Source organism: Mycobacterium sp. NGS27 (assembly GCF_059813005.1).
The window spans coordinates 517,320-574,126 of sequence record NZ_JCALDT010000001.1; the positions used below are offsets into that span (position 1 = coordinate 517,320).

Below are 56,807 nucleotides of genomic sequence, written 5' to 3' on the forward strand. Positions count from 1 at the left end.
GCAACGCCGTATCAGGCCGGCGTGAACCTGGCCCACCAGCTCGGCGGGCCGCTGATCACCTATGACGGCACGCAGCACACCGCGGTTTTCAACGGCCACCAATGCGTGGACGACGCCGTCGTCCGGTATTTGGTCGCCGGAACGCCGCCGCCGGCCTCCTACCGCTGCCAGCCCTGACGACCGCCGGACCGCGCGATCGGCGTCGAATCGTTTGCTGATTATCCGGGGTGAGGGCTGGGTATTCCCCTGACCATGCGTTTCATCTATCTCGCTGTCACGGCCGGGCTAGCCGTCGCCGTCCTGTTGATCGCCCCGGCTGTGCTGATGGGCGCGTCTGCTCACGCTGATTTCAGCGGTTACCGCCGCTGCGTGGGCAAGATTACGGAACCGATCGGGGAAGCCGACCCGCAGAACTTGCAGCTCATCGGCGAAATCAAGCAGGATCTCAATTCCGGTGTCACACCGGCTGCTGAAGCCCAAAAGGTTTCCCACAAGGGATTCAACCCTCAGCTCGCCAACGGGATCGTTCAGTGCGTCATCGAGGAGCGCCCGTAGACGGGCGGTCGGTCCGCAAGAGCGGCTCGAGTCCGACCTCGAGGCCAGGTCACAGCACATCCGTACTGATCCGGTAACACAGAATTAACAGCAGTTGCATACTGTTCGGGATATGGATCGACAGAAGGAATTCGTCCTCCGCACCCTCGAGGAACGGGACATCCGTTTCGTTCGCCTGTGGTTCACCGATGTGCTCGGTTTCCTCAAGTCGGTCGCCATCGCCCCAGCCGAGCTCGAAGGCGCCTTCGAAGAGGGCATCGGCTTCGACGGATCCTCGATCGAGGGCTTCTCGCGGGTCTCGGAATCCGACACCGTGGCCAACCCCGACCCATCCACCTTCCAGGTGCTGCCGTGGGCCTCGCCCAGCGGCCACCACCACTCGGCGCGGATGTTCTGCGACATCACCATGCCGGACGGATCGCCGTCGTGGGCCGATCCGCGGCACGTGCTGCGCCGGCAGCTGCAGAAGGCCAACGACCTGGGCTTCTCCTGCTACGTCCACCCGGAGATCGAATTCTTCCTGCTCAAGCCGGGCCCCGACGACGGGACGCCCCCGGATCCCGTCGACAACGCCGGCTACTTCGATCAGGCCGTTCACGACTCCGCGTCGAACTTCCGCCGCCACGCGATCGAAGCCTTGGAATTCATGGGCATCTCGGTGGAATTCAGCCACCACGAGGGCGCGCCCGGCCAGCAGGAGATCGACCTGCGGTTCGCCGACGCGCTGTCGATGGCCGACAACGTGATGACGTTCCGCTACGTCATCAAGGAGGTCGCGATCGAGAACGGCGCCCGCGCGACCTTTATGCCCAAGCCGTTCGGGCAGCATCCCGGCTCGGCGATGCACACCCACATGAGCCTGTTCGAGGGTGACGTCAACGCGTTCCACAGCCCCGACGACCCGCTGCAACTCTCGGATGTCGGTAAGTCCTTCATCGCCGGGATCCTCGAGCACGCCTCGGAGATCAGCGCGGTCACCAACCAATGGGTCAACTCCTACAAGCGATTGGTGGGCGGCGGCGAGGCGCCCACCGCGGCATCGTGGGGTGCGGCCAACCGGTCCGCGCTGGTGCGGGTGCCCATGTACACGCCGCACAAGACGTCGTCGCGGCGCGTCGAGGTCCGCAGCCCCGACTCCGCGTGCAATCCGTACCTGGCCTTCGCCGTGCTGCTGGCCGCCGGACTGCGCGGGGTGGAGAAGGGCTACGTGCTTGGCCCGCAGGCCGAGGACAACGTGTGGGACTTGACCGCCGAGGAACGCATCGCGATGGGCTATCGCGAGCTGCCGACCAGCCTGGACAGCGCGCTTCGCGCCATGGAGTCCTCCGAGCTGGTCGCGGAAACCTTGGGGGAGCACGTATTTGACTTCTTCCTGCGCAATAAGCGCACGGAGTGGGCCAACTATCGCAGCCACGTCACCCCGTACGAACTGAGGACGTACCTCTCGCTGTAGCCCGTACCGGGCGCCGATCAGGCTGAAGATCGGCTGGTTGCGCTACGGTCGTGGTCGTGACCAAACCCGCGACGCAGCGCCCCAGGCTGCCCAGCGTCGGCCGGCTCGGGTTGGTCGATCCGCAAGCGGCCGAACGCATGGCGCAGCTGGGTTGGTACGAGCACGACGACCAGGCCCACGTCGACCTGCTCTGGTCGCTGTCGCGGGCGGCGGATCCCGACGCCGCGCTGCTCGCCCTGGTCCGGTTGTCGGAGAACCCCGATGCCGGATGGGATCAGCTCAATGCCGCGTTGCTCGCCGAGCGCCCGCTGCGCGGCCGGCTGTTCGGCGTGCTCGGCTCGTCGCTGGCCCTCGGTGATCACCTGATCGCCCAGGCTGGCTCCTGGAAACTCTTGCGCGGCAACGTCAAACTCCCCACCCACGACCAGCTGTGCGCCATATTCACCGAGTGCGTCGACGAATCGCTGGCGGCGCCGGGCTCGGCGATGGTGCGCCTGCGCACGCTGTACCGCGACCAACTGCTGATACTGGCGGCGCTGGATTTGGCCGCGACGGTCGAGGACGAACCGGTGGTCCCGTTCACCGTGGTGGCGGCCCACCTGTCGGACCTGGCCGATGCGGCGCTGGCCGCCGCGCTGCGGGTGGCCGAGAACAGCGTGTGCGGCGACCGGACGCCGCCACGGCTGGCGGTCATCGCGATGGGCAAATGCGGTGCCCGAGAACTGAATTACGTCAGCGACGTCGACGTCATCTTCGTCGGCGAGCAGGCCGACGCGGTCACCACCCGGGTGGCCAGCGAGATGATGCGGCTGGCCTCCGAGGCGTTCTTCCAAGTCGACGCCGGGCTGCGGCCGGAGGGGCGCAGCGGTGAACTGGTTCGCACCGTCGAGTCGCACATCGCCTACTACCAGCGGTGGGCGAAGACCTGGGAGTTCCAGGCGCTGCTGAAAGCCCGTGCGGCGGTGGGCGACGCGGACCTCGGGCGGCGCTATTTGGACGCGCTGATGCCGATGGTCTGGGTCGCCTGCGAGCGTGAGGACTTCGTGGTCGAGGTGCAGGCCATGCGCCGCCGGGTCGAACAACTGGTGCCCGCCGAGGTCCGCGGCCGCGAGATCAAGCTCGGCAGCGGCGGATTGCGCGACGTGGAATTCGCCGTGCAGCTCCTGCAGCTGGTGCACGGCCGCGGCGACGACTCGCTGCACGTGGCGTCGACGGTGGACGCGCTGGCCGCGCTGGGCCAGGGCGGCTACATCGGACGCGAGGACGCGGCCAACCTCACCGCCTCCTACGAGTTCCTTCGGCTCCTCGAGCACCGGTTGCAGCTGCAGCGGCTCAAGCGCACCCACTTGCTGCCCGAGGCCGACGACGAGGAGGCGGTGCGCTGGCTGGCGCGGGCCGCCCACATCCGGCCGGACGGGCGCCACGACGCGGCCGGGGTGCTGCGCGAGGAATTGCGGCACCAGAACCTGCGGGTGTCCCAGCTGCACGCCAAGCTCTTCTATCAGCCGCTGCTGGAATCGATCGGCCCGGCCGGGCTGGACATCGCCCGCGGCATGACCTCCGAAGCCGCCGAGCGCCAACTGGCGGCGCTGGGTTACGAGGGCCCGCAGACCGCGCTGAAGCACATGTCGGCCCTGGTCAACCACAGCGGGCGGCGCGGCCGCGTGCAGTCGGTACTGCTGCCCCGGTTGCTGAACTGGATGTCGTACTCGCCCGATCCCGATGGCGGGCTGCTGGCGTACCGGCGGCTGTCCGAGGCGCTGTCCGGCGAAAGCTGGTATCTGGCCACGCTGCGCGACAAGCCCGCGGTGGCGCGCCGGCTCATGCACGTGCTGGGGACCTCGGCGTACGTGCCGGACCTGCTGATGCGAGCGCCGCGGGTCATTCAGGATTACAGCGACGGGCCGTCCGGCCCGAGGCTGCTCGAGACCGAGCCCGCCGCGGTGGCCCGCGCGCTGGTCGCATCGGCCGGCCGTTACTCCGACCCGGTGCGGGCGATCGCCGGGGCGCGCACGCTGCGGCGCCGCGAGTTGGCCCGCATCGCATCCGCCGACCTGCTCGGCATGCTCGAGGTCACCGACGTGTGCGCGGCGCTGACCTCGGTCTGGGTGGCGGTCCTGCAGGCGGCGCTGGAGGCGATGATCCGGGCCAATTTGCCCGTGAACGGGAACGCGCCGGCCGCGATCGCGGTCATCGGCATGGGCCGGCTGGGCGGCGCCGAGTTGGGTTACGGATCCGACGCCGACGTCATGTTCGTGTGCGAACCCGCCTCCGGTGTCGAGGATTCGGTGGCGGTGCGCTGGGCGACGGGTGTCGCCGAGCAGGTGCGGGCGCTGCTGGGGACGCCCAGCGTCGACCCGCCGCTGGAGGTCGACGCCAACCTGCGGCCCGAGGGCCGCCAGGGTCCGCTGGTGCGCACCCTGGCCTCCTACGCCGCGTACTACGAGCAGTGGGCGCAGCCGTGGGAGATTCAGGCGCTGTTGCGGGCGCACTCGGTTGCCGGCGACGCAGAGCTGGGGCAGCGTTTCCTGCTGATCGCCGACAAGACGCGGTATCCGTCGGACGGGGTGTCCAGCGAAGCGATGCAGGAGATCCGGCGGATCAAGGCCCGTGTGGATTCCGAGCGGTTGCCGCGCGGCGCGGACCCCAACACCCACACCAAGCTGGGGCGTGGGGGACTGGCCGACGTCGAGTGGACCGTGCAGCTGCTGCAATTGCGGCACGCTCACGAGATCCCGGCGCTGCACAACACGTCGACCTTGCAGTGCCTCGACGCGATCGCTGCGGCCGACCTGGTGCCCGCCGACGAGGTGGAGCTGTTGAGGCAGGCCTGGCTGACGGCGACCCGGGCGCGCAACGCGCTGGTGCTGGTCCGCGGTAAGCCCACCGACCAGCTGCCCGGCCCCGGCCGCCAGCTCAACGCGGTCGCCGTGGCCGCGGGCTGGCCGACGGATGAGGGCGGCGAATTCCTGGATAACTATCTACGGGTGACACGACGAGCAAAAGCGGTGGTGCGCAAGGTGTTTGGAAGTTGAGTCAGGAGGCCGGCGCGTTGGACGCCATATTCGAGGTGCTCAGCGCGGCGGAGGCCGAGCGGGTGACCGCGCTGTATGCTCCGCTGGCCGGTGCGGTCCGCGAGCTCGTCGACGCCACCATCCGGACCGAGGCGGACGACGAGGTTGTCGCCGAGGCCAGGAAAGCGATCGAGGCCGTCACCGCATCGTTGCGGCAGCGCACCCGCCCGCTCGGGGTGAGCTATCGCGTCAACGGACGCCCGCTGCCGTTGGGCAACGCAGCTATCGGCGTCTGCAACCCCGTCGCCCCGCCGATCGTCGTGCAGCACGAGGGCGAGGGCCGCTGCTGGAGCGAATTCACCCTCGGTTCGGCCTACGAAGGGCCGCCCAAATTGGTGCACGGCGGCGTCAGCGCCCTGGTGCTCGACCACATGCTCGGCGAGGCGGCCAGCGAGGGGCTGTCGAAGGCGCGTTTCACCGGAACCATCACGGTGAAGTATCTGCGCGGCACCCCGCTGGGCCCGCTTCGCTGCGAGGCGTGGGTCGACGGCAAGGAGGGGCGCAAAGTCTTTGCGCGCGGCACCATTTCGGATGCCACGGGCGTCACGGTCGAGGCCGAGGGCGTCTTCATCGAGCCTGCCTGGGCGCAGGAGACGCAGTGAAGTTCTACATCAGCAGCGCCTTCCTGAACACCCGCGAGATCATCGAGCTCGCCAAGGCCGCCGACGAGCTGGGCTATGACGGGATCGGTATCCCCGACCACGTCGTCAATCTGGAGACCCTGGACACGCCGTACCCGTACACCAAAGACGGCCAGCGGCGCTGGCAGCCCTTCACCGACTGGCCCGATCCCTGGGTCCTCGTCGGTGCGCTGGCGCAGGTCACCACGAGGTTGCGGTTCGTCAACACCGTCTATATCCCCGCGATGCGCAACCCGTACTCGGCGGCGAAAGCCATTGGCACCGCGGCGGTTTTGGCGTCCGGCCGGGTGGAGCTGGGTATCGGCGTGGGGTGGTGCCGTGAGGAATTCGCCTTGATGGGCGAGCAATTCGAGGCTCGCGGCAAGCGCACCGACGAGATCATCGAGCTGATGCGGGCGCTGTGGGCGCCGGGCTGGACGGAGTTCGAGGGCCAGTTTTATCGGGCGCCGCGGCTCGAAATGCAGCCGACGCCGCCACCAATTCCGGTCTATGTCGGCGGCCTGTCCGACATCGCGCTGCGCCGTGCGGCCCGCAACGACGGCTGGATCGGCGATCTGATCAAGTCCGAGCAGGCCATCGACGCGGTCGGGAGGCTGCGGGAGATGCGCGCCGAAAACGGTTTGGCCATGGACGATTTCACCATCCTGACGCCGCTGACCGACGCGTTCACCACCGCCGACTATCAGCGGGTCGAGGATGCGGGCATCACCGGCATCATCACGATGCCGTGGATGTTCTACGCCGGGCCGCACGCCAGCCTGGACGACAAGATCGATGGCATGCAACGCTTCCGCAAGGATCTGGCACTCGACGGCTAGCGGCGCGACATGAAAAGTGGCGCAGGGGCCTAGCTATTGTCGCGGGGACCCCGAGTCGGCCCGCTCACGGCACGAAAAATCGGAGCATAATTGGGCCATAGGCCGAAGCCGGCTTTGCTCATGACCGGGCGGCTTCGGCCAGATTGGAAAAGCATGATGACCGACCATTCCAATGCGAGTCAGCTCTCGCCCGCTGAGCTCATCGAGCAAGCCCTCGACGTCATCATGAACCGGTTCGATCTCGACGCCGAACAAGCGATGAAAGTGCTTCGCAGCATCTCACGCGAAACGTGCACGCAGATGTGCGTGGTCGCCGAGCAACTAGTCAAGGACAACGGCACTGTGGACCCGGTGCACCCTGAAAAAGATGCGCTGCTGCGGCTGGTTCGTCGCGACGAAACAATAGCTTGACGGCCATTGCCGTTGCGGACTCAACAAATGCGATTAACAACGCGGCCGGCGGGTAAACACACGCAATGGCGCGTGATATCAGGATTATCGACGCCGAACTGCGATCCGTGGCGGCACTGCGCCGTGCGGCTCGAGAACACGGCGGTCCGTTGCCGTCGATAGACGCGGCGGATGCGCTGCTCGACGAACGCTACGAGCTGACGCGCTTCACCCCTGTCCGAGAAGTCGCGAAGGCGTAGGGGTTCTCCGACCCGCCCGTCAGGTGGGCCGGTGGTGGGTACCGGGGCACTCTCCGGTAGCCCAAATGTCGTACTCGAACGCCGGCGGCATAGGCGCGTACTTCGAGCTGTCAACAAACGGCCTTTCCAGCGTTTTGCCCAATATTGCACACACGCCCAATGGCAGCGTTAGCATCCAATGGTCGCGGTACTCAGGTGCCCGGACGATGTGGCTGGAAGAAAGGTGTGATCGATGAGGACGAAGAGCACCAAGAAGATGCTGAAAGTTGTCGCATTGGCCGCAATGCTGACCGGTGTGATGTTGGGGTCTACGGGCTGCATAACGATCGACCTCGCCCCCGCTCCCGTCTACGTCGCGCCAGCCGGCTGATTGACGGCTGAATGACGATTTTCGCCGGTTCGTCGTCGACCTGACGACCGACGTCGAGAGTTGCTGCCGGCAGGGCGCGGGCAGTCTCACCAAATCGCCCGGGCCCTTGACTCCGGCGAGCGTCCCTGCCGGCTGAGATTCGGATATCGCCTCCCCGGTCGTCGGGTTGCGTTAAAGTCTGCGCGGTCAGGGAAGGAGTTCACACATGACCAAACTGTCGTTGACCAGACTCGGTATTGCGGTTGGTGGTTTGACGCTGGCGTTCACCGCTGGGGCCGGGGTCGCGTCTGCAGACCCCGACTTGAGTCCCGCCGTCAACACCACCTGCACGTATGACCAGCTCGTCGCTGCCTTGAACGCGCAAGACCCAACGCTCGCCGCGATTTTCAACAATTCGCCAGATGCGCAGGCGGGTTTGCGTCAATTCATCGCTGGGTCGCCCAGCCAACGGAGGCAATTGGCCCAGCAGATAGTGAGCGATCCGGATAGCCAGCCATACATCGGAGTTCTGCAGCGAAGCTTCGATACCTGCAATAACTTCTAAACGGCTCGGGGGGCTGCCGATGCGCCCGCGCAACGGCTTCGGGAACAGTCACGGCTTCGCACCCGACTTGCCGCTGGCCCCGAAATCTATTGGTGCGCAGCGGAACTGGCCCGGCAGTACAGAACGTCGTCAACGCTTCTCTGACATACACCACAGCGGCGCCGGATTGCACCGACAGACCACCGGCCGCACTCGCAGCATGCCGATGAGTCCACCCGCTCGGCGATCGGTGCGGTGATCGCGAAGCGGATGGACCCATTCGGAACTACTGCGGCGCTACGACTCAGAGCGTTCCGGCTCGTAGCCGTCAGCCGGCTTACACGTCGTAGTACAGCGCGAATTCGTAAGGGTGCGGCCGGATCTGGACCGGCAGGATTTCGTTCTCGCGCTTGAAGTTGATCCACGTCTCGATGAGGTCGGGCGTGAACACGCCGCCCTCGGTGAGGTATTCGTGGTCTTCTTCCAGCCGGTCGATTACCGCGGACAGCTGCGTGGGCGCCTGCGGAATGTTGGCAGCCTCCTCGGGTGGCAGCTCGTAGAGGTCCTTGTCGACTGGGGCCTGCGGCTCGATCTTGTTCTTGATGCCGTCCAGGCCGGCCATCAGCATGGCCGAGAACGCCAGGTACGGGTTGCCCGACGAGTCGGGGCAACGGAACTCGAGCCGCTTGGCCTTCGGGTTGGTGCCGGTGATCGGGATGCGGACACACGCCGACCGGTTGCGCTGGCTGTAGACCAGGTTGATCGGCGCCTCGTAGCCCGGCACCAGACGCTTGTAAGAGTTCACGGTGGGGTTGGTGAACGCCAGCAGCGACGGCGCGTGGTGCAGCAGGCCGCCGATGTAGTGGCGGGCGGTGTCCGACAGGCCGGCATACCCGGTCTCGTCGTACATCAGCGGGCTGCCGTCCTTCCACAGCGACTGGTGGGTGTGCATGCCGGAGCCGTTGTCGCCGAACAGCGGCTTGGGCATGAACGTGACGGTCTTGCCGTTCTGCCAGGCCGTGTTCTTGACGATATACTTGTAGAGCATCATGTCGTCGGCCGCGTGCAGCAGCGTGTTGAACTTGTAGTTGATCTCGGCCTGGCCGCCGGTGCCTACCTCGTGGTGGCCCTTCTCCAGGCTGAAGCCGGCCGTGATCAGGTTGGACAGCATCTTGTCGCGGAGGTCGACGTAGTGGTCGACCGGGGCGACGGGGAAGTAGCCACCCTTCGGGCGCACCTTGTAGCCCCGGTTCGGGCTGCCGTCCAGCTCATTCGGCGAGCCGGTGTTCCACCAGCCCGCGATCGCGTCGATCTCGTAGAACGAGCCGTTGGTGCGCGAGTCGAAGCTCACCGAGTCGAAGATGTAGAACTCCGCCTCGGCGCCGAAGTAGGCGGTGTCGGCCACTCCGGTGCTGATCAGGTAGTTCTCGGCCTTGCGGGCGATGTTGCGCGGGTCGCGCGAGTACGGCTCGAGCGTGAACGGGTCGTGCACGAAGAAGTTGAGGTTCAGCGTCTTGGCTTCGCGGAACAAGTCGATCTGCGCCGTCGCGGGATCGGGGAGGAGCAGCATGTCGGATTCGTGAATGGACTGGAATCCGCGAATCGACGAGCCATCGAAGGCCAGGCCGTCCTCAAAAACGCTCTCGTCGAAGAACGAAATCGGGATTGTGAAATGCTGCATGATGCCGGGCAGGTCACAGAACCGGACGTCGACAAATTCGACGTTTTCGTCCTTGGCGAGCTTGAAGACGTCGTCGGGCGTCGTTTCCGTCACAGAGTGCTCCTTTACTTGGTGAGATCCGCGGCCTGACGCTATGGAGCAGATGTTGCCCGTCAGTCAACCCGATGTTGCGCGCACGTTACGTGACCATGCCACACGCTAGAAGTGGCCACTTCGGCGCGGGTTCTATTGTGGGGCCATGGATCGCAAGATCGTATCTTTTCCGGTGTCCTGGCGCACCGCCAGCCCTGCTTACCATGCCGTTTCGGCCAGTCATTCGGACTCCGGTCCGCGCCGATGATGGCGGAATCGCGATCCGCATACCCCGGGGAAAAGCTCGGATTTCCGCAGAGCGGACCGGGCTCCCTGGCGCCGATGGGGCGGCGGTTGGGCGCGTTGATGATCGACTGGCTGATTTCCTACGGTTTGGCCGCGCTGGCCATGCGGCTCGGCTGGTTCTCCCAACCGGCGCTGGCCACCGCCGTCCTGGTGATCTGGTTCGTGCTGGGCGTGGTCTTTCTGCGACTGTTCGGGTTCACCCCTGGGCAGCTGGCGCTACGGCTGCAGGTCGTGACGGTCGACGGGCGCGGGTCGGTTGGCCTGGGCCGGGCCGTGGTGCGCGGCGTGCTGGTCGGGACCGTGGTGCCTGCGTTGTTCACCGACTTCGACGGCCGCGGAATGCAGGACCGGCTGACCGCGACGGCCGTGGTGCGGCGCTGACCTGATGGCGCCGACCCGTTGCGCCCGGCTTCGCCGCGCTTACGATCGGCGCTGACCTGATGGCGCCGAACTACTTGCGGCGGACCGTGCGCTGTACGCCGCGCATCTTGCCCGAGTTGGGCAGCGGCCCCTTGGGCAGGACGGCGGCGCCGGCCCGCGACCCGAGCGCGGTCAACCGCGACTCAAGCGTGTCCATCTGCTTGACGGTGATGTTGGCCGGCAGCCGGGTGAGGTGGCGCTCCAGCTTGGCCAGCGGCACCTCGTCCTGCCCGTTGCCGACGATGATGTCGTAGATCGGCACGTCCCCGATCAGCCGGGCGGTGCGCTTCTTCTCCTGCGCCAGCAGCGGTCGAACCCGCGTGGCGGCTCCCTCGCCGACCAGGATGACGCCGGGCCGGCCGATCACCCGGTGAACGGCGTCTAAGTGGCCGGTCGCGGCCACCCCCGGGGTCACCCGCCACTTGCCCCGCAAGTTATCCAAAGCCCATGCGGCAGCCCCGGTTTGGCCTTCGGCTTTGCGGTAGACCGATTTCTGGGCGCGGCGGCCGAACACGATGAAGGCGACCAGGCCGCCCAGCACCACGCCGAGCGGGATCAGGGTGATCATCGTCAGCCCGCCGGCCCAGATACCGACCCCGACCGAGATACCGACGATCAGCAGGAAGGCGCCGATCATGTAGGGCAGGAGGCGCTTGTCCTCTTGGCGCTGAATCTTGAACGCCTGCCACAGCTGGGTGCGGCGCTCCCGCGCGGCGGCCTTGCGGGCAGCCTGCGCCTCCGCCCGGGCGGCCTTGTTCTCAGCGGCATTGCGGGGTTTAGCCATAGTCAAAGAATACGTAGGGCCGAGACCGGCCGACGCCGCTACCGTGCCGCGGCGTCGTCGGCGCGGCTGCGGGCGGCTTGCTCGTAGAGCCGTCCCGCGCGGTAGGACGAGCGGACCAGCGGCCCGGCCAGCACCCCGGCGAAGCCCAACTCCTCGGCGTAGTGCGCGAACTCGACGAATTCCTCCGGCTTCACCCAGCGCTCCACGGGGTGGTGACGGGCCGACGGGCGCAGGTACTGGGTGATGGTGATGATGTCGCAGCCGGCGTCGTGCAGGTCGGCAAGCGCGGTGTGCACCTCTTGTGGGGTCTCGCCCATACCGAGGATGAGGTTGCTCTTGGTGACCAGGCCGAAGCCGCGCGCCGCGGTCAGCACGTCGAGGCTGCGCCGGTAGGTGAAAGCCGGCCGGATCCGTTTGAAGATGCGTGGCACCGTTTCGACGTTGTGCGCCAACACTTCCGGGCGCGACTCGAACACCTCGGCGAGCCGGGTGGGCTCGCCGTTGAAGTCGGGGATCAACAGCTCGACGCCGGTCGACGGGTTGAGTTCCTTGATGGCGCGCACGGTCTCGGCGTACAACCAGGCCCCGCCGTCGGGCAGGTCGTCGCGGGCCACCCCGGTGACGGTGGCGTAGCGCAGGCCCATCGTGCGCACGCTGTCGGCGACCCGCCGGGGCTCGTCGCGATCCAGCTGCGCGGGCTTTCCGGTGTCGATCTGGCAGAAGTCGCAGCGGCGGGTGCACTGATCACCGCCGATCAGGAAGGTGGCCTCCCGGTCCTCCCAGCATTCGAAGATGTTGGGGCAGCCGGCCTCCTCGCACACCGTGTGCAGCCCTTCGTGCCGGACCAGGCTCTTGAGCTGGGTGTACTCCGGCCCCATCCGGGCCCGCACCCTGATCCACGGCGGTTTGCGCTCGATGGGGGTCTCGGCGTTGCGCACCTCCAGGCGCAAAAGCTTGCGTCCCTCCGGTGCGACAGTCACATCGCTGATGCTACGCGCGCGGCGAGGTGGTCACGGACCGGCAGCACCCCGTCCAGGGCGTCACAGACGGCGTCGCCGACCGCCGTCTGGACATCGTCGACCGACACCGGGCGGCGCAGCTCGGCCGACAGTGACGTCACCCCGGCGTCGCTGATGCCGCACGGCACGATGGCGCGGAACGCCTTCAGATCGCAGTCGCAGTTGAGCGCGAACCCGTGCAGGGTCGTCGCGCGCGACACCCGGACGCCGATGGCGGCCACTTTGCGGTCGGGCCGGCCCTCGTCGCCCGGCACCCACACCCCGGACCGCCCGGGAACCCGGCCAGCGTCCAGGCCGAGGTCGGCGCAGACCTTGATCAGCGCCTCTTCCAGGCGCCGCACGTAGTCGACCACGTCGAGCGGTTCGGCCAGCCCGATGATCGGATACCCGACCAACTGGCCGGGACCGTGCCAGGTGATCTTGCCGCCACGGTCGGTGTCGACGACGGGCGTGCCGTCGACCGGCCTCTCGTGCGGCTCGGTGCGCCGCCCCGCGGTGTAGACCGCGGGATGCTCCAGCAGCAGCAGTGTGTCGCTGCCGCCGGCCACCCGGGCCTCGGCCAGATCGCGCTGCTGCTGCCAGGCCACGCGGTAGTCGACCGTGCCCAAGTGGCGGACATCGATCAAGGCCTGGCTGGACCGGATGGAATCGATCACGTTCGCGACGCTACCCCTGCGGCGGCTGCGATGCGCGTCACGCTGGTGCCACGCTGGTCCCGCGGCGTCACGCTGGCGTGTCCCCAGCTCGGCGCGCGGAATGCACGCAAGCGCGGAGCTAGTCGTGGTCGCGCCGGGCGGTCGCGTAGGCGAGCGCCTCGCCAATGGTGTTGTGGTGGAAGGCGAAACCGGCACGCTCCAGCGCGGACGGGATGGCGCGCTGCCCCATCAGCAGGCCCTCGTCGGCGAACTCGCCCAGCGCGGCCCGGATCGCAAAACCGGGCACCATCAACGGGGTTGGGCGGTTGACCGCCCGCCCGAACGCGGTGGTGAACTCGGCGTTGGTGACCGGAGCGGGCCCGGTCATGTTCACCGGGCCGGTCAGCTCGGGCTCGAAAATGGCGAACAACAGCGCACGCACTTCGTCTTCGAGCGTGATCCACGACATGTACTGCCGCCCGCTGCCCAGCCGGGCGCCCAGCCCGGCGCGAAACAACGGCCGCAACCGGCCCAACGCGCCACCGGCGGAGGAGAACACCAGCCCGGTGCGGGCCAGCACCACCCGGGCGCCGCCGTACTGGGCGGGCAGCGTGGCGGCTTCCCAGTCCTCGCACAGCCTGGCCAGGAAACCCGTTCCCGCACGGTCATTTTCATCGACAACGCGGTCCTTGGTGTTGCCGTAGAAGCCCACCGCGCTGGCGTTGACCATCGCCGCGACACCAGCGTCGGCGACCGCACGCGCCAATACTTCGGTGGGAGTGATGCGGCTGTCGCGCAGACTCTGCTTGAACGCGCCCGACCAGCGCCGCCTGCTGATGTTGACACCGCACAGGTTGACGACGGCGTCGACGTCGCCGAGCGTATCGGGATCGAGGTCACCGGTCTCGGGATCCCAGTGCAGCTCGTCGGCGTTCGCCGGGGCCCGGCGCACGATGCGCAACACCCGGTGATCGGCGGCGCGCAGGGCGGCGGTGAGGGCGGAGCCGATCAGGCCGGACGAACCCGCAATCGCGATGACGGCGTTCTGACCAGCGCGAGCCACGTTTCGCTTGTCCTTCTTATAGGCCGAGGTCGGCCTCGAAGGCTCCCTCTTCGAGCCGGTGCTTGATGGTGGTCAGGAACCGGCCGGCGTCTGCGCCGTCGATGAGTCGGTGGTCATAGGTCAGGGGGAGGTAGCAGATCGAGCGGACGCCGATCGATTCGTTGCCGAACTCGTCGACGATCACCCGCGGGCGCTTGACGATCGCGCCGGTGCCCAGCATGGCGGCCTGCGGCGGAACCAGGATCGGGGTGTCGAACAGCGCGCCCTGGCTACCGATGTTGGTGATGGTGAAGGTGCCGCCGGACAGCTCGTCGGGCTTCAGGTCGCCCGACCGGGCACGCGCGGCGATGTCGGCGATCGCCCTGGCCAGCCCGGCCAGGGACAGGTCGCCCGCGTTGTGCACGACGGGGGAGAGCAGGCCCTGTTCGGTGTCGACCGCGAAGCCGAGGTGCTCGGCGTCGTAGTAGGTGATCTCCTTGGTGGCCTCGTTGTAGCTCGCGTTGACGTTGGGGTGGACCTTCAGCGCGTCGATCACGGCTCGGGCGATGAACGGCAGGAAGGTCAGATTCACCCCCTCGCGCTCGGCGAAAGCCGCCTTGGCCCTGGCCCGCAACCCGACCAGCCTGGTCATGTCGACCTCGTGGGTCTGGGTGAGTTGGGCTGTCGCCTGCAGGGATTCCCGCGTTTTGTTCGCGGTGATCTGCCGGATCCGGCTGGCCTTCTGGGTGGTGCCGCGCAGGTGCGCCAGCGCCGGAGCCGGCGCGGGCGCCGCGGCGGCCTTGGGGGCGGCGGCCGCAGGGGCCGGCGCGGCCGCGGGCGCCTGGGTGGCCTGTTGCTTCTGTTGGGCGGCGGCCAGCACGTCTTGCTTGCGGATGCGGCCGCCCACCCCGGTGCCCGTGACCGAGTTGAGGTCGATGTTGTTTTCGGCGGCCAGTTTTCGCACCAGCGGCGTCACATACGGAGTGCCGTCGGTCCCGGAGCTCGCCGGCTGGGCCGCCGGTTGGGGCTGCGCCGGTTGGGCTTTCGGCTCCGGCGCGGGCTTGGGCTGCGGCGCAGGGGCAGGCGTGGGTTCGGGCTTGGGCTGCGCCTGGGGCTGGGGCGCCGGTTGCGGCTTGGGTTCGGGAGCCGGCGCGGGCGGGGGCGCAGGAGCGGCAGGTGCCGCGGGCGCGGCGGCGTCGGAACGGGCGCCGACGCGCGCCAGCTCGCCACCGACCGGCACGGTGGCGTCTTCCTCGGCGGTGATGCTGATCAGGACACCCGCCACCGGTGACGGGATCTCGGTGTCGACCTTGTCGGTGGACACTTCCACCAGGGCGTCGTCGACCTGGACCGAATCACCGACCTTCTTGAGCCAGCGGGTCACGGTGCCCTCGGTCACCGACTCGCCGAGTTCGGGCATCAACACCGGAGTCGCGTCGCCGCCACCGGAGCTTGGCTGGGTGGGCGGGGACGCCGGCTGGGCCTGGGGCTGCGGCTCCGGCTGGGGCTCGGGCTCGGGCTGCGCCTGCGGCTCCGGATCGCTGGGCGCCGGCGCGGCCGGCTGCGAGTCGCCACCCGCCGCGCCACCCTCGGAGGCGTCGCCGATGACGGCGAGCTCGCCGCCCACCTCGACCGTGTCGTCCTCCTGAGCGACGATCTTGGTCAGCACACCCGCGGCAGGCGAGGGGATTTCGGTGTCGACCTTGTCGGTGGACACCTCGACGAGCGGCTCGTCGAGCTCGACCGTGTCGCCTTCCTGCTTGAGCCAGCGGGTGACCGTCCCCTCGGTGACGCTCTCACCGAGTGCCGGCATCTGGACGGAGAAGGCCATCGTTGTTGACTCCTCGATCGCTCGTGGGTCGGGCGGGTCGATCAGCTCGCTTGCGGAAGGCGCAGTCGCAATCCAAACTATCCTGTCACTGCGCCCTCGTCGGCACACATCCAGGGCAGATACCCCGCGTCGGGCGGGTGACACCGATCACGCTTGCTACGGTGTGGCGACTGCAGCCAGAGCGGGGAGGTCGGAGATGCCGCCAACACAACAACTACCGCAGCGTTTCGTCGACAGCGCCGACGGCGCCCGCATCGCGGTGTACGAAGAGGGCAACCCCGAGGGCCCGACCGTCGTGCTGGTGCACGGCTTCCCCGATTCGCATGTGCTGTGGGACGGGGTCGTGCCGCTGCTCGCCGACCGATTCCGGATCATCCGCTACGACAACCGCGGTGTCGGCATGTCGTCGGTGCCCAAGCCGGTGTCGGCCTACAGCATGGACCGCTTCGCCGACGACTTCGCGGCGGTGACCGGCGAACTGAGCCCGGGCCGGCCCGTGCACGTGCTGGCCCACGACTGGGGCTCGGTGGGGGTATGGCACTACCTGAAGCGCCCGGGCGCCAGTGACCGGGTCGCCACGTTCACGTCGGTGTCCGGCCCCGCTCAGGACCAGCTGGTCGATTACATCTTCAGCGGCCTGCGCGCACCCTGGAAGCCGCGTACCTTCATCCGGGCGATCAGCCAGGCGCTGCGGCTGACCTACATGATCTTCTTCTCGATCCCGGTGCTCGCGCCGCTGTTGCTGCGGCTGACTCTGTCGGTGCCGGCGCTGCGGCGCAACGCCGTCGACAACATCCCCGTCGAGCAGATCCACCACTCCGAGAAGCTCGCCAGGGATGCCGCGCAATCGGTGAAGACCTACCCCGCCAACTACTTTCGGTCGTTCTCCGGTCGCAAGCAGGGCGTCGCGGTCATCGACGTGCCCGTGCAACTCATCGTCAACACCAAGGACAAGTACGTGCGGCCCTACGGCTACGACCACACGCCGCGCTTCGTGCCGCGGCTGTGGCGCCGCGACATCCAGGCCGGTCACTTCTCGCCGATGTCGCATCCTCAGGTGATGGCGGCCGCGGTGCGCGAGTTCGCCGACCAGGCCGAGGGCGGGCAGCCCAGCCGCGCGCTGCTGCGCGCGCAGGTGGGGCGTCCCCGCGGCTCGTTCGGGGACACCCTGGTGTCGGTCACCGGAGCCGGCAGCGGAATCGGCCGCGAGACCGCGTTGGCCTTCGCCCGCGAAGGCGCCGAGCTGGTGATCAGCGACATCGACGAAGCCGCCGTCAAGGCCACCGCAGCCGAGATCGCCACCCGCGGTGGCGTCGCGCACGCGTATGTGCTCGACGTGTCCGACGCGCAGGCGGTGGAGTCGTTCGCCGAGCGGGTCAGCGCCGAACACGGCGTGCCCGACATCGTCGTCAACAACGCCGGCATCGGGCACGCGGGTGGATTCCTGGACACCCCCGCCGAACAGTTCGACCGGGTGCTCGACGTCAACCTGGGCGGTGTGGTCAACGGATGCCGGTCGTTCGCGCGGCGGATGGTCGAGCGCGGCACCGGCGGCTACATCGTCAACGTGTCGTCGATGGCGGCCTACGCGCCGCTGCAGTCGCTGAGCGCGTACTGCACGTCGAAGGCGGCGACCTACATGTTCTCGGACTGCCTGCGCGCCGAACTCGACGCCGCCGGGGTGGGCCTGACCACGATCTGCCCCGGGGTCATCGACACCAACATCATCAACACCACGAGATTCGACGCGCCCGCGGGCAAGCAGGCCGACGCCGTCGACGGCCGGCGCGGCCAGCTGGGCAAGATGTTCGCGCTGCGGCGCTACGGCCCCGACAAGGTCGCCAACGCGATCCTGTCGTCGGTCCAGAAGAAGAAGCCGATTCGTCCGGTGGCGCCGGAAGCCTATGCGCTGTACGGGCTTTCGCGTGTCGCGCCGCAGGGGCTGCGCAACGCCGCGCGCATCCGGGTGATCTGAGGCGAACTAAACGCCAGGTGCTGCCGCCCCACGACGTCCCGTCAACAACGTCGCGCCGATCGCGATGACCCCGAGCACGGCCAGCGGTATCGCCCACGCGCGCCTGCTGCCAACCGACGATTGGCACTGCGCGACGTAATCGGTGTGGGGGATGATCTGGTTGAGAATGGGGATATTGGACCCATTGCTGTTGTTGGCGCTCCTGGCCGCGGAAAGGTCGGTCGCCACGGCGTTTCCGCAGCCGACCGAATGGCCGTTGCTGTCGGAGACCGACACTGGCGCCAGCAGTCCGATGATTCCGGCCAGCAGCAGCACGGCGCCCACACCGATGATCAACCGTCGCACCGTCATGGTTTCGCCTTTCGTCGTCCAGCATTTCGACCGCTAGGGAGATTATCCGCAGGCACGCGCCGGTAAACCCGAGGCTGAGGTCGAATAACCCCTCGATTGCCGGGTATCCGCCGCGGTAACGAAAGACATGAAGGGATTACAGGTGATCACTGCAACGCGTGAGGTGCCCGAGTCGTGTGAGCGGGTGTGGGAGGTGTTGGCCCAGGGCTGGACCTACACCCAGTGGGTGGTGGGGAACAGTCGTATGCGGGCCGTCGATCCGAACTGGCCGGAGCCGGGATCCTCGATCAGACATTCAATCGGGATTTGGCCGATGGTGATCAACGACGCGACCATCGTCGAGGAGTGCGAACCGCCCCACAAGCTGGTGCTGCTTGCCCGGCTCGGTCCGCTGGGTGCCGCGCGAATCACCATGCTGTTGCACGAGATTCCCGAGGGCTGCCGGATCGAGATGATCGAGGTGCCCGCCGAAGGGCCGATGGCAGCCGTTCCAGATTCGCTTGCGCTGGCGGCGGCCTATCCGCGCAACAAGGAGTGCTTGTGGCGGTTGGCGGCTTTGTCGGAACGCCTGGAGCCGAGCCAGGTGAAGTGACCGTGGGCGACACCGTCGATGCCGTAGTCATCGGGGCGGGACACCACGGACTGGTGGCGGCGTCGATGCTTGCCGACGCGGGCTGGGACGTGCTGGTGCTGGAAGCCCAGCCCGAACCGGGCGGAGCCGTACGCAGCGCCGAGCTGACGCCGGGATACATCACCGACCTGTTCAGCTCCTACTATCCGATGACGGTGGCATCCCCGGCGATGACGGCGCTGCACCTGGAGGACCACGGGTTGCGGTGGTCGCATGCGCCCACGGTGGTTGGTCACCCGCGCAGCGCCGCCGACGACGACCCGCCCATCGTCTACCACGATCCGGCCCAGACGGCAGCGGAATTCGCGCGGCGAGCACCCGCCGACGGCGAGAACTGGTGGCGGCTGGTGGAGCTGTGGAACACCATCAAGGGCCCGCTGCTGGACGCCATGCTGGCGCCCTTCCCGCCCGTGCGTCCGCTGCTCGGGCTGTTGCGCCGGCTCGGCACGCCGGAAGCGCTCCGGGTGGCGCGTCTGCTGGTGCAGCCGGCCAACGCCATGGCCAGTCAACTGTTCGAGGGTGAGGCGCCGCGAGTGTTGCTGTTGGGCAATGCAATGCACGCCGACGTTCCGCCGGACGCGCCGATCAGCGGTGCCATGGGTTTCCTGATGACGATGCTGGCCCAGGATCACGGCTGGCCGATGCCGGTCGGCGGATCGGGTCAGCTCACCGCGGCGCTGGTGAATCGCGCCCGCTCGGCCGGAGCCCGAATCGAGTGCAACCAGAACGTTTCTCGCATCCAGGTGCGGGGCGGCCGGGCGGTTGGCGTGACCACCGCGCAGGGCCGATCGGTGGCTGTCCGCCGCGCCGTGGTGGCCGACGTGACGGCCCCGCGATTGTTCTGTGACATGTTGCCCGCGGACGCGGTGCCGCCGGCACTGCGTCGCGACCTTCGACATTACGAGTGGGATCCGCCGGTGGTGAAAGTCAATTATGCGCTGGCAACACCAATTCCATGGCGAGCCCAGAATCTGCGGTCGGTGGGCACCGTGCACTTGGGAGCCGACGGGGACGGGCTGGTGCGCTGGATGGCCGACCTGAACACCCGCGTCATCCCCGAGCATCCGTTCATGTTGTTGGGCCAGACTACCACCGCGGATCCCAGCAGATCGCCGGCCGGAACCGAAAGTGTCTGGGCCTACACGCATTTGCCGCGAAATGTGTTTGACGACGCTGCAGCGGAGAAGTTGGCCGCGGCGGTGGACCGGGTCATCGAAGAGCATGCGCCGGGCTTCGGTTCGGCGGTGGTCGACCGGTTCGTGCAGCGGCCGTCGGATCTCGAGGCCAGCGACGCCAACCTGCATCTGGGGGCGCTCAACGGCGGAACCGCGCAGCTGCAACAGATGTTGGTCTTCCGGCCCGCGCCCGGCATGGGCCGCGCCGAAACACCGGTCGAGCGGCTCTATTTGGGCAGCGCGTCGGCGACGCCGGGTGGCTCGGTGCACGGTGCGTGCGGGCGTAATGCGGCGAATGCCGCACTGGCCGCCGACGGCGCCACCGGCTGGCCACGCCGCAAATTGGGCCGCGCGGTGATCAGAAGGCTGACCGGCTAACCGTTTTCGGCGATGTCCTCGAGCACCGCGAACATGGTCCGTGTCGGCACGCCGGTGGAGCCCTTGGGGGAGTAGCCCCACGGGCTGCCGGTGTTGTAGGCCGGTCCGGCCACGTCGATGTGGGCCCAGCTCACGCCGTCGGCGACGAATTCACGCAGGAAAACGCCGGCCACCAGCATGCCGGCGAAGCGTTGCCCGCTGATGTTGGACAGGTCGGCGACCGTGGACTTCAGGTCTTCCTTGAGTTCGTCGGGCAGCGGCATCGGCCAGCCGTTCTCGCCGACCTGCTGCGAGATCGATGCGACGCGGTCGCGGAACTCGTCACTGCCCATCACCCCGGGGATCCGGGCGCCCAGCGCCACCGTCTGCGCGCCGGTCAGCGTGGACGTCTCGATCAGGTAATCGGGTTTGTCCTCGCACGCCCGCACGATGGCGTCGGCCAAAATGAGCCGGCCCTCGGCGTCGGTGTTCTGCACCTCGACCGTGATGCCGCCGTACTGCGTCAGGACGTCGCCCGGGCGCTGCGCCGTGGCCGACGGCATGTTCTCGGCCATCGGCACGGTGGCGATCACGTCGATCGGGAGTTTGCGCTGCGCGGCCAGTGCGACGGTCGCGATCACGGCGGCTGCACCGCCCATGTCCGAGGTCATGTGGTGCATGCCCGCGGCCGGCTTGATCGAGATGCCGCCGGTGTCGAACGTGACGCCCTTGCCGACCAGCGCGACTCGCTTGGTTTGCTTCGATTTCTTGGCCAGCTTCGAACCGCGGTGGGTCAGGCGGACCAGCCGTGGGGGACGCGACGAGCCCTGCCCGACGCCGATGATCCCACCGTAGCCGCCCTTCTGCAGCGCCTTATCGTCCAACACTTCCACCTCGAGGCCGACGGACTCGCCCAAAGCTTTTGCACGCCTGGCGAATTCGGCGGGGAACAGGTGGCTGGGCGGAGTGTTGACGAAGTCGCGCGCGGTGGCGACGGCGGTCGCCACCGCGGCCGCGTGGGCGGCGTCGTCCTTGGCGTCCTTCGCGGTGGCGAGCACCGTGATCTTGCCCAGCCCCTGGTCTTTCGGGGCCGTCTTGTCGCTGCGGAATTCGGTGAAGCGGTAGCTGCCCAGGATCAGGCCCTCGACGGTGGCCGCAACGACGCCCGCGCCGGGCAGTTCGGCCAGCGTGGTGATCACCGCTTCGGTCTTGCCGAGCGAGCGCGCGGCGACACCGGCGGCCCGACGGATGGTGTCGGCCGGCCACTCCGACCGCGGTTTGCCCAGGCCGATCGTCAGCACGCTGGACACCGGCAGCGACGGCACCACCAACCGATGCACCTGTTCGGCGCCGCCGGTGGCCTCCAGCGCACGCAGACCCGATTCGATCTCAGCGACCGCCCCGGACGACAGGAACGGCTCGGCCCCCGCAACGGCGGCCCCCGGCTTGTCGTCCTCGCCGGTCGAGACGACGGGCACGATCAGCACGGTGGACGCGGCGGCCCGCCGGGGCAGCGAGGAGGCGACGGTGACGGAAGGGGCCTGATATCCGGGTTCGGTACTCACGCGTAACCACCCTAGTCACCGCGGAGCGGTCTTAGCTCGGTGGCGTCCGGCCCCTCAGCTCGAAAGCCGGCACCGGGTCGTCAAACCCCTTGAGCAGCAACGGGCCGTAAGCATTCGCGGGCCAGTCCGGCAACTCGTCGTGCAGCGCCGAGTCGGCAAGAATTTGGTTCGGATTCGCGGCCGCCACGAGTCGCGCCGCCAAGTTGACCGGGCCGCCGAAGTAGTCCCCGTTGATGGCCAGGACGCTGCCGTAGGCAAGGCCGGCGCGCACCTGCAGGCCTTCCTCGCGCGCCCGCGGATGGTCGACGAGATCGACCGCCGCCCTGACGAGTTGCTCGGGCGACGCGCTCACCCACATCACCTCGTCGCCGATGAACTTCACCACCCGGCCGCCATCGCGAAGGACGACGTCTGAGACGGTTCCGGCGAACTCGTTCAGCAGGTCGGACAACTGCGCGGGGGTAAGTGCGTTGGTGAGCACGGTGAAGCCGGACAGGTCGGCAAAACCGATCCCGCACACCACGCTTGCCGAGGTGTCGCGAAGGACGCCCTCGAAGTGGGTCCGGGCGCCGGTCAGGTGGTGGCGGTGCACGACGTCGATCAGCGGACCGATGCGGGGGACGAACTCCGCGACCGCGCGGTAGGCCTGCGCCGTGGCGAGCTCGTCGTGGGTGTGGGTCATCTGGATGTCCGGCGTCCCGGCGCGGATCGCCGTCGACTCGGCCTCCGCGAGCCGCGCCATCGCGGCGCCGAGGACCCGCAGCATGCCGTGCGCGCCGTCCTCACCGACCACCACCTTGAGCGCGACCCAGGTCGACAGGGCGTCGACGTCGGCCTGGCTCAGCACGGGAACGTCGGGACCGGCGACCGTCAGGCCGAGCAAAGCCCAGGCGTGCGCCACCTCTTCGGCCGGTATGCCGAGTTGGGAGGCCGCGGCTTGCACGGTGTAGATCGGGCGGCCCGACCAGGCCAGGACATCACCGGCAAGCCCGAACAGCCGGCCGCGCCGCTCGGCTTCGACCATGTCGTCGACCGTGAAGCCAAGATCGCCGAGGTACTTGATCAGGTCGGCGCGTTCCCGCGGGTTCGCGATCCCGGCGGCCGCAAGCTCGTCGAAGTCATACGACTCGGACACCTGCCCAAGTGTGCCAGCATCGGAGCGGATTAGGGTGGGACGCCGTGAGCGAGCTGCAGCACGGACCGCTGGAAGACCGTCATCGCGATCTGGGCGCGAGCTTCGCCGAGTTCGGCGGCTGGCTCATGCCGGTGTCGTATGCCGGCACCGTCAGCGAGCACAATGCGACCCGCAACGCGGTCGGCCTCTTTGATGTCAGCCATCTCGGCAAGGCGGTGGTCCGCGGCCCGGGGGCGGCGCAGTTCGTCAACGCCGCGCTCACCAACGACCTGAATCGCATCGGGCCGGGCAAGGCGCAGTACACGTTGTGCTGCACCGAATCCGGCGGCGTCGTCGACGACCTGATCGCCTACTACGTCGACGACGACGAGATCTTCCTGGTGCCCAACGCCGCCAACACCGCCGCCGTCGTCGACGCGCTGCAGGCCGCCGCGCCGACCGGGCTGACGATCACCAATCAGCACCGCGCGTACGCGGTGCTGGCCGTGCAGGGACCGCGATCGGTCGACGTGCTCGGCGAGCTGGGTCTGCCCACCGACATGGATTACATGGCGTACGCGGACACGTCGTTCTCCGGCGTGCCGGTGCGGGTCTGCCGCACCGGCTACACGGGAGAGCACGGCTACGAGCTGCTGCCGCCGTGGGACTCCGCAGGTGTGGTGTTCGACGCCCTGGCCGCGGCGGTCAAGGCTGCCGGGGGCGAGCCGGCCGGCCTGGGCGCGCGCGACACCCTGCGCACCGAGATGGGTTATCCGCTGCACGGCCACGAACTCGCACTCGACATCTCCCCGCTGCAGGCCCGCTGCGGCTGGGCGATCGGCTGGAAGAAGGAAGCGTTCTTCGGCCGCGACGCCCTGCTGGCCGAGAAGGAGGCGGGCCCGACGCGGCTGCTGCGCGGGCTGCGGATGGTGGGCCGCGGCGTGCTGCGCGCGGGGCTGACGGTGCTCGCCGGCGACACTCCGGTGGGAGTCACCACCTCGGGCACGTTCTCCCCGACGCTGCAGGCCGGGATCGCTCTGGCGTTGATCGACACCGATGCCGGGGTCCAGGACGGTCAGGAGATCACCGTCGACGTCCGCGGCCGTCGCGTCGCGTGTGAAGTCGTGCGCCCGCCGTTCGTCGCGGTGAAAACGCGTTAGCCGCGCCGCTTGCGCGGCGAAATCCGATTCGTTTGGCGGATATACAATCGGCCAATGACCAGTGGCTCCCTCGAGTTCACGGTTTCGCGCTCGGCAAACCCGGCAACCGATGACGAACGCGAAACCATCCTGGCCGAGCCCGGTTTCGGCAAGTACTTCACCGATCACATGGTGTCGATCGACTACGACGAGACCGGCGGAGGTTGGCACAACGCCCGGGTCATCCCGTACGGCCCCATCGAGCTGGACCCGTCAGCGATCGTGCTGCACTACGCGCAGGAGATCTTCGAGGGACTCAAGGCCTACCGCTGGGCCGACGGCTCGATCGTGTCGTTTCGCGCCGAGGCCAACGCCGCCCGGCTACGGTCCTCGGCGCGCCGGCTCGCCATCCCGGAGCTGCCCGAAGAGCTGTTCATGGAGTCGCTGCGCCAGCTCATCGCCGTCGACAACGCATGGGTTCCGGCCGCCGGCGGCGAGGAGGCGTTGTACCTGCGCCCGTTCGTCATCGCCACCGAGCCCGGATTGGGGGTGCGTCCGTCCAAGCGCTACCGATACCTGCTGATCGCCTCGCCGGCCGGCGCCTACTTCAAGGGGGGCGTCAGCCCGGTCACCGTCTGGGTGTCGACGGAGTACGTGCGGGCCAGCCCGGGCGGGACGGGCGCGGCAAAGTTCGGCGGCAACTACGCGGCCTCGCTGTCGGCGCAGGCCGAGGCCGCGGTCAACGACTGCGATCAAGTGGTGTGGCTGGACGCCGTCGAGCGGCGCTTCGTCGAAGAGATGGGCGGGATGAACATCTTCTTCGTGTTCGGCAGCGGCGGATCGGCGCGGCTGGTCACGCCGGAACTGTCCGGCTCGCTACTTCCCGGCATCACCCGAAACTCGTTGCTGCAGCTGGCCATTGACGCCGGGTTCGCTATCGAGGAACGTAGGATCGACATCGACGAATGGCAGAAGAAGGCCGCCGCCGGGGAGATCACCGAGGTGTTCGCCTGCGGCACCGCCGCGGTCATCACCCCGGTCTCTCAGGTGAAGTACGGCGACACCGAGTTCACCGTCGCCGACGGCCAACCCGGCGAGGTGACGATGGCGCTGCGCGATACCCTGACCGGCATTCAGCGTGGCACGTTCGCCGACACTCACGGCTGGATGGCAAAGCTGGGCTGACGCGCTCAGCTAGAACCGCACCAGGCCCGCGAGCAGCACCGCGGCCACCGTCACGGTCAATTCGATCGCGGCGCCCAGCACGTCACCGGTGATGCCGCCGAACCGGCGAACGCAGTGCCGCACCAGCAGCGCCCCGCAGCCCAGGCCCGCCAGCACCGCCACCGGTCCCTGCCACGGCCGCGGCCCGGCTACCACCGAAACGGCCAGCAGCGCCGCGACCCAGGCCGCCACCACCGCGGTCGGCTGGCTTGCGGCGACCCGCGCTCCCAGGGCGCTCCCATCGGCCGCCGGCACCGACCGGTGGCCGGCCAGCACCGCGGCCACCCGGCCCGCGAAAACCGCCACGGCCACCGCGGGGAGGGCTTGACCCGTGGCCCCCAGCGCCGAAAACGCCAGCGCCTGCAGCAGGATCACCATCACCACGGCGGCGACGCCGAACGGCCCGGTCGATCCTTCGCGCATCACCGCCAGCGCGCGCTGCGGCGGCCCGTAACAGCCCAGGCCGTCGGCGGTATCGGCGACGCCGTCGAGATGCAGGCCACGGGTCACCAGCAGCAGCACCGCGATCGCGAGCACTCCGGGCAGCGGGCTGGACCGGCCGAACGCATGAGTCCCACCCCACGTCACCGCCGCGGCCAACGCCCCGAGGGCGGCGCCCACCGCCGGCAGCGCGGTCATGGCGCCGCGACCCATCGGGGCATTACCCGGAACGGGCAGCACCGTCCCGAACGCGAAAGCCGTTGCCAGAGAACGGATCACGACGGACGAGCGGCCTGATTTGGGCCGTCGGCGCGGTTGGATACACCGGCTTGGGTGAAGGTCGCCATCGACGACAGGGCGGCCACCGCGGCGCGCAGCACCGGCAGCGCGAGCGCAGCGCCGGTGCCCTCGCCCAGGCGCATGCGCAGGTCGAGAATCGGCTCCAAATCCAGCGCCGTCAGCGCCAGCGGGTGAGCGGGTTCGGTGGACCGGTGACCGGCCTGCCACCACAACCGGGCGCCCGGCGCCAGGTGCTCGGCGACCAGCGCGGCCGCCGTCACCGCCATGCCGTCGAGCAGCAACGGTGTGCGCCGGACCGCGGCCTGCGCGCAGAATCCGGCCATCGCGGCCAGGTCGGCGCCGCCCGCGCTGCGCAGCAGCGCGACCGGATCCGGCAACACCTGCCGCGCCCGAAACAGGGCATCGCGCACCGCGGCCGTCTTGCGGGCCCACCCGGCGTCATCGATCCCGGTGCCGAACCCCACCGCGACGACCGGCTCGGCGTTCGTCAACGCCGCCACCAATACCGTTGCGGCCGTGGTATTTCCGATCCCCATGTCGCCGGCCATCAACAGGTCGGCCCCGGCGTCGACCTCCTCGTCGGCGATGGCGGCGCCGGCCTCGAGCGCCCGCGCCGTCTCCTCGTCGCTCAACGCGTCCTCGACCCGGATGTCGCCGCTGGCGCGTCGCACCTTATGGGCGCCGATCCGTTCGGTCAGCGGGTCCGCGTCCACAGCCAGGTCGGCGACCCGCACCGTTGCCCCGGCGATGTCGGCCAGGGCGTTGATCGCGGCCCCGCCGGCATCGAAGTTGGCGACCATCTGCGCGGTCACCTCCGGTGGGTACGCCGACACCCCCGAGCGGGCGACACCGTGGTCACCCGCGAACACCACCACCCGGGCGCGCTCGAATTGCCTTGGCGGGCACTGTCCTTGGCACGCTGAGACCCACACCGACAAATCCTCGAGGCGGCCCAGCGCGCCCTTGGGCTTGGTCAGGGTGTCCTGGCGGGCACGGGCGACGGCGGCGACCCCGGCATCGGGCGGTGACACGGCGGCGAATTCCATCAGGCCCCCGACGGTTTGATCCGGACCGGCTGCCCGGCCACCACCAGCACCACTCGGTCGCACAGCCGCGCCAGGCGCTGGTTGAGGCTGCCGAGTTCGTCGGCGAACCGGCGTCCGGACGCGGTGGCGGGAACGATCGTCAGCCCGACCTCGGGGCTGACCAGCACCAGTGGGGAAGCGAAGTCGCCGACCGCGACCAGCACCTCATCGACGGGGGCCGCCACCGAGCCGTCATCCCAGGCGTTGGTGCGGTCCAGGGCGCCGGTCAGCCAGGTGCCCAGATCGTCGACCAGTGTGGGGGTGTCCGGCGATTGGCGCAATTGCGTTGCGATGTCGTCGGTTTCGATCGTCGACCAGTGCGCGGGCCGGCGGCTGCGATGCTCGGCGATCCGGTGCGCCCAGGCCGCATCGTCGTGGCCGGCCGGCCCGGGCGCCAGGTAGTGAACCGCCTGCCCGGCCCGCAATCCGTCGGCAATGGCTTTTTCCGCCCACCGCGATTTGCCTGACCTGATCCCGCCGAGCACCAGGGTGCGCACCGGTGTCAGCCCGCCTTCCGGCGAACTTTAATCGACACTGGCGCCGTGCTTGACCTGGGCCCGTGGCGTCCGCATCCGGCGCATCTGAGACGCCCGGCCGGCGGCGTAAAGGCCTAGCTTCCAACGGCTTTCGGTGTTGCTCGGGAATTTCGTGTCGACCAGCCTGCTCACCTTGCGGCCCAGGATCAGGCCGTCGACGCTCATCACGGCCATCAACACCAACATGGCCGGCGATATCCACAGCTGCAGCTGCGGCACGCCGAACATGATGAACATCAAGAACAGGGTCGACGGCATGAACAGGCCCAGCAGATTGCGCCGGGAGTCCACCACGTCGCGAACGTAGCGGCGGATGGGCCCCTGGTCGCGAGGTAACAGGTAGCCCTCTTCGCCGGCCATCATCCGCTCCCGGCGCTCCGACATGCGGGCCCGGCCGGCGGCCTTGTCCGCCCGGCGCTCCTCGCGGCTGAGCTTGGGACCGGCCAGTGATTTGCGGCGGGCCCGCGCCTCGGAGGCCGTCATGGGCGCGGGCGCGATCGGCCCCTTTTTGGCGTTGCGGCGGGCCTCATTGCGTTTGGGCGTGGGCCGCCCCTTGGGGCCCGTCCGCTGCGCATCGCGTGCGGCGCCTGACGCGCCGGCAAGCCCGGAGGCGGCCGGCGCGGCGGCGCTCTCGTCGAGCTCGGTGTCCTGGCCTTTCTTGCGGCCCAACAGCTTCACAGTGGCCAGGTTACTTCGCGGACGGTTCGCGCCGGAATTCGCCCGGAATGCCTTCCTATTAGACCTGCTTGGTGACTCGCTTGGCCCTACTCTTACACGAGATGAACGGCTGCCTTTGATGGACAACGGGTCAATGGGCTCCGACGGGGGTCCCGGCCTGGCCCCCGGCCGTCTTCAATTGCCCGCTATGCAAGTTCTGGTGGCCCCGGACTGCTACGGCGACAGCATGTCGGCCCTGGAGGCCTCCGCCGCCATCGCGACCGGCTGGACGCGGTCGCGTCCCGGCGACCGGTTCATCGTCGCCCCGCAATCCGACGGTGGCCCCGGCTTCGTCGAGGTCCTGGCCAGCCGGCTGGGGGAGATGCGGCGGCTGCGGGTGACCGGACCGCTGAAAGCCACCGCCGAAGCCGATTGGGTGTTCGATAGCGGCTCGGCCACCGCCTACCTGGAATGCGCGCAAGCGTGCGGTTTGGCGTTGATCGGCCGGGCGCCCAGTCCGGAGACCGCCATGGCGGCGCACAGCAAAGGCGTGGGACAGCTGATCGCCGAGGCGTTGCGGGTGGGGGCGACGCGGATCGTGGTCGGGCTGGGCGGCAGCGCCTGCACCGACGGCGGACAGGGCATGATCTCCGAACTCGGCGGGCTGGAGTCCGCCCGCCGGAAACTGGCGGACGTGGAGCTGATCGCTGCCTCCGACACCGAATACCCGCTGCTGGGACCGTGGGGGGCGGCCCGGGTGTTCGGACCGCAGAAGGGCGCCGACACGGCAACCGTGGCCGCACTGGAGGTTCGCCTGCAGGCGTGGGCGCTGATCCTGGAGGCGGTGGCCGGGCGCGACGTGAGCGCCGAGCCGGGCGCCGCGGCCGCAGGCGGCATCGGCGCCGGGCTCTTGGCGCTCGGCGGGCGCTGCGAGTCCGGCGCGGCCATCATCGCCGAACACACCCGGCTGTCCGACGACCTGGACACCGCCGAGATGATCGTCACCGGTGAGGGCCGGTTCGACGAGCAGTCCCTGCACGGCAAGGTGGTCGGATTTCTCGCCGACGCGGCCCGGCCGCGGGGGATTCCGGTGGTCGTGCTGGCCGGCCAAGTCGGCCTGGACAACGCGACCGTGCGCTCGGCGGGGATCATGGCGGCGTTATCCATCGCCGAGCACGCCGGATCGGTGCGCCTGGCGCAGGCCGACGCGGCCAACCAGCTCATGGGGCTGGCGTCCGTGGTTGCGGCGCGACTCGGGAATACCGGTCCTGCAAGGTACCGTTGATGGAGTGGACTTTCGGGCGGTCCGGATCGCCCGGCGCAAGCCGGCGATTGCGGGCTTGATCGACCCCACCCAACGATGAGGCATGTAGGAGAAGCAATGACGGTGCAAAACGAGTCGAACGCCACCACGACCCACGGCGTGATCCTGACCGAGGCCGCCGCCACCAAGGCAAAGTCCCTGCTGGACCAGGAGGGCCGCGACGACCTCGCGCTGCGCATCGCGGTGCAGCCCGGCGGGTGCGCCGGCCTGCGCTACAACCTCTTCTTCGACGACCGTGCGCTGGACGGCGACCTGACGGTGGAGTTCGGGGGAGTGAAGCTGACGGTGGACCGGATGAGCGCGCCCTACGTCGAAGGCGCGTCCATCGACTTCGTGGACACCATCGAGAAGCAGGGCTTCACCATCGACAACCCCAACGCCACGGGATCGTGCGCCTGCGGCGACTCGTTCAACTGATCGATTAGACCCCGCAACTCCGTCAGTCGGGCCGTGTGGTCCGGCTGACGGAGTGTGTCTAGTACGAGCCGCCGGTGCGCAGCACGTACGAGCACACCATGATCTGACCGCGCTGGAACAGCAGCTGCGCGATGCCCTGTACCTGCCCGTGCATCGGGCCGCCGGTCACCGGTGAAACCCGCATGGTGAACAAGGCCTGCGCCTGGTACTGCGACAGGTACACGATCTTGTCGATCGAGGTCAGCTCGACCTCGGAGAACTGCTTGCGGAACGCGTCACTGCTGAGCTTGGCCAGGGCCTGGTCGGATCGTTTGTCCTGGACGCCGTCGTACAAACCGCACAGCGCATTGCGGGCGATCTCGTCGATGTCGCGGTGCTCGAGCGCGTCCAGATAGCCCTGGATGGCCGTCTTGGCCGCGCCCTCGGAGAAGGTGGCCCCGGTGTTGGCCCCGTTGGTGCGGACCCCGTACACGATGGCCACCGTCAGCACCGCGACGAGCGCGATGGCCAGCACGATGCCGACGATCAGCCGCCGCTTGGATCGCGGGTACGGGACCGGCGCGGGCGGCTGCCCGGCATAATTGGCGGCACCAGGTCCTGCCTGCGGAGCCGAGGTGAAACCCGCGGCGTCGTCGGGAAACTCGAGTGGCTGGGATTGGCTAGAGGGCTCAGGTCCACCCGGTCCGCCGTCGCCGCCGCCGACGGTGTGGTTCGGCGAGTGCGGACCTGCCATCGTGGTTCTCCTACGGTGGTAGACGGGACTGCAATCGGGTTGCGGCCCGAGCAATGTGATCCCGGCGACTTGAGTGAGTTCCCTAGGGAGGCTAGCGCACTGCCTTGCGCCGGCCGCGCACACAGCGACGGTCGGGGCCGTGAGTAAGCTAGATAACCTTACTAACGAAGGATGGAGTTTTCGTGACGATCGCGGTGACAGGTTCGATTGCAACCGACAATCTGATGCGGTTCCCCGGCCGGTTTTCCGAGCACCTGCTGGCCGAGCACCTGCAGAAGGTGTCCCTGAGTTTTCTGGTTGACGACCTGGTGATCCACCGCGGCGGCGTGGCGGGCAACATCGCCTTCGCCATCGGCGTGCTGGGCGGCGACGTGGCGCTGGTGGGTGCGGCCGGCGACGACTTCGGCGAGTACCGCGAATGGCTGCAGTCCCACGGCGTCAACTGCGACCACGTGCTGATCTCGCAGACCGCGAAAACCGCACGCTTCGTCTGCACGACCGATGAGGACATGGCCCAGATCGCATCCTTTTATCCCGGTGCCATGTCGGAGGCCCGCAACATCAAGCTCGCCGACGTCGCGTCCGCGGGCAAGCCGGACCTGGTGATCATCGGCGCCAACGACCCGGACGCGATGGTGGTGCACACCGAGGAGTGCCGCAAGCTCGGCCTGCCGTTCGCCGCCGACCCGTCCCAGCAGCTGCCGCGCCTGTCCGGCGAGGAGATCGACAAGCTCGTCGACGGGGCCGCCTACCTGTTCACCAACGACTACGAGTGGGAACTGCTGCTCTCCAAGACCGGCTGGTCCGAGGCCGACGTGCAGAAGAAGGTCGACCTGCGGGTGACCACGCTGGGGGCCAAGGGCGTCGACATCGTCGAGCGCGACGGGACGACCACCCACGTCGGCGTGGTGCCCGAGACCAGCCAGACCGACCCCACCGGCGTCGGCGACGCGTTCCGGGCCGGCTTCCTCACCGGCCGGACCGCCGGGCTGAGCCTCGAGCGGTCGGCTCAGCTCGGCTCGCTGGTCGCCGTTTTGGTGCTGGAGTCCACCGGAACCCAGGAGTGGACGTGGGACGCCGCGGTCGCCAAGACCCGGCTGGCCGACGCCTACGGCGACGAGGCGGCCGCCGAGATCTCCGCGGTCCTCGCCTAGTCAGTTCGGCGAGCGGACGCGAAAGCACCCAAAAATCGGCGTGTCGCGGCACTTTCGTGTCTGCTCGCGGTCATAACTCGACGGGGTACACCGGCTCGCTGATCTGTGGCACCACGCTGTGCTCGACGAAGATCGCGTGCCAGAGCATGAAGATCAGCAGCGTCCACAGCCGGCGGCTGTGATCGCTGACCCCGTTGCGATGCTCGTCGAGCATCCGGCGCACCGCGGCGAGGTCGACCAGGCGATCGGCCTGCCCGTCCTTCGCGGAGTCCACCATCGCGTACGCCCACTCCAGCAGCTCGCCCGCGCGCAACCAGTGCCGGATCGGGACCGGGAACCCGAGCTTGGGCCGGTGCAGCACGTGCGCCGGAACGATCGGCTCGAGCGCGCGCCGCAGCGCGTACTTCGTCGTCGCGCGGGTGATCTTGGCCTCGACCGGCAGCCGCGAGGCGACGGCGAACACCTCGGGATCCAGGAACGGCACCCGAAGCTCCAGCGAGTTGGCCATGGTCATCTTGTCGGCCTTGACCAAGATGTCGCCGCGCAGCCAGGTGAACAGGTCGATGTGCTGCATGCGGGCCACCGGATCCCAACCGGCCGATTCGGCGTACACCGACGCGGTGACGTCGGTGTGGGTCCATTCGTCGCGGAAGATGGGCAGCACGTCGCGCAGCTGCGCGTCGGAGAAGCTGCGGGCATTGCCGTAGTAGCGCTCCTCGAGCGTCAGCGAGCCGCGGTGCAGCAGGCTCTTGCCCCGCATGCCCTCCGGCAGGGGTTTGGACACCTTGCCCATCGACCGCCGCAGCGGCCGCGGCAGGTAGTTGAAGGGCTTCAGCGACAGCGGCTCCCGGTAAATCGTGTAGCCGCCGAACAGCTCGTCGGCCCCTTCGCCGGACAGCACCACCTTGACGTGCTTGCGGGCCTCCCGTGCGACGAAGAACAGCGGCACCAGCGCGGGGTCGGCCACCGGCTCGTCGAGGTACCAGACGATCTCCGGCAGGGCGGCGACGAACTCGTCGGGCTTGACCACCTTGGCGATGTGGCGGGCGCCGATCGCCTCGGCCGAGGCCACCGCGACGTCAATCTCGGAGAAGCCCTCGCGCTCGAAACCGGTGGTGAACGTGATCAGCCGGGGGTTGTGCCGGATGGCCAGCGCCGCGATGGCGGTGGAGTCGATCCCCCCGGACAGAAACGCCCCGACGGTCACGTCGGCACGCATGTGCTTGGCCACCGAGTCCTCGAGCACCGCGGTGATCTCGTCGTAGCGGGCCTGTTCGGTGTCGCGGGTCATCGGAACGGCGGTAAAGCGTGGCGCGAAATACCGGGTGACCTCCGGTTGCAGCCGGTCGGGACGGATTCGGGCGTAGCAGCCCGATTCCAGCCGGCGCACCCCGCGGTGCAGCGTCTCGGGCTCGGGCACGTACTGCAGGACCGTGTAGTGCTGCACCGCCCGCTCGTCGATTTCGGTGTCGAACCCGATCAGCTCGGCCAGGTCCAGCAGGCACTTCTTCTCACTGGCCACCGCGGTGCCGCCGACGCCGGTCGCCATGAACAGTGGCTTGATGCCGAAAGGGTCTCGCGCGCAGAACAATTCACGGGTCTCTGTGTCCCATAGCGCGAACGCGAACATGCCGCGCAGCCGCGCCAGTACGTCGGTGCCCCAGTAGTGATAGCCGACGACGATGGCCTCGCCGTCGCCGTCGGTGGCGAATGCGGCGCCGTGTCGGGTAGCCAGTTCGTCGCGCAGCTCGAGGTAGTTGTAGATCTCGCCGTTGAACACCAGCACGTAGCGGTCGGGTGCCTCGGGCGGCCCCCAGCGCAGCGGTTGATGCGAATGCGCGATGTCGATGATGGACAGCCGGTTGAAGCCGAAAACGGCGGAGCCGTCGGTGTCCGGGTCCACCCACGTGCCGGGCTCGTCGGGCCCGCGGTGGCGCATCGAATGCGACGCGCGCGCGACGGCGGCGTCGGCTCGGGCGGCGTCGGCTTCATCATCCGAGCCCTCCGGGGCGGCAACGAACGCGAGCAGACCACACACGGCGCCCCAGTATGCCGCACTTTCCCGGCGTGCGTGGACGTCACACCCGGCACGTGGGCTATGGCCGGGCAGACTGGCGGGCCGGGGTTTCGTCGCCGGGCTCAGGAGCGTGGTCTACGCTGCGTAGTATTCGATATCCGAGCAGGAGGCGCTAACGTGACCCCTCGCGAGCAGGACCGTTCGCACCGTTTGTCGCAGGGCAGCTTTCGGCGCCGTTCCGGGGGCGCGGGGCAGGGCCTTTCGCGTCGTTTTCGGCCCTTCGCGCTCGCCTTGACGTTGGGCGTGCTGGCGTTGTTCCTGAGCGGATGCAGCAGCTGGGCGGACGCGCTGGCCCTGGGCTGGCCGCGGGGCATCACCCCGGAGGCGCACCTCAACCGCGAACTGTGGATCGGCGCGGTGATCGCCTCGCTCGTCGTCGGTGGCATCGTGTTCGGACTGATCTTCTGGGCGTCCGCCTTCCACCGCAAGAAGGCGACCGACACCGAGCTGCCCCGCCAGTTCGGCTACAACATGCCGCTGGAGCTGGCGCTCACCGTGACGCCGTTCCTCATCATCTCGGTGCTGTTCTATTTCACCGTGGTCGTGCAGGAGAAGATGCTGCACCTGGCCAAGGACCCCGAGGTAGTGATCGACGTCACGGCCTTCCAGTGGAACTGGAAGTTCGGCTATCAACGCGTCGCCTTCAAGGACGGCACGCTGACCTACGACGGCACGGACCCCGAGCGCAAGAAGGCCATGCTCTCCAAGCCGGAGGGCAAGGACGCGCACGGTGAGGAGCGCGTCGGTGCCGTCCGCGGCTTCAACACCTCGGACCGCCAATACCTGAACTTCGACAAGGTCGAGACGCTGGGTTCCAGCGACGAGATCCCGGTGCTGGTGTTGCCCACGGGCAAGCGCATCGAATTCGATCTGGCGTCCGCGGACGTGGTTCACACGTTCTGGGTGCCCGAGTTCCTGTTCAAGCGCGACGTCATCCCGAACGCCGACGCGAACAACTCGGTGCACGTTTTCCAGACCGAGGAGATCCAGACACCGGGCGCGTTCGTGGGCCACTGCGCGGAGTTCTGTGGCACCTATCACTCGATGATGAACTTCGAGGTTCGGGTGGTGACGCCCAACGACTTCAAGGCCTACCTGCAACAGCGGATGGGCGGAAAGAGCAACGCCGAGGCATTGCAGGCGATCGGGCAGGCCCCGCTCGCGGTGACCACCCACCCCTTCGACACCAAGCGCGGTCAATTGGCCGGAAGCCAGTAGGTTAGGACACCAAATGCATATCGAAGCCAGGCTATTCGAATTCATTGCCGGGTTCTTCATTGTGGTTGCGGTGCTCTACGGGGTGCTGACCGCGATCTTCGCCACCGGTGGCGTGGAGTGGGCGGGCACCACCGCCCTGGTGCTGACCGGTGGCCTTGCGATGATCACGGCGACCTTTTTCCGCTTTGTGGCGCGCCGGCTGGACACCCGGCCGGAGGACTACGAAGGCGCTGAGATCAGCGATGGAGCAGGCGAATTGGGCTTCTTCAGCCCGCACAGCTGGTGGCCGATTCTGGTGGCGCTGTCGGGCTCGGTGGTCGCGGTGGGCATCGCGCTGTGGCTGCCGTGGCTGATCGTCGCCGGAATTATGTTCGTCCTGACGTCGGTGGCCGGGCTGGTCTTCGAGTACTACCTCGGTCCCGAGAAGCACTGAATCGCGGCATAAAGGTCACAATCAGATCACGTGATTGGTGGGCCCTTCGCCACGACGGCTTTGCCCCTTTGGGGTTCGGTAGTGTTTTGCCCAGGCAAATGAGGAGCGTCCCAGCGCGCCCGCAACGATGCGATCGCGGATTCTTGCGCGCGGGTGAGGCAGTCGAACAGGGTAGGCAAAGGCAGAGATGAGCGGGTCGAGACCCCCGGGATGGGATCCTGACGAACCCGACCCTGCCGACCCGGTCAGCCACGAACCGCCTTCGGGCGATGCGCTGGGCGACGATCTGCAACCCGGCCGCGGCGGCGATGTCGAGGGCGAGCCGGAACCCTTCGCGAACAGTGCCGAGCAGGCCGCCGCGAACCAGACCGACGAGACGGACGTGTACTCGAGGGCCTACTCGGCTCCGGAGTCCGAGCATTTCAGCACCGGCCCCTACGTGCCGGCCGATCTGCGGCTCTACGACTACGACGACTTCGACGAGTCCTCCGACGCCGACGACGGGCGCAGTACCGCGCGCTGGCCGTGGGTGGTGGGGGTCGCCGCCATCGTGGCCGCGATCGCGCTCGTCGTGTCGGTATCGCTGCTGTTCGCGCGCACCGATACCACCAAACTCGCCAACCCCGGAACCACCACCGCCCCGTCCACGCCGCCCCTGCAGGACGAGATCACGACCACCAAACCGCCACCGCCGCCGCCACCCCCGCCGCCGTCCACCACCGAACCGCCGCCCCCGCCGGCAACGGAGACCCAGACTGTGACGGTGACGCCTTCCCCGGCACCGCCGCCCCCGCCCGCCCCCGCGCCGGCGCCACCGCCGGCGACGTCCACAGCGGCCGCGCCACCGCCGCCCACCACGCCGGCGGGACCGCGTCAGGTCACCTACTCGGTGACCGGCACCAAAGCCCCAGGAGACATCATTTCGGTGACCTACGTCGACGCGTCCGGCCGGCGGCGCACCCAGCACAACGTGTACATCCCGTGGTCGATGACGGTCACCCCGATCTCGCAATCGGACGTGGGATCGGTCGAGGCGTCCAGCCTGTTCCGGGTCAGCAGGCTCAATTGCTCGATCACCACCAGCGATGGAACGGTGCTCTCGTCGAACAGCAACGACTCCCCGCAGACGAGCTGCTGATGGTCAGCAGATATTCGGTTTACCGGCGCGACGTCGGTGACGACACCGTCGCGCCCGAGGTCGTGGACCGCATCCTGATGGGCGCGTGCGCCGCCATCTACCTCGTGCTGCTGGGCGTCAGTGTGGCGGCCGCCGTCGCACTGGCGGACCTGGGCAGGGGCTTTCACAAGGCGGCCAGCAGCCCGCACACCACCTGGGTGCTGTACGCCGTCATCGTCGTTTCGGCGCTGATCATCGCGGCCGCGATCCCCATCCTGTTGCGCGCCCGGCGGATGTCGCAGTCCGAGCCGGCGGCCCAGGCGATGACCGCGCCCGCGCGCGGACCGGCAAGGCCGTCGATGCGCCTGGGGACCGGTACCCCGCGCACCGGAACCGCCACGGCGCAAACGGCGACGCCCGCCTCGGGGGCCGAGTGGTCGGGCGAGGCGGTGGACCGAATCTGGTTGCGCGGCACCGTGATACTGACCGGCACCATGGGCGCCGCGCTGATCGCGGTCGCCACGGCGACCTATCTGATGGCGGTCGGTCATGATGGCGCGTCGTGGGCCGGATATGGGTTCGCCGGCGTCATCACCGCGGCCATGCCGGCGGTGGAGTGGCTGCACATCCGCCAGCTGCGCGAGGCCGTCGCCGAGCAGTAGCCACCCGAACCGGGGCGGGCGCCTCGGCCTGGTTGGCGTCGGGGGTTCGCGCAGCGGCGGCGTCGACACGTAAACCACACAGACGACACGCCGTGCGGCGTCGCTATGGCCTAAGTCTCGCGGTCACAAGCTGCCGGTACGCCGCCCACGCAATCGCGGGCGGCGTCGCTCGGCAGGGAAATGGGCTAGTGCTCGGCGCCTTCGCCGTTCGTCGAACCGTTCGTCGAGCCGTTCGTCGAACCGTTCAGGCCATCCTGGTGTTCGCGCAGTGCGGTCAGGGCGCGTCGCTCAGAGCCGTGCGCCGCCTCTCGCAACGCCGCATCCTCGGACAACGGGTCGGCGCGCAGGAAACTGCCGCTGCCCGGAGTTCCGCCCGAGCCCAGCTTGTTCATCTTCTTCGGCAGAGCCGCCCCCTGGTAGGCCAGCGGCAGCGGGTGGCCGTGGTCGTCGACCGGGCCCAGCGGCTGGTGCAGCTCGATGTAGGCACCGTGCGGCAGCCGCTTGATGATGCCGGTCTCGATGCCGTGCTCGAGCACCGCGCGGTCGCTGCGCTGCAGTCCGATGCACCACCGGTAGGTGATGAAATAGACAACCGGCGGAACGATCACCATGCCGATGCGCCCGATCCACGTCGTCGCGTTCAGCGAGATGTCGAACTTGAACGCGATGATGTCGTTCATCGCGCACAGCGTCAGCAACATGTAGAACGCGATCGCCATCGCGCCGATCGACGTGCGCACCGGCACGTCGCGCGGCCGCTGCAGCAGGTTGTGGTGCGCGTAGTCACCGCTGAACCGCTTTTCCAGGAACGGGTAGATGATCAGCAGGACGAAGATCAGGCCCATGATCAACGCCACCCAGACGGCAGCGGGGACGGTGTGGTGCCAGAAGTAGAACTCCCATGGCGGCCAGATACGCGCCAGGCCTTCGGTCCACATCATGTAGAAGTCGGGCTGCGAACCGGCCGAGACGTGAGAAGGCTTGTAGGGGCCCAGGTTCCAGATCGGGTTGATCTGCAGCAGGCCACCCAGCAGGCCCAGCACGCCGACGATCGCGGCGAAGAATGCGCCGGACTTGACGGCGAACACCGGCATCACTCGCACGCCGACCACGTTGTGCTCGGTGCGCCCGGGTCCGGGGAACTGGGTGTGCTTCTGGAACCACACCATGGCCAGGTGCAGCCCGATCAGCGCCAGGATGATGCCCGGCAGCAGCAGGATGTGCAGGGCATACATCCGCGGGATGATGTAACCCGCTGTGGCGCATTCGTTTCCGACGCCACCGCAGGGGAAGTCACCGCCGAACAGGGCCCAGTGCAACCAGGTGCCGATCACCGGCATACCCAACGTGATCGAGGACAGCGCCGCACGCAACCCGATGCCCGACAACAGGTCGTCGGGGAGCGAGTAACCGAAGTAACCCTCGAACATGGCCAGGATCAGCAGCAGCGAGCCGATCACCCAGTTGGCCTCGCGTGGCCGCCGGAAGGCGCCGGTGAAGAAGATGCGGGCCAAGTGCACCATGATCGACGCGGCGAAAATCAGTGCGGCCCAGTGGTGGACCTGCCGGACGAACAGACCGCCGCGCACCTCGAAGGAGATGTCGAGCGTCGATGCGAATGCCTTCGACATGTCCACGCCGCGCAGCGGCTGATACGCGCCGTTGTAGGTGATCTCACCCATCGACGGGTCGAAGAACAGCGTCAGGTACACACCGGTGAGCAGCAGCACGATGAAGCTGTACATCGCGATCTCACCCAAGAGGAACGACCAGTGGGTGGGGAACACCTTGTTGAGCTGTCTGCGAACCGCCGCCGACGGGTGGTAGCGCGTGTCGATGTCCTCGCCCTGACGGGCCAGGACATCGCCGATCTTCGGGGGGCTGAATTTCGGACTCATGTTGTCGTCCTCTCCCAGAATGCCGGTCCGACGGGCTCGACGAAGTCACCGTTGGCGACCAGATACCCGTTGGTGTCGATCGTGATCGGCAGTTGCGCCAACGCACGCGCGGCCGGCCCGAAAATCGGCTTCGCGAAGTGCAGCGCGTCGAACTGCGACTGGTGGCATGGGCACAAGATCCGGTAGGACTGCTCCTCGTACAGGGATGCGGGGCATCCCAGGTGCGAGCAGACCTTGGTATAGGCGAAGAATTCGCCGAAGTTGAAGCTTTCCTGACCCTGTCGCTTGACCACGCGCCCCATGTCGGTGGGCCGAACTCGGATGAGCATCACGGGGTTTCGCACACCCTGGTTGATGGCCCGCAGCCTCTCCTGCGATTCCGGGGTGGTGCCGTCGCCGTCGGACTCCCGCCAGGGGAAGACGGTTTCCATGCCGCCGGCGTCGAGATCCTCAGGCCGCATCTTGACGAACGGCGACGTCGACGCGGAGCCGGTGGCGCGCGCCAGATAGATCGTTTCGCCGTGATAGCGCGGGGTCCACCCGGAGGTGAACAGCACGGCCTTCTTGCCGTCGGCGGTCTGCACCACCGGCTTCCACGGGTTCTTGATCAATCCGCCAGCAAACGCCACCAGGGTGGAAAGCCCGAACGCGCCCAGCCCCATCCCCAGCGAAAGGCCGATCAGCTTGCGCCGCCCGACGGTCGAACCCCCGTACGCGTCGGCCAGGTTCGCCACCACCGTTTTGCGGTCGACGTCACGCGAGGCGCCGTCGTGGCGCTCCTGGATCGAAATCTCTTCCGGGATAAAGCGTTTCTGATACAGGATGACGCCGATCCCGATTGACAGGATCGCCATCCCGAACGTCAGCCCGTACAGCGGGGTGGTCAGGTCGTAGAGGAAGCTCCCGGCCTCCTCCTTGGGCTTGTACTCCCACGGCCAGAACAAGAAGATCAGCAGCAGCGCCAGCCCGAAGAAGCCACCCAGCAAAAGCCAGAGGGCAACCCCGCGCTCGGCGCGCTTTTCGGCCTTGGTGCCCTCGATAGGCCAACGGGGTTCCTTGAACACCGTTTCGACGCCGTCCAGCTTGCCGCCCAACGCCACCAGTTCCTGCTGCGACATGGCGGCCAGCGCCGCGTCGTCGGGCTCCCTCTGGCCGACGCCGTGCGGGCTCCCGCCGGTGTCAGAGCCGCGACCGGCTCCCTGATCCAAGGCGTCGCTCATTTTGCGCCGCTCCTCCTCATCGCTGCGCTCTGCATCGTCTCGGCGCGGCTCATGCTCGTGCCCCAATCCACAGTGCCAGCCCGATGGCGGCGACCATCCCGATGATCCAGGCGGCCATACCCTCGGGTGCGGGCCCGAATCCACCCAGGCCGTAGCCGCCCGGCTGGCGCTCCTCGGTCACCGCCTTGATGTAGCCGATGATGTCCTTCTTAGCCTCGAAAGACAGCTGACGGTCGGAGAATTTCGGCATGTTCTGCGGGCCGGTCCGCATGGCCGCCAAGATCTGCTGCTCGTTGGCGGGCTCCAGATCCGGCGCGTACTTGCCCGACGACAGCGCCCCGCCCTTGCCGGTGAAGTTGTGGCACGACGAGCAGTTCAGCCGGAACAGGTCGCCGCCGCGGCCCAGGTCCTGGCCACGCAGCGAGCGCATCGCCAGGCTGCCGTCCGGGTTACGCACCGTGGTCGGGCCGCCGCCGTTGGCCTGGACGTAGGCGCCCAGAGCGTCGACCTGACCCTCGTCGAAGATCGGTTCCTTGCGCGGCGCCTGAGCCTCACCGGTCATCGCCGGCATCCGGCCGGTCGACACCTGGAAGTAGACGGCTTCCTCGCCGACGCCGATCAGGCTGGGCCCGCGGTCGGGGACGCCCTGCAGGTTGGCCCCGTGGCAGGACACGCACGACGTGTCGAACAACTGCTTGCCGGTGCGCAGCAGTGCCGAGTTCGACTCGTCGGCGACGGCCACCTGCGGCCGCGGAGTCAGGATGGCGGCCAAACCGCCGGCGATGGTCAGCGCTATCAGCAGCAGCAGACCGCCGGACAGCCGCCGACGCAGCCGCCGCCGCGAACGGTCACGCTGCCCGTGTGGCGGCTTGGCCGCACCGGATCGGGTAGATCCCAGTTTCTTCAACCGAGCACTCCTGTTCGTCCAGCGCCTGCTCATCGGATGAAATAGATCACGGCGAACAGCGCGATCCACACGATGTCGACGAAATGCCAGTAGTACGAGACGACGATGCTGGCCGTAGCCTGCGCCGGTGTGAACTTGCTCATCGCGGTGCGGGCCAGCAAGAAGATGAAGGCGATCAACCCGCCGGTGACGTGCAGGCCGTGGAATCCGGTGGCCAGGTAGAACACGCTGCCGTAGGCGCTCCCGGGGATGGTGGTCCCGTGCGACATCAGGTGGTAGTACTCGTAGCCCTGGCCGCAAACGAAGAACAGGCCCATCAGGAAGGTCAGCACGTACCAGCGGCGCAGCCCGAACACGTCGCCGCGCTCGGCCGCGAACACCCCCATCTGGCAGGTGAACGACGACGCGATCAGCACCAATGTGACCGGGACGGCCTGGTACAGGTTCAGCTCGGTCGGCGGCGGCGGCCACTTTCCACCCGATTGGGCGCGGGCGGTGAAGTACATCGCGAAGAGACCAGCAAAGAACATCAGCTCGCTGGAAAGCCAAACGATGGTGCCGACGCTGACCATGTTGGGTCGGTTCAGCGAATGCACCCGCGACGTAATTGCAGTACCCGAAGTAGCGGCAGCGCTGGTCACATCCGCAAGTATGACGCTTTGTAGTTGTTGAACTCCACCCGGGGCGGCAATTGATGTCCAACGCGTCGCGCAGGCGAGCGCGCCGGAAGGCTCGCGGTGGAGGTTGGGGCTACGCGTGGTCCGCGTGGGACCATCGGCGCGTGGCTTTGTCATCTGAGGCGCCCGGCGCGTCCGCGACATCGTGGCCGCGGGTCCTGTCTCGGCTGACCGGCGGTCAGGACCTGGCGCGCGGGCAGGCCGCCTGGGCCATGGACCAGATCATGGCCGGCGATGCCAGCCCCGCCCAGATCGCGGCCTTCGCGGTGGCGATGCAGGTGAAGATCCCCACCTCGGCCGAAGTCATCGAGCTGGCCGACGTGATGCTCAACCACGCGCTGCCGATGCCGGCCGGGGCCATCCGCGACGACACCGTCGACATCGTCGGTACCGGTGGCGACGGCGTCAACACCGTGAACCTGTCCACGATGGCGGCCATCGTCGCCGCGGCCGCCGGCGTGCCGGTGGTCAAACACGGCAACCGGGCGGCCTCGTCGCTGTCCGGCGGCGCCGACACGCTCGAGGCGCTCGGCATCCGGATCGACCTCGGGCCCGAAGACGTCGCACGCAGCCTCGCCGAGGTTGGCATCGGATTCTGCTTCGCGCCGCTGTTCCACCCGTCCTACCGGCACACCTCCGCGGTGCGCCGCGAGATCGGTGTGCCGACGGTGTTCAATCTCCTTGGGCCGCTTACCAATCCGGCCAGACCGCGGGCCGGATTGATTGGCTGCGCGTTCGAGGGCCTCTCCGAGGTGATGGCCGGTGTGTTCGCCGCCCGACGGTCCAGTGTGCTGGTGGTGCACGGCGACGACGGGCTCGACGAGCTGACGACCACCACGACCAGCACGATCTGGCGGGTGCAGGCCGGCACCGTGGACAAGCTGACCTTCGATCCGGCCGGATTCGGTTTTCCCCGAGCCGATCTCGACGACCTGCTGGGTGGCGACGCGCAGGCCAACGCGGCCGAGGTGCGAGCGGTGCTGGCCGGCGGCAAGGGCCCGGTGCGCGACGCCGTCGTGCTCAACGCCGCCGGCGCGATCGTCGCGCACGCGGGGTTATCCAGCCGCGCTGAATGGTTGCCGGCGTGGGAGGACGGGCTGGCCCGCGCCGGTAAGGCCATCGACTCGGGTGCGGCCGAACAACTGCTCGCGCGATGGGTGAGGTTCGGACAGCAGGTCTGATCCCCGGAGTTCCTGCGCCGAAAGCTGTTCTGCGGCCAGTCGCGCCGAGCGCGCCGACGCGGCCCACGCCGACCAGGCGCCCGCCGATCGCAGGGGAGACGCCCAGCCGTCCTCGGCGACCCGAACGATGCGCGCCCCCGCCGTCGTCAGCCAGCGCATGATGAGCGCGGTCTCCTCGACCAGTGCGCCGCCCAAAGGGCCGGGCGTGAGCAAAATCGCTTGTGCCCCAGCGACGATCGCGTCGATGACCGGCATCGGCGGCACCCCACGCCGGGCGCAGCCCGCCGCGGCGAGTTGGCCATGGCGGATGACGGCCAGGTGATAGCCACCCTGCCCATCGGGGGCGGCGGCGACCAGCTCGGGCAAAGCAACCAGGGCGCGTAGCCGTTGGCCGCGCCATAGCGTCTCGATCGCGGTGACGGCGCGGTCGCGCAGCCGCGCGGCGCTCTCGAAGTGATGCCGCTCGGCGAGCGCGCCGACCTGGTCCACGGCCGCGGCCAGCGCGGCGTTGTCCGCGCCGTCGATCAACGCCGCGACCCGCGCCACGGCGGCGGCGTACTGAATGGCGGTGGCGTCACGCGCGGCCGGACAGGGCGACACCACCGCCTCGGCGCACAGCGGCCCGTGCAGCGCCGAGCGCCCCAGCCGGTTGGTGCAGGTGCGCAACCCGGTGAACCGGGCCAGCAGGGCGGCCACGTCCGCGGCGTCGGCGCGGGCCCGGAACGGACCGACGGCGCGGTCGTGCCGCGGCGCCCGCACCACCGCCAGGCGGGGGAAGGCCTCCTCGGTCAACGCCACCCACCACCATCGGTGCGGGAATCGGGACCGCCGGTTGTACGGCGGGGCGTGGGCGGCCAGCAGCCGCAGTTCCCGCACGCCGGCCTCCAGGGCGTGGGCGCATTCGACGTGGTCGACCGCGCCGGCCAGCGCGACCATCTCCTTCATCCGGCCCCGGGGGTCGGCCCCGGTGAAGTACTGATTGACCCGTCGTCGCAGGTCCACCGCGGTGCCGATGTACAGCACTTCGCCCGCCGGCCCCCGGAACAGATACACGCCGGGCCGGCGCGGCAGGCCCTCGGCGAGCACCCGCTTGCGGCGCTGAGTGGGTGTCACGTCCGGCAGGTAGGCGCGCAGGTCGGCATAGGTGTGCACGCCCTGGTTACCCACTCGCTCGATGAGGGCGTGCAACACGTCGACGGTGGCGCGCGCGTCGTCGAGGGCGCGGTGCGTGGGTTGGGTGGTTACCGCGAACAGCCGCGCCAGGGAGGCGAGCCGCACGCTGGGCGCTTCCTCCCGGCTGAGCACCCGGCGGGCCAGCCGGACCGTACACAACACCGGCGGCCGCGGCCACGCGATATCGCACTGCTGCGCGGCGGCGCGCAGGAAGCCGGCGTCGAACCCGGCATTGTGGGCGACGAGCACGGCTCCGCGATCGAACCCGGCGAACTCCAAGAACATCGGCAGCACCGCGTCGATGGTCGGCGCGTCGGTGACCATTGCGGTGGTGATCCCGGTGAGCTGCACGATCTGCGGCGGAATGCTGCGCTGCGGGTCCACCAGGGTGGCGAACTCGCCGAGCACCGCGCCGCCGCGCACCTTGACCGCCCCGATTTCGGTGATCGCGTCGGGAACGGCTCCGCCGGTGCTTTTGGTGCGCCCGCCGGTGGTCTCCAGGTCGACCACGACGAACGTCGTTTCGCGCAGCGAGAGTTCGTCGGGCGTGAACGGCGACCCCACGTCGGCGAAGCTCAGCTGGGTCGCACCCCTGGAAGCCACGGCGGTGACGTTAAGGGCGCCGACCGACACCAGCGCGCCTGCCACGCCGGGCGCGGGCGGAATGCGGGGCGGATACGTGTCGGTGCCCGCGGTTACGGTTCGGTCAGTGCGGCGCGGTGTGCGCCGAAGTCAGAGCGAGAGGACCGATCCGATGGCACCAAGACCTGGACCTAACGACATCGGGATGACGCCGCCGGAGCCGGGGACGCCGGTGGTGATCGATTGCGGCGAGTGTGCGGTGCGCGGCCCCGGCTGCCGCGACTGCGTCGTCAGTGTGATACTCGGGGTCCCGGATACTTTATTGCAGGATGAACGGGCGGCTTTGGAGGTTCTTGCCGAGGTTGGCCTGGCGCCGCGACTTCGTCTGGTCCCGATTCGTCGGGATCGAGGATCTGGTGTAGCCTAATTGCCTTGTCCCACAAAGGTCCTCGAGCCAGCGAAACGATTCACATCGAAATGACAGAATTCTTTCTAATTTCTTAACCGCTCGCTTTGGACAAACGCCGATATCGTTTCGTAACCTGTTTGAGACCTAAACCAGCTCGACGACCCGAATTCGTCGATGGCCGTTTAAGGAAGCAAATCTTGAGGCTTGACTCTAGGTACCCGGTTGCGCGTGTCCTCACACGTTCGGCCATAGGGGCACTAGCTGGCTTCGCGATCTTCTCCGGCGTCATCACCGGCCCCGCGTGGGCCGACCCGGCCGAAGACGCCACGGCAAAACTCAACGAACTGTCCCGCCAGGCGGAGCAGACCACCGAGGCGATGCACAGCGCGCAGCTCGACCTGAACGACAAGCTGGCCGCGCAGCGCGCCGCGGACAAGAAGCACACCGACGACCAGGCCGCGGTCGACGCGGCCAAGGCGCATCTGTCGTCGTACCAGGATTCGGTCAACAAGCTGGCAGCCGCGACCTACATGGGCGGCCACGTCGACGGCATGGAGGCCATCCTGACCGCCGGCTCGCCGCAGGGCCTGATCGACAAGCTGGCCGTGCAGCGGGTGATGGCCGCGCAGATGGCCAGCCAGATGAAGAGCTACCGGATCGCCGGGGAGCAGGCCGCCAAGGCCGAGCGCGAGTCCGCCAAGTCGGCCGCCGACGCCAAGAGCGCGGCCGAACAGGCCGCCGCGGTGCGGGCCAGCCTGCAGTCCAAGCAGAGCCAGCTGCAGGTGCAGATCGCCGTCGTCAAGTCGCAGTACCTTTCGTTGACCGCCGACCAGCGCACCGCGCTGGCCAATCCGGGACCCGCTGCGCCGGCGGCCGCACCCGGCCCGGGTGCCCCGGCGCCGGAAGCGGCGCCCCCGGGCACACCCCCAGGGCAGGCGCCAGGTGAGGCTCCGCCCGCCGGCGGGATGCCGGGCATGCCCGGCATGGCGCCCGGCGGTGTCGGCGGCGGCGACCGCGCCACCGTCGTGCAGGCCGCGCTGACCCAGGTCGGTTCGCCCTATGTGTGGGGTGGCGCCGCGCCCGGCGGATTCGACTGCTCCGGGCTGGTGATGTGGGCGTTCCAGCAGGCCGGTATCTCGTTGCCGCACTCCAGCCAGGCGATGGCCCACGGCGGTCAGCCGGTGGCGCTGTCGGATCTGCAGCCCGGTGACGTGTTGACCTTCTATTCCGATGCGTCGCACGCCGGGCTCTATATCGGTGACGGCATGATGATCCACTCGTCCACCTACGGCGTGCCGGTGCGGGTGGTGCCGATGAACTCCTCCGGCCCGATTTACGACGCTCGTCGTTACTAGACACCTCCTATCGCGTCGGCGGCTCCCGCTGCTGCTGGCTTGGCTGTTCGTCCTCGAGCTCCTTGTGGTCGCGGCCGTGCCGTTCGATGCCGTGCGCGAGAGCCGGATCCGACCCGCCCAGCTGGTCATGCCCTCCCGCAGCCAGATTGGTGCGTCAACCAAGTCGATCACCGTCGGCGATCGCATCGTGCGGTTGTTGGGCCTCGGCGGGCCCGCCAGTGACCGGTTGCTGGCTCGGGTGGCCGCGGACATGGGTGCGGCGATCACCGCGGTCGAGTCGTTCTGGGGCGGCGACTGGCCCCGCGAGATCTCCGTGGTCGCGGCCGGAACGGACGAGGAATTCCGCGCCGCCGCCGGCGGGGGACCCGCGTCCCAGTGGGCGGATATCGCGGCCGTGACGGTCGCCGACCGCGTCGACCCCGTCCGCCGGGTTGCCGTCGGCCAGCGGATCGTATTCGCGCCGGGCGCCGCCGGGATGAGCGCCGCCTCGTTGCGAATCGTGTTGACCCACGAGCTGTTTCACTACGCTGCCCGCACCGACACCGTCTCGGATGCACCCCGCTGGCTCACCGAGGGGGTGGCCGATTTCGTCGGCCGCCCGCCTACGCCGATGCCCGCCGACGGCTTGCTACCCATGACGCTGCCCGCCGACAGCGACCTGGACGAGCCGGGGACGCAGCGCTCGCTGGCCTATGACCGCGCGTGGTTGTTCGCCCGATTCGTCGCCGAAGCCTATGGGCCGCCGAAGTTGCGCGACCTCTACCTGGCCACCTGCGGCATCCGGCACGCCGATATGGCCTCCGCTGGTCAAGACGTGCTGGGCACCAGCCCGGCGGCCCTGCTCACGCGCTGGCAGCAGTGGCTTTCCCACTAGGCCTTTCCCACTAGGCCCGCCCGCCCGGCGCGCGGCCGCGGCCCAGCTCGGACCGTCTGCATGGCCCCCGTGGTCGCCAAGCTAGCCTGGCGCAGGTGAGTCGGGTCCTGCTGGTAACCAACGACTTTCCGCCCCGACCGGGCGGCATCCAGTCGTATCTCGGCGAGTTCGTCGGCCGGCTGGCCGCCACCGGGTCGCACTCGGTGACGGTGTACGCGCCGCACTGGAAGGGCGCCGAGGCTTACGACGAGGCGGCCAAGTATCGGGTGGTGCGCCACCCGGGCACGCTAATGCTGCCCGGCCCGGCGGTCGATGCCCGGATGCGGCGGCTGATCGCCGAAGAGGACATCGACACCGTCTGGTTCGGCGCGGCCGCACCGCTGGCGCTGCTGGCCCAGCGCGCCAGGGGGGCCGGGGCGAGCCGGGTGCTGGCCAGCACGCACGGCCACGAGGTCGGGTGGTCGATGCTCCCGGTCGCGCGCTCGGTGCTGCGCCGCATCGGCGATGACACCGACGTCGTCACCTTCGTCAGCCGCTACACCCGTTCGCGCTTCGCGCCGGCGTTCGGCCCCAAGGCTTCGCTGGAGCACCTGCCGCCCGGAGTGGACATCGATCGGTTTCGGCCCGATCCGGCGGGCCGCGCGCGTTTGCGTGAGCGCTACGGGCTGGGGGAGCGGCCCACCGTGGTGTGCGTGTCCCGGCTGGTGCCGCGTAAAGGCCAGGACATGCTCATCAGAGCCCTGCCGTCGATCCGGCGCCGCGTCGAGGGCGTCGCCTTGGTCATCGTGGGCGGCGGCCCCTATGCGGATTCGCTGCGCGCGCTGGCACGCGAGTGCGGGGTGGCTGACGACGTGACCTTCACCGGCGGTGTACCGGCAGCCGAGTTGCCCACGCACCACGCGTTGGCGGACGTGTTCGCGATGCCGTGCCGCACCCGCGGCGCCGGGCTGGACGTCGAGGGACTGGGCATCGTATTCCTCGAGGCGTCGGCAACCGGGGTGCCGGTGATCGCCGGCAAATCCGGGGGAGCGCCAGAAACGGTGCAGCACAACAAGACCGGGCTGGTCGTCGACGGCCGCGGGGTCGATGAGATCGCCGACGCCGTCACCGGGTTGCTGACCGATCGCGACCGGGCCGCCGCGATGGGCGCGGCCGGGCGCGACTGGGTGACGGCACAATGGCGCTGGGACGCCTTGGCGGAGCGGTTGGGCACGCTGCTCGGCTGAACGGCGCGCCGGCGTCACGCCAGCGTGACGCTCGCGGCTAGCGGGAGGCGCCCCCAGCTCGAGCGCTAAAGGGCCTCAGTCCTTCTCGTAGATGGCCTCGATGTCGGAGGCGAACTTCTCGGCCACCACATTGCGCTTGACCTTCATCGTCGGCGTGAGTTCGCCGGTGTCCTCGGTGAAGTCGACCGGCAGGATGCGGAACTTGCGAATCGACTCGGCGTGCGACACCGCCTGATTGGCGTCCTTGATCGCCGCGTCCACCTCGGCGACCAGGTCGGGATCGGTGGTCAGATCGCTCACCGACGCGCCGGCCCCCTTCTGGTTGCGCTGCTTCCAGCCGTCGAACGCTTCGGGGTCGATGGTGATCAACGCGCCGACGAACGGCTTGTTGTCCCCGACGACCATCGCCTGGCTGATCAACGGATGCGCCCGCAGCCGGTCCTCCAGCACGGCCGGCGCGACATTCTTGCCACCGGCGGTCACGATGATCTCCTTCTTGCGCCCGGTGATCTTCAAGAAGCCGTCTTCGTCGAGCACGCCCAGATCGCCGGTCCGGAACCAGCCGTCGCTGAACGCGTCTTCGGTGGCCTGCTCGTTGCGCCAGTAGCCGCTGAACACCACACCGCCGCGCACCAAGAGCTCGCCGTCGTCGGCGATCCGCATGCTGTTGCCGGGCACCAACGTTCCGACGGTGCCGATCTTGACATTGCCGACCTGGTTGACGGTGATCGCCGAGCTGGTCTCGGTCAGGCCGTAACCCTCGTGGATGGTCAGGCCCACGCCGCGATAGAAGTGCCCCAGCCGCGAGCCCAGCGGCGCGCCGCCGGAGACGGCCGCGTGGCAGTCGCCGCCCAGCGCGGCGCGCAACTTGTTGTACACCAGCCGGTCGAACACGGCGTGCTTCGCGCGCAGCGCGAGCCCGCGGCGGCCGCGGTCCTGCGCCTCGCTCCAGTCGACGGCGGTCTGCACGGCCGTCGCGAAGATGCGGCCCTTGCCGTCGTTGGAGGCGTTCTGCTCGGCGGTGTTGTAGACCTTCTCGAACACCCGCGGCACCGACACCACCACCGTCGGCTTGAACACCGCGAACAGCGGCACCAGGTTCTTGATGTCGCTGGTGAAGCCGACGGTGACCTTGTTGGCGAACGCGGACAACGTCAGCGAGCGCGCCAGCACGTGCGCGAGAGGCAAAAAGACCAGCAGCCGCTGTCCCTCGTCGAGCAAGGTCGGCAGGCTCTCCTTGGCGCCGCGGGTTTCGTACAGCAGATTCGAGTGCGTCAGCTGGCAGCCCTTGGGCCGCCCGGTGGTGCCCGACGTGTAGATGAGGGTCGCCGGGTCCTTGGCCCGCAGTGCCTCGAGGCGCGCGGTCAGCTCGGCCGGTTCCACCGATGCGCCGGCCTCCACCAGCTGGTCGAGCGCCCTGGGGCCCGAACCGTCGATGTGCAGCACCCGGCGTAGCGCGGGCAGTTCGGCGGTCAGCTCCGTGACCATCGCCGCGTGCTCGTCGGTCTCGGCGAACGCCAGCACCGCCTCGGAGTCCTGCAGCACCCAGCGGACCTGCTCGGCCGACGACGTCTCGTAGATGGGCACGGTGACCGCGCCCACCGCCAGGATCGCCAGGTCGAGGATCGCCCATTCGTAGCGGGTGGCCGAGAAGATGGACACCCGGTCGCCGGCCTGCACGCCCAGCGAGATCAAACCAAGTGCGGCGGAGCGGATCTGATCAGCCGCCTCGGCGCAGGTGACGTCGGTCCACTCACCCTCGACTTGACGCTGGTAGATGACGAAGTTGGGGTCGTCGCGCTCGTGTTCGAAGACCATCGCGGCGATGTTGTCCTGTTCGCCGACGGAAAAGCGGGCGGGGACGCTGTACTCACGCACTCTTATGACCTCGATTGACCTCGTGAAGATTCCCGGGAGCCGGGTTGCTGCCGACCAGCCTAATCCGCGCGTTGACCCAGCACGGCCATTGCCCGCTATGACGTCCCGAGCGCCCTCGGCGGGGCGCCGCGGGCCGGTGTGTGAAGCTGTCGTCATGAACAGCATCCAGATTGCGGATGAGACGTTTGTCGCCGCCGACGGTGCTCGGGTCGGGGCCGCGGTCGCCCATCAGTCGAGCTGGCGCCGCTGGTGGCCGGACCTGCGGCTGCAGGTCGTCGAGGATCGCGGGGAAAAGGGCATCCGGTGGGCGGTCACCGGCGCGCTGACCGGGACCATGGAGATCTGGCTGGAGCCGTCGCTGGACGGCGTCGTGCTGCATTATTTCCTGCACGCCGAACCCACCGGGGTGGCGGCGTGGCAGCTGGCCAAGATGAACTTGGCGAAGATGACGCACCGCCGTCGGGTGGCGGGTAAGAAAATGGCCTTCGAGGTCAAGGCGACACTGGAACGGTCACGTCCGGTCGGAGTTTCTCCGGTAGTTTAGCCGGGTCGGGTCCGCGCAGAGAGTACCGTGTCGGACCGAGACCCGAGGGGTCCCCCACCATCGGAGGGGTCGATCCGTTCGCGGGAGAGAGGGCAGCAACCAGGTGGCGGAGAAGACGACGCAAACCATCTATATCGACGCCGACCCGGGCACCGTCATGCAGGTGATCGCGGATATCGATTCCTATCCGCAGTGGATCTCGGAGTACAAGGAAGCCGAGGTTCAGGAGAAGGACGCCGACGGCTACCCCAAAGTCGCGCGGATCGTCATGGACGCCACGGTGATCAAGGACACGATGGTGATGTCCTACAAGTGGCCCAAAGACCGCCAGTCCGTGAGCTGGACGCTGGTGTCAAGCTCGCTGCTGCGTTCCCTCGAAGGCTCATATCGGTTGGCGGCCAAAGGATCTGGTACCGAAGTCACCTATGAACTGTCCGTTGACCTGGCCATGCCGATGATCGGCCTGCTCAAGCGCAAGGCCGAGCGCCGGTTGACCGACACCGCGCTGAAGGATCTGAAGAAACGAGTCGAGGCTGAGTGAGTCCACTGAATTCGGAGCGCCCGCCCCGGCCCGGATCAGCCTTTTCGTCGGCAAAGGCGGGGTAGGGAAATCCACCCTGGCTTGCGCCACCGCCGTGGGTGCGGCGAGCGCCGGGCAGCGAGTGCTTGTGGTCTCCACCGACCAGGCGCACTCGCTGGGTGACGTCCTGGGCATCGCCGTCCCGCCGAGCCAGGGCGAAGCGGTTCGGGTGCTCGCCGATGACGCGGAGGCCGGCGGCGGGTTCCTCGACGCACTGGCGTTGGACACGCTGGCGCTGCTCGAGGCCCGGTGGCACGAGGTGGTCGCCGCGCTGGACCGGCGCTTTCCCGATTCGGAGCTGGATACCATTGCGCCCGAGGAGCTTTCGGCGTTACCGGGTGTTCAGGAAGTGCTCGGTCTGCATGCCGTCGGCGAGCTGGCCCGCTCGGGAGAATGGGACCGCGTGGTGGTCGACTGCGCGTCGACCGCCGATGCCCTGCGGATGTTGACCCTGCCCGCCACCTTCGGGCTGTATGTCGAGCGGGCGTGGCCGCGACATCGCCGGCTGTCCGTCGGCGCCGACGACACCCGGTCGGCTGCGGTGGTCGAACTGCTGGAGCGGATCAGCTCTCATGTGGAATCGCTCAGCACGTTGCTCACCGATGGCGATCTGGTCAGCGCGCACCTGGTGCTGACCCCCGAGCGGGTGGTCGCGGCCGAGGCGGCCCGAACCCTGGGCTCACTGGCCCTGATGGGGGTGCGCGTCGAAGAGCTGATCGTCAACCAGGTTCTGTTGCAAGACGACTCGTACGAGTACCGCAACCTGCCCGAACACCCGGCCTTCTACTGGTATACCGAGCGCATCGTCGAGCAGCAGGGCGTGCTCGACGAGCTCGACGCCACCATCGGTGAGGTGGCGCTGGTGATGACCCCGCACCTGTCCGGTGAACCGATCGGTGCCAAGGCGCTGAGTGGGCTGCTCGATGCCGCGCGGCGCCGGGGCGGCACGGCGCCGCCGGGTCCGCTGCGGCCCACTGTCGACCTCGAGTCCGGCACGGGGCTAGGGTCCGTCTACCGAATGCGGCTGGCGTTGCCGCAACTCGATCCGTCAGCCCTGACGTTGGGCCGCGTCGACGATGATCTGATCATCAGCGCCGGGGGATTGCGGCGCAGGGTTAAGTTGGCATCAGTACTTCGGCGATGCACCGTCTTGGACGCACATCTGCGGGGTAGCGAGTTGACGGTGCGTTTTCGACCAGATCCGGAGGTGTGGCCTAAGTGAGTGGGGCTCATTCCGACATCGGTCCGGAACTGCGCAGGCTCGCCCAGACAATCCTGGACGGCATCGACCCCGCGGTGCGCGCGGCGGCGGCGCTGACGGCCGGCGCGGGCGTCGGCACCGGCAAGTGTCAGCAGATCTGGTGCCCGGTGTGCGCGCTGGCCGCGTTGGCGACCGGCGACCAGCACCCGCTGCTCACCGCGATCGCCGACCACAGCGTCGCCCTGCTCGAGGTGGTCCGCGACATCGTCAACGACATCGACCGGTCCGCCAAACCGACGCCGCAGCCGCCGAACGGTCCGCCCGGCGGCGGCCCCGCCCCGCCGGGGGACGCCAACGATGCCATGCCGAGAACCCGTTATCAGCCCATCCCGGTCACGCTCGAGGAGTGAGCGGGCTGCGTCGCAGGTGGTCCCTGCCGATGGGGATGGGTACAGTTGGCGCAGAACATCAGCGGTACAGCCGAGAGGGAGCGCCATGTGGTACTGGCTATTCAAGTACGTGCTCCTCGGCCCGCTGCTGTCACTCTTGGGGCGGCCGAAAGTTGAAGGGTTAGAACACGTTCCGAGTTCGGGGCCGGTGATACTGGCCAGCAACCACTTGGCGGTGATGGACAGCTTCTACCTTCCGCTGGTGGTGCGACGCCGAATCACCTTCCTGGCCAAGTCGGAGTACTTCACCGGCACCGGCCTGAAGGGCTGGTTCCAGCGTTGGTTCTTCACCGCCGTCGGTCAGGTGCCGATCGATCGCACCGATGCCGACAGCGCCCAGGCCGCGCTGAACACCGCCAAGCAGGTGCTGAGCCAGGGCAAGTTGCTGGGCATGTATCCCGAGGGCACGCGCTCGCCGGACGGGCGGCTGTACAAGGGCAAGACGGGGCTGGCGCGGCTGGCCCTGGAGACCGGCGTTCCGGTGATCCCGGTCGCGATGATCGGCACCAACGTCGTCAACCCGCCGGGGACGAACATGCTGCGGTTCGGCCGGGTCACCGTCCGCTTCGGCAAGCCGATGGACTTCTCCCGGTTCGACGGGCTGGCCGGCAACCGCTTTATCGAGCGGGCCGTGACCGACGAGGTGATCTACGAGCTGATGGGCTTGTCCGGCCAGGAATACGTCGACATCTACGCGGCGAGCCTGAAAAAGGGCGGCAGCGGCGACGCGGCCGACGGGGAGGCCGTGCGGATTCCCGAGACCGCCGCCGGTTAGCCGGCCGCGGTAACCGGCGTCAACTCCTGCGGGGCCGCATCCCGCGCGCCCCCGCGGGCGGCGACGGTGACTCCGACCGTGACGATGACGGCCAGCGCCCACCACACGTACGACATTCCGGCCAGCTGACGCCACCACGCCGCGCTGGCCTCGTGATGCTTGGGCATCAGGTCGATCGGCGACCAGCGCATCAGCGCCACTCCGACAGCGCTGACCACCACCAGCGCCGCGTTGCGGCGCCGCCAGCCCACGACGCCGGTCACCAGCACCGCCGGCAGCACCCAGACCCAGTGGTGCGACCAGGACACCGGCGACACCACCAACCCGAACAGCGCGACGCATACCACCGCAAGCGTGGGCTCATCGGCGCGCAGCGCCCGCCGCAGCGCCCAGACCGTTATCGCGAGCACCAGCAGCGACGCGGCCATCCAGAGCAGGGACCGTTCCTGGTCTCCCAGCCCCAGCCGGGCCAGGGCACCGGCGATGTTCTGGTCGGTGTTCAGCGACGCGGAACCGATCCGGTCGGTGTGATGCACGGTATGCGTCCAGTACTCCCAGGAGTCGTTCCAGGCCAGGACGAAGCCGAGCAGCGTCGCCCCCACAAACGACGCCAGCGCGGTCAGCGCCGCGCGGTTGTCCCGCCGCAGCAGGAAATACAGCAGGAACACGGCCGGGGTCAGCTTCAACGCCATGCCCAGGCCCAGCAGCAGACCGCGCGGCCACGGCGTGCGCCGCGGGAAACAATCGGCGATCACCAGCGTCATCAACACGACGTTGATCTGGCCATAGGCGAAGTTCGAGCTGATCGGTTCCAGCCAGATAGACGCCGCCGCCGCGGCAACGATGCCCAGCCACAACCTGCGCAGCCAGGCCGGGCCGGGCAGCGCCGTCGACGCGCTCCACACGCCCAGGCGGGCCAGCACCAGCACGGTCGACACGATGAGCAGCACCAGCGTCAAAGCGGTGATCGCGACGCTGGCGGTGGGCATGTGCATCCAGGCGAACGGGCAGAACGCGATGGCCGCCAGCGGCGGATAGGTGAACGGCAGATCCACGATCGGCGTGTGGAACAGCACCTCGCCGCGGTACAACGGGTGGCCGTCCATCCAGGCCCGGGCGCCCATCTGATAGACGTCGATGTCGATGCGATAGGGCGTGTGCCCGAACAGCTGCCACGCGGCGTAACCCAGCCCCGCGGCGGCCGCCAGCCACGCCAGCGGCCACAGCACCCACCCGGGTCGATTGCCCACGCCGGGCGCCTGCCGTGTACTCATGTCGCACAACAGCGTAATGGGTGCGGGGGGCCCGACCCGCCTGGTGCAGGGCGGGTCCCACGACTCGGACGCAGACAGGCGTAGGTTTCAATAGTGCTCCATTCGTTCGTGACCGAGGTGACCCGATGGTTCGCCCATGATGTTCACGACAGTGGCCACCTGCCCCTGCTGTGCTGCCTGGTCGCCTTCATCCTGACCTTTTTCGTCACGCGCACCTTCGTGCGTTTCATCCGCCACCGCGCCGCCACCGGACGCCCCACCCGGTGGTGGCACCCGCGCAACGTCCACGTCGGGGGAGTGCACATCCACCACGTGACCTTCGGGGTCGTGCTGACCCTGCTCTCCGGCTTGATGCTGGTCACCTTGTCCATCGATGGGCATGAGCCCGAGTTCATCCTTGCCGCAACGCTTTTCGGGATCGGGGCCGCTCTGGTCCTGGACGAGTACGCGCTGATCCTGCATCTGTCCGACGTCTACTGGTCCGAGGACGGCCGGACCTCGGTGGACGCGGTGTTCGCCGCGGTGGCGGTCGCCGGGCTGTTGATCATGGGACTGCACCCGCTGATGTTCTTCCTGCCGATCTGGCACGGCGCCGACTCGACCGTGCTGCGGGCCGTGGTGGGCAGCGCGATGGCGTTGACGCTGCCGATGGCGGTCGTGGTGGTGCTCAAGGGCAAGGTGTGGACCGGTCTGCTGGGCATGTTCCTGGTCGTCCTGCTGGTCATCGGCGCCATCCGGCTGTCGCGCCCGCACGCCCCGTGGGCTCGCTGGCGGTACTCCACGCGGCCGGACAAGATGCGCCGCGCGCTGCAACGCGAGCGGACGCTGCGCCGCCCCGTAGTGCGGGCCAAGCTGTACTTGCAGTGCGCGATCGCCGGCACACCGCGGTTGCCCGACGAACGCACCGTCGACGCGAGGCTCGACCACGAGGTCCACCCCGCGCCGGCGCCCACCGGGCCCATCCTGATCAGTCGGTAGCTCGCGGCCTGAGCCGACGGACCGGCTCTTGCACGCGCCGTTGCGGCGCTCGCCGTCGGCAACGTCC

General features: G+C 68.5%; 55 protein-coding genes and 1 pseudogene (1 of these 56 only partly in view). 34 read left to right on the plus strand and 22 right to left on the minus strand.

Annotation, left to right across the window (positions count from 1 at the left end):
* The 10 genes from AC5Y30_RS02135 to AC5Y30_RS02180 all read left to right on the plus strand — a co-directional run.
* A protein-coding gene (locus AC5Y30_RS02135; protein WP_499915885.1) for an alpha/beta hydrolase crosses the window boundary here: on the plus strand, window positions 1–177 show its 3' end. It extends 1,389 nt beyond the left edge of the window; the window shows 177 of its 1,566 coding nt (coding positions 1,390–1,566); the start codon falls outside the window, past its left edge; the stop codon is at window positions 175–177.
* Window positions 178–252: 75 nt separating this feature from the next.
* Window positions 253–555 (plus strand): hypothetical protein, encoded by a 303-nt coding sequence (locus AC5Y30_RS02140; RefSeq protein ID WP_499915887.1) that lies wholly within the window; start codon window positions 253–255, stop codon window positions 553–555.
* A 112-nt stretch (window positions 556–667) separates the two neighbouring features.
* On the plus strand, window positions 668–2,008 hold the full coding sequence (glnA, locus tag AC5Y30_RS02145) for a type I glutamate--ammonia ligase (protein ID WP_499915889.1): 1,341 nt from the start codon (window positions 668–670) through the stop codon (window positions 2,006–2,008).
* Between the two features lie 50 nt (window positions 2,009–2,058).
* Window positions 2,059–5,043, plus strand: a complete 2,985-nt coding sequence (locus AC5Y30_RS02150; protein WP_499915891.1) for a bifunctional [glutamine synthetase] adenylyltransferase/[glutamine synthetase]-adenylyl-L-tyrosine phosphorylase — start codon at window positions 2,059–2,061, stop codon at window positions 5,041–5,043.
* Window positions 5,040–5,684 carry a PaaI family thioesterase gene (locus tag AC5Y30_RS02155; RefSeq protein ID WP_499915893.1) on the plus strand — a complete coding sequence of 215 codons (645 nt, stop codon included), beginning with the start codon at window positions 5,040–5,042 and terminating at the stop codon, window positions 5,682–5,684. Before AC5Y30_RS02150 ends, AC5Y30_RS02155 begins: the two co-directional genes overlap by 4 nt.
* On the plus strand, window positions 5,681–6,541 hold the full coding sequence (locus AC5Y30_RS02160) for a TIGR03619 family F420-dependent LLM class oxidoreductase (protein ID WP_499915895.1): 861 nt from the start codon (window positions 5,681–5,683) through the stop codon (window positions 6,539–6,541). The genes AC5Y30_RS02155 and AC5Y30_RS02160 overlap by 4 nt, the downstream gene beginning before the upstream one ends.
* A 153-nt stretch (window positions 6,542–6,694) precedes the next feature.
* Window positions 6,695–6,952 (plus strand): ANTAR domain-containing protein, encoded by a 258-nt coding sequence (locus tag AC5Y30_RS02165; protein WP_499915897.1) that lies wholly within the window; start codon window positions 6,695–6,697, stop codon window positions 6,950–6,952.
* A gap of 65 nt (window positions 6,953–7,017) precedes the next feature.
* Window positions 7,018–7,191, plus strand: coding sequence for a hypothetical protein (locus AC5Y30_RS02170; RefSeq protein ID WP_499915899.1), 174 nt, complete (start codon window positions 7,018–7,020; stop codon window positions 7,189–7,191).
* Window positions 7,192–7,423: 232 nt separating this feature from the next.
* Complete coding sequence (locus AC5Y30_RS02175; protein WP_499915901.1) at window positions 7,424–7,561, plus strand: hypothetical protein; 138 nt, start codon at window positions 7,424–7,426, stop codon at window positions 7,559–7,561.
* A 205-nt stretch (window positions 7,562–7,766) separates the two neighbouring features.
* Window positions 7,767–8,105: a hemophore-related protein gene (locus tag AC5Y30_RS02180; protein ID WP_499915903.1), complete on the plus strand. Its 339-nt coding sequence runs from the start codon at window positions 7,767–7,769 to the stop codon at window positions 8,103–8,105.
* 316 nt (window positions 8,106–8,421) lie between these two features.
* On the opposite strand, the gene glnA (AC5Y30_RS02185) is transcribed toward AC5Y30_RS02180, so the two are convergent.
* Complete coding sequence (gene glnA, locus AC5Y30_RS02185; RefSeq protein ID WP_499915905.1) at window positions 8,422–9,858, minus strand: type I glutamate--ammonia ligase; 1,437 nt, start codon at window positions 9,856–9,858, stop codon at window positions 8,422–8,424.
* Between the two features lie 243 nt (window positions 9,859–10,101).
* Between glnA (AC5Y30_RS02185) and AC5Y30_RS02190 the strand changes: the two genes are divergently transcribed.
* Window positions 10,102–10,524, plus strand: a complete 423-nt coding sequence (locus tag AC5Y30_RS02190; RefSeq protein WP_067349554.1) for an RDD family protein — start codon at window positions 10,102–10,104, stop codon at window positions 10,522–10,524.
* A 70-nt stretch (window positions 10,525–10,594) separates the two neighbouring features.
* Here AC5Y30_RS02190 and AC5Y30_RS02195 read toward each other — a convergent pair whose 3' ends face one another.
* From AC5Y30_RS02195 to sucB, 5 genes are all read right to left on the minus strand, one after another.
* Window positions 10,595–11,347 carry a DUF4191 domain-containing protein gene (locus AC5Y30_RS02195; RefSeq protein ID WP_499915907.1) on the minus strand — a complete coding sequence of 251 codons (753 nt, stop codon included), beginning with the start codon at window positions 11,345–11,347 and terminating at the stop codon, window positions 10,595–10,597.
* A gap of 38 nt (window positions 11,348–11,385) precedes the next feature.
* Window positions 11,386–12,327: a lipoyl synthase gene (gene lipA, locus AC5Y30_RS02200; RefSeq protein WP_499915909.1), complete on the minus strand. Its 942-nt coding sequence runs from the start codon at window positions 12,325–12,327 to the stop codon at window positions 11,386–11,388.
* The gene (gene lipB, locus AC5Y30_RS02205) at window positions 12,324–13,022 is read right to left on the minus strand and encodes a lipoyl(octanoyl) transferase LipB (protein ID WP_499915911.1); all 699 of its coding nucleotides are present in this window, start codon (window positions 13,020–13,022) and stop codon (window positions 12,324–12,326) included. Before lipB ends, lipA begins: the two co-directional genes overlap by 4 nt.
* Before the next feature lie 118 nt (window positions 13,023–13,140).
* Complete coding sequence (locus AC5Y30_RS02210; protein ID WP_499915913.1) at window positions 13,141–14,064, minus strand: TIGR01777 family oxidoreductase; 924 nt, start codon at window positions 14,062–14,064, stop codon at window positions 13,141–13,143.
* Window positions 14,065–14,080: 16 nt separating this feature from the next.
* Window positions 14,081–15,874 carry a 2-oxoglutarate dehydrogenase, E2 component, dihydrolipoamide succinyltransferase gene (gene sucB, locus AC5Y30_RS02215; RefSeq protein WP_499915914.1) on the minus strand — a complete coding sequence of 598 codons (1,794 nt, stop codon included), beginning with the start codon at window positions 15,872–15,874 and terminating at the stop codon, window positions 14,081–14,083.
* A gap of 196 nt (window positions 15,875–16,070) precedes the next feature.
* Here sucB and AC5Y30_RS02220 point away from each other — a divergent pair, with 196 nt between their 5' ends.
* Entirely contained in the window at window positions 16,071–17,849 is a 1,779-nt protein-coding gene (locus AC5Y30_RS02220; RefSeq protein WP_499915916.1) for an SDR family oxidoreductase, read from the plus strand.
* Window positions 17,850–17,855: 6 nt separating this feature from the next.
* Here AC5Y30_RS02220 and AC5Y30_RS02225 read toward each other — a convergent pair whose 3' ends face one another.
* Window positions 17,856–18,200, minus strand: coding sequence for an aminopeptidase (locus AC5Y30_RS02225; protein ID WP_499915918.1), 345 nt, complete (start codon window positions 18,198–18,200; stop codon window positions 17,856–17,858).
* Between the two features lie 142 nt (window positions 18,201–18,342).
* Between AC5Y30_RS02225 and AC5Y30_RS02230 the strand changes: the two genes are divergently transcribed.
* Both AC5Y30_RS02230 and AC5Y30_RS02235 read left to right on the plus strand, forming a co-directional pair.
* A complete protein-coding gene (locus tag AC5Y30_RS02230; protein WP_499915920.1) occupies window positions 18,343–18,792 on the plus strand; it encodes an SRPBCC family protein in 450 nt (149 codons plus the stop codon).
* Complete coding sequence (locus tag AC5Y30_RS02235; protein ID WP_499915921.1) at window positions 18,789–20,384, plus strand: phytoene desaturase family protein; 1,596 nt, start codon at window positions 18,789–18,791, stop codon at window positions 20,382–20,384. Before AC5Y30_RS02230 ends, AC5Y30_RS02235 begins: the two co-directional genes overlap by 4 nt.
* Here the strand turns inward: AC5Y30_RS02235 and AC5Y30_RS02240 are convergent.
* Window positions 20,381–21,928: a leucyl aminopeptidase gene (locus tag AC5Y30_RS02240; RefSeq protein ID WP_499915923.1), complete on the minus strand. Its 1,548-nt coding sequence runs from the start codon at window positions 21,926–21,928 to the stop codon at window positions 20,381–20,383. The genes AC5Y30_RS02235 and AC5Y30_RS02240 overlap by 4 nt on opposite strands.
* A 31-nt stretch (window positions 21,929–21,959) precedes the next feature.
* Entirely contained in the window at window positions 21,960–23,063 is a 1,104-nt protein-coding gene (locus tag AC5Y30_RS02245) for an adenylate/guanylate cyclase domain-containing protein (RefSeq protein WP_499915925.1), read from the minus strand.
* A gap of 44 nt (window positions 23,064–23,107) precedes the next feature.
* Here AC5Y30_RS02245 and gcvT point away from each other — a divergent pair, with 44 nt between their 5' ends.
* A complete protein-coding gene (gene gcvT / locus AC5Y30_RS02250) occupies window positions 23,108–24,202 on the plus strand; it encodes a glycine cleavage system aminomethyltransferase GcvT (protein ID WP_499915927.1) in 1,095 nt (364 codons plus the stop codon).
* A 54-nt stretch (window positions 24,203–24,256) separates the two neighbouring features.
* On the plus strand, window positions 24,257–25,366 hold the full coding sequence (locus AC5Y30_RS02255; protein ID WP_499915929.1) for a branched-chain amino acid aminotransferase: 1,110 nt from the start codon (window positions 24,257–24,259) through the stop codon (window positions 25,364–25,366).
* 9 nt (window positions 25,367–25,375) lie between these two features.
* Here the strand turns inward: AC5Y30_RS02255 and AC5Y30_RS02260 are convergent, their stop codons facing one another.
* Genes AC5Y30_RS02260 through AC5Y30_RS02275 form a run of 4 tightly spaced genes read right to left on the minus strand, consistent with a single transcriptional unit; the run spans window position 25,376 to window position 28,445 of the window.
* Complete coding sequence (locus AC5Y30_RS02260) at window positions 25,376–26,125, minus strand: adenosylcobinamide-GDP ribazoletransferase (protein ID WP_499915931.1); 750 nt, start codon at window positions 26,123–26,125, stop codon at window positions 25,376–25,378.
* Window positions 26,122–27,195 carry a nicotinate-nucleotide--dimethylbenzimidazole phosphoribosyltransferase gene (gene cobT, locus AC5Y30_RS02265; protein ID WP_499916734.1) on the minus strand — a complete coding sequence of 358 codons (1,074 nt, stop codon included), beginning with the start codon at window positions 27,193–27,195 and terminating at the stop codon, window positions 26,122–26,124. Before cobT ends, AC5Y30_RS02260 begins: the two co-directional genes overlap by 4 nt.
* Window positions 27,192–27,728, minus strand: a complete 537-nt coding sequence (locus AC5Y30_RS02270; protein WP_499915933.1) for a bifunctional adenosylcobinamide kinase/adenosylcobinamide-phosphate guanylyltransferase — start codon at window positions 27,726–27,728, stop codon at window positions 27,192–27,194. The genes cobT and AC5Y30_RS02270 overlap by 4 nt, the downstream gene beginning before the upstream one ends.
* A gap of 27 nt (window positions 27,729–27,755) precedes the next feature.
* On the minus strand, window positions 27,756–28,445 hold the full coding sequence (locus AC5Y30_RS02275) for a DUF3043 domain-containing protein (protein WP_499915935.1): 690 nt from the start codon (window positions 28,443–28,445) through the stop codon (window positions 27,756–27,758).
* 187 nt (window positions 28,446–28,632) lie between these two features.
* Between AC5Y30_RS02275 and AC5Y30_RS02280 the strand changes: the two genes are divergently transcribed.
* Together AC5Y30_RS02280 and AC5Y30_RS02285 are read left to right on the plus strand one after the other, a co-directional pair.
* Window positions 28,633–29,709 carry a glycerate kinase family protein gene (locus AC5Y30_RS02280; protein WP_499915937.1) on the plus strand — a complete coding sequence of 359 codons (1,077 nt, stop codon included), beginning with the start codon at window positions 28,633–28,635 and terminating at the stop codon, window positions 29,707–29,709.
* 96 nt (window positions 29,710–29,805) lie between these two features.
* On the plus strand, window positions 29,806–30,165 hold the full coding sequence (locus tag AC5Y30_RS02285) for a HesB/IscA family protein (RefSeq protein WP_067125889.1): 360 nt from the start codon (window positions 29,806–29,808) through the stop codon (window positions 30,163–30,165).
* Window positions 30,166–30,223: 58 nt separating this feature from the next.
* Here AC5Y30_RS02285 and AC5Y30_RS02290 read toward each other — a convergent pair whose 3' ends face one another.
* Entirely contained in the window at window positions 30,224–30,898 is a 675-nt protein-coding gene (locus AC5Y30_RS02290; RefSeq protein ID WP_499915939.1) for an Rv0361 family membrane protein, read from the minus strand.
* Window positions 30,899–31,080: 182 nt separating this feature from the next.
* Between AC5Y30_RS02290 and AC5Y30_RS02295 the strand changes: the two genes are divergently transcribed.
* Entirely contained in the window at window positions 31,081–32,052 is a 972-nt protein-coding gene (locus AC5Y30_RS02295; RefSeq protein WP_499915941.1) for a carbohydrate kinase family protein, read from the plus strand.
* Between the two features lie 70 nt (window positions 32,053–32,122).
* On the opposite strand, the gene asnB is transcribed toward AC5Y30_RS02295, so the two are convergent.
* Window positions 32,123–34,090, minus strand: a complete 1,968-nt coding sequence (gene asnB / locus AC5Y30_RS02300; protein ID WP_499915943.1) for an asparagine synthase (glutamine-hydrolyzing) — start codon at window positions 34,088–34,090, stop codon at window positions 32,123–32,125.
* A 156-nt stretch (window positions 34,091–34,246) separates the two neighbouring features.
* Here asnB and ctaC point away from each other — a divergent pair, with 156 nt between their 5' ends.
* The 4 genes from ctaC to AC5Y30_RS02320 all read left to right on the plus strand — a co-directional run bounded on the left by ctaC (window position 34,247) and on the right by AC5Y30_RS02320 (window position 37,559).
* Complete coding sequence (ctaC, locus tag AC5Y30_RS02305) at window positions 34,247–35,347, plus strand: aa3-type cytochrome oxidase subunit II (RefSeq protein WP_499915945.1); 1,101 nt, start codon at window positions 34,247–34,249, stop codon at window positions 35,345–35,347.
* A 13-nt stretch (window positions 35,348–35,360) separates the two neighbouring features.
* Window positions 35,361–35,780, plus strand: a complete 420-nt coding sequence (locus AC5Y30_RS02310) for a cytochrome c oxidase subunit 4 (RefSeq protein WP_499915947.1) — start codon at window positions 35,361–35,363, stop codon at window positions 35,778–35,780.
* Window positions 35,781–35,967: 187 nt separating this feature from the next.
* Window positions 35,968–36,918, plus strand: coding sequence for an MmpS family transport accessory protein (locus AC5Y30_RS02315; RefSeq protein WP_499915949.1), 951 nt, complete (start codon window positions 35,968–35,970; stop codon window positions 36,916–36,918).
* Entirely contained in the window at window positions 36,918–37,559 is a 642-nt protein-coding gene (locus AC5Y30_RS02320) for a DUF2561 family protein (RefSeq protein WP_499915951.1), read from the plus strand. The genes AC5Y30_RS02315 and AC5Y30_RS02320 overlap by 1 nt, the downstream gene beginning before the upstream one ends.
* A 185-nt stretch (window positions 37,560–37,744) precedes the next feature.
* Here the strand turns inward: AC5Y30_RS02320 and qcrB are convergent, their stop codons facing one another.
* Genes qcrB through ctaE form a run of 4 tightly spaced genes read right to left on the minus strand, consistent with a single transcriptional unit; the run spans window position 37,745 to window position 42,225 of the window.
* Window positions 37,745–39,457: a cytochrome bc1 complex cytochrome b subunit gene (qcrB, locus tag AC5Y30_RS02325; protein WP_499915953.1), complete on the minus strand. Its 1,713-nt coding sequence runs from the start codon at window positions 39,455–39,457 to the stop codon at window positions 37,745–37,747.
* Window positions 39,454–40,677 (minus strand): cytochrome bc1 complex Rieske iron-sulfur subunit, encoded by a 1,224-nt coding sequence (gene qcrA, locus AC5Y30_RS02330; protein ID WP_499915955.1) that lies wholly within the window; start codon window positions 40,675–40,677, stop codon window positions 39,454–39,456. Before qcrA ends, qcrB begins: the two co-directional genes overlap by 4 nt.
* A gap of 49 nt (window positions 40,678–40,726) precedes the next feature.
* Window positions 40,727–41,584 (minus strand): cytochrome bc1 complex diheme cytochrome c subunit, encoded by an 858-nt coding sequence (qcrC, locus tag AC5Y30_RS02335; protein WP_499915957.1) that lies wholly within the window; start codon window positions 41,582–41,584, stop codon window positions 40,727–40,729.
* A 29-nt stretch (window positions 41,585–41,613) separates the two neighbouring features.
* Complete coding sequence (gene ctaE / locus AC5Y30_RS02340) at window positions 41,614–42,225, minus strand: aa3-type cytochrome oxidase subunit III (RefSeq protein ID WP_082971318.1); 612 nt, start codon at window positions 42,223–42,225, stop codon at window positions 41,614–41,616.
* A 140-nt stretch (window positions 42,226–42,365) separates the two neighbouring features.
* On the opposite strand from ctaE, the gene trpD reads away from it, so the two are divergent.
* Window positions 42,366–43,442: an anthranilate phosphoribosyltransferase gene (gene trpD, locus AC5Y30_RS02345; protein ID WP_499915959.1), complete on the plus strand. Its 1,077-nt coding sequence runs from the start codon at window positions 42,366–42,368 to the stop codon at window positions 43,440–43,442.
* Here the strand turns inward: trpD and AC5Y30_RS02350 are convergent.
* Window positions 43,380–45,263, minus strand: a pseudogene (locus tag AC5Y30_RS02350) (DEDD exonuclease domain-containing protein); the annotation flags it as partial. The gene trpD and the pseudogene AC5Y30_RS02350 sit on opposite strands and share 63 nt — an antisense overlap.
* 106 nt (window positions 45,264–45,369) lie before the next feature.
* Between AC5Y30_RS02350 and AC5Y30_RS02355 the strand changes: the two are divergent.
* From AC5Y30_RS02355 to pimB, 4 genes are all read left to right on the plus strand, one after another.
* The gene (locus tag AC5Y30_RS02355) at window positions 45,370–45,624 is read left to right on the plus strand and encodes a hypothetical protein (RefSeq protein WP_499915961.1); all 255 of its coding nucleotides are present in this window, start codon (window positions 45,370–45,372) and stop codon (window positions 45,622–45,624) included.
* A gap of 179 nt (window positions 45,625–45,803) precedes the next feature.
* A complete protein-coding gene (gene ripC, locus AC5Y30_RS02360; protein WP_499915963.1) occupies window positions 45,804–46,961 on the plus strand; it encodes a peptidoglycan hydrolase RipC in 1,158 nt (385 codons plus the stop codon).
* A 43-nt stretch (window positions 46,962–47,004) separates the two neighbouring features.
* Window positions 47,005–47,835 (plus strand): hypothetical protein, encoded by an 831-nt coding sequence (locus tag AC5Y30_RS02365; RefSeq protein WP_499916735.1) that lies wholly within the window; start codon window positions 47,005–47,007, stop codon window positions 47,833–47,835.
* A 95-nt stretch (window positions 47,836–47,930) separates the two neighbouring features.
* A complete protein-coding gene (pimB, locus tag AC5Y30_RS02370) occupies window positions 47,931–49,061 on the plus strand; it encodes a GDP-mannose-dependent alpha-(1-6)-phosphatidylinositol monomannoside mannosyltransferase (protein WP_499915965.1) in 1,131 nt (376 codons plus the stop codon).
* 75 nt (window positions 49,062–49,136) lie between these two features.
* Here the strand turns inward: pimB and AC5Y30_RS02375 are convergent, their stop codons facing one another.
* Window positions 49,137–50,939: an AMP-dependent synthetase/ligase gene (locus AC5Y30_RS02375; RefSeq protein ID WP_499915967.1), complete on the minus strand. Its 1,803-nt coding sequence runs from the start codon at window positions 50,937–50,939 to the stop codon at window positions 49,137–49,139.
* Window positions 50,940–51,093: 154 nt separating this feature from the next.
* Between AC5Y30_RS02375 and AC5Y30_RS02380 the strand changes: the two genes are divergently transcribed.
* From AC5Y30_RS02380 to AC5Y30_RS02400, 5 genes are all read left to right on the plus strand, one after another.
* Window positions 51,094–51,483 (plus strand): polyketide cyclase / dehydrase and lipid transport, encoded by a 390-nt coding sequence (locus AC5Y30_RS02380; protein WP_499915969.1) that lies wholly within the window; start codon window positions 51,094–51,096, stop codon window positions 51,481–51,483.
* Window positions 51,484–51,586: 103 nt separating this feature from the next.
* Window positions 51,587–52,024 carry an SRPBCC family protein gene (locus AC5Y30_RS02385; RefSeq protein ID WP_499915971.1) on the plus strand — a complete coding sequence of 146 codons (438 nt, stop codon included), beginning with the start codon at window positions 51,587–51,589 and terminating at the stop codon, window positions 52,022–52,024.
* Entirely contained in the window at window positions 52,017–53,285 is a 1,269-nt protein-coding gene (locus tag AC5Y30_RS02390) for an ArsA family ATPase (protein ID WP_499916737.1), read from the plus strand. Before AC5Y30_RS02385 ends, AC5Y30_RS02390 begins: the two co-directional genes overlap by 8 nt.
* The gene (locus tag AC5Y30_RS02395; RefSeq protein ID WP_499915973.1) at window positions 53,282–53,674 is read left to right on the plus strand and encodes a hypothetical protein; all 393 of its coding nucleotides are present in this window, start codon (window positions 53,282–53,284) and stop codon (window positions 53,672–53,674) included. Before AC5Y30_RS02390 ends, AC5Y30_RS02395 begins: the two co-directional genes overlap by 4 nt.
* A gap of 85 nt (window positions 53,675–53,759) precedes the next feature.
* On the plus strand, window positions 53,760–54,488 hold the full coding sequence (locus AC5Y30_RS02400) for a lysophospholipid acyltransferase family protein (protein WP_499915975.1): 729 nt from the start codon (window positions 53,760–53,762) through the stop codon (window positions 54,486–54,488).
* On the opposite strand, the gene AC5Y30_RS02405 is transcribed toward AC5Y30_RS02400, so the two are convergent.
* Window positions 54,485–55,762, minus strand: a complete 1,278-nt coding sequence (locus AC5Y30_RS02405; protein WP_499915977.1) for a glycosyltransferase 87 family protein — start codon at window positions 55,760–55,762, stop codon at window positions 54,485–54,487. The two genes, AC5Y30_RS02400 and AC5Y30_RS02405, sit on opposite strands and share 4 nt — an antisense overlap.
* A 108-nt stretch (window positions 55,763–55,870) precedes the next feature.
* Between AC5Y30_RS02405 and AC5Y30_RS02410 the strand changes: the two genes are divergently transcribed.
* Window positions 55,871–56,740: a hypothetical protein gene (locus AC5Y30_RS02410; protein WP_499916739.1), complete on the plus strand. Its 870-nt coding sequence runs from the start codon at window positions 55,871–55,873 to the stop codon at window positions 56,738–56,740.
* Window positions 56,741–56,807: the final 67 nt, after the last annotated feature.

Excerpts from the sequence above, each read along its gene's own strand:
- AC5Y30_RS02140 (WP_499915887.1), top strand. The coding sequence starts at position 253 with ATGCGTTTCATCTATCTCGCTGTCACGGCCGGGCTAGCCGTCGCCGTC.
- glnA (WP_499915889.1), top strand. The coding sequence starts at position 668 with ATGGATCGACAGAAGGAATTCGTCCTCCGCACCCTCGAGGAACGGGAC.
- AC5Y30_RS02165 (WP_499915897.1), top strand. The coding sequence starts at position 6,695 with ATGATGACCGACCATTCCAATGCGAGTCAGCTCTCGCCCGCTGAGCTC.
- AC5Y30_RS02170 (WP_499915899.1), top strand. The coding sequence starts at position 7,018 with ATGGCGCGTGATATCAGGATTATCGACGCCGAACTGCGATCCGTGGCG.
- AC5Y30_RS02175 (WP_499915901.1), top strand. The coding sequence starts at position 7,424 with ATGAGGACGAAGAGCACCAAGAAGATGCTGAAAGTTGTCGCATTGGCC.
- AC5Y30_RS02180 (WP_499915903.1), top strand. The coding sequence starts at position 7,767 with ATGACCAAACTGTCGTTGACCAGACTCGGTATTGCGGTTGGTGGTTTG.
- AC5Y30_RS02190 (WP_067349554.1), top strand. The coding sequence starts at position 10,102 with ATGATGGCGGAATCGCGATCCGCATACCCCGGGGAAAAGCTCGGATTT.
- AC5Y30_RS02195 (WP_499915907.1), bottom strand. The coding sequence starts at position 11,347 with ATGGCTAAACCCCGCAATGCCGCTGAGAACAAGGCCGCCCGGGCGGAG.
- sucB (WP_499915914.1), bottom strand. The coding sequence starts at position 15,874 with ATGGCCTTCTCCGTCCAGATGCCGGCACTCGGTGAGAGCGTCACCGAG.
- AC5Y30_RS02220 (WP_499915916.1), top strand. The coding sequence starts at position 16,071 with ATGCCGCCAACACAACAACTACCGCAGCGTTTCGTCGACAGCGCCGAC.
- AC5Y30_RS02225 (WP_499915918.1), bottom strand. The coding sequence starts at position 18,200 with ATGACGGTGCGACGGTTGATCATCGGTGTGGGCGCCGTGCTGCTGCTG.
- AC5Y30_RS02255 (WP_499915929.1), top strand. The coding sequence starts at position 24,257 with ATGACCAGTGGCTCCCTCGAGTTCACGGTTTCGCGCTCGGCAAACCCG.
- AC5Y30_RS02280 (WP_499915937.1), top strand. The coding sequence starts at position 28,633 with ATGCAAGTTCTGGTGGCCCCGGACTGCTACGGCGACAGCATGTCGGCC.
- AC5Y30_RS02285 (WP_067125889.1), top strand. The coding sequence starts at position 29,806 with ATGACGGTGCAAAACGAGTCGAACGCCACCACGACCCACGGCGTGATC.
- AC5Y30_RS02290 (WP_499915939.1), bottom strand. The coding sequence starts at position 30,898 with ATGGCAGGTCCGCACTCGCCGAACCACACCGTCGGCGGCGGCGACGGC.
- AC5Y30_RS02310 (WP_499915947.1), top strand. The coding sequence starts at position 35,361 with ATGCATATCGAAGCCAGGCTATTCGAATTCATTGCCGGGTTCTTCATT.
- AC5Y30_RS02315 (WP_499915949.1), top strand. The coding sequence starts at position 35,968 with ATGAGCGGGTCGAGACCCCCGGGATGGGATCCTGACGAACCCGACCCT.
- AC5Y30_RS02320 (WP_499915951.1), top strand. The coding sequence starts at position 36,918 with ATGGTCAGCAGATATTCGGTTTACCGGCGCGACGTCGGTGACGACACC.
- qcrB (WP_499915953.1), bottom strand. The coding sequence starts at position 39,457 with ATGAGTCCGAAATTCAGCCCCCCGAAGATCGGCGATGTCCTGGCCCGT.
- qcrA (WP_499915955.1), bottom strand. The coding sequence starts at position 40,677 with ATGAGCGACGCCTTGGATCAGGGAGCCGGTCGCGGCTCTGACACCGGC.
- AC5Y30_RS02355 (WP_499915961.1), top strand. The coding sequence starts at position 45,370 with ATGGCACCAAGACCTGGACCTAACGACATCGGGATGACGCCGCCGGAG.
- AC5Y30_RS02380 (WP_499915969.1), top strand. The coding sequence starts at position 51,094 with ATGAACAGCATCCAGATTGCGGATGAGACGTTTGTCGCCGCCGACGGT.
- AC5Y30_RS02400 (WP_499915975.1), top strand. The coding sequence starts at position 53,760 with ATGTGGTACTGGCTATTCAAGTACGTGCTCCTCGGCCCGCTGCTGTCA.
- AC5Y30_RS02405 (WP_499915977.1), bottom strand. The coding sequence starts at position 55,762 with ATGAGTACACGGCAGGCGCCCGGCGTGGGCAATCGACCCGGGTGGGTG.